Origin of the sequence: Pseudoalteromonas sp. APC 3250, from assembly GCF_030407915.1 — a bacterium.
Lineage (GTDB): Bacteria > Pseudomonadota > Gammaproteobacteria > Enterobacterales > Alteromonadaceae > Pseudoalteromonas > Pseudoalteromonas tetraodonis.
In genome coordinates this window covers 1-57,671 of sequence record NZ_JASDCM010000021.1, presented here as the reverse complement: position 1 = coordinate 57,671, position 57,671 = coordinate 1, and the positions used below count along the sequence as shown (strand labels likewise).

The 57,671-nt window shown below is 39.9% G+C and carries 58 protein-coding genes and 3 rRNA genes (1 of these 61 running past the window's edge); 16 read left to right on the top strand and 45 right to left on the bottom strand.

All coding sequences use genetic code 11. The annotated features are described in order from the left end of the window. Window positions 1–338: the 3' portion of a 2-dehydropantoate 2-reductase gene (locus tag QL986_RS16855; RefSeq protein WP_028835501.1), read on the top strand. 565 nt of this gene lie to the left of the window's left edge; only the last 338 of its 903 coding nucleotides appear in the window; its start codon lies off the left edge, out of view; its stop codon occupies window positions 336–338. Between the two features lie 26 nt (window positions 339–364). Here QL986_RS16855 and thiI read toward each other — a convergent pair whose 3' ends face one another. After that, entirely contained in the window at window positions 365–1,822 is a 1,458-nt protein-coding gene (thiI, locus tag QL986_RS16850; RefSeq protein WP_138686989.1) for a tRNA uracil 4-sulfurtransferase ThiI, read from the bottom strand. Between the two features lie 100 nt (window positions 1,823–1,922). Then, window positions 1,923–2,576: a TetR/AcrR family transcriptional regulator gene (locus tag QL986_RS16845; RefSeq protein WP_013464311.1), complete on the bottom strand. Its 654-nt coding sequence runs from the start codon at window positions 2,574–2,576 to the stop codon at window positions 1,923–1,925. A gap of 178 nt (window positions 2,577–2,754) precedes the next feature. Here QL986_RS16845 and coaD point away from each other — a divergent pair, with 178 nt between their 5' ends. After that, entirely contained in the window at window positions 2,755–3,246 is a 492-nt protein-coding gene (coaD, locus tag QL986_RS16840) for a pantetheine-phosphate adenylyltransferase (RefSeq protein WP_024601870.1), read from the top strand. A gap of 41 nt (window positions 3,247–3,287) precedes the next feature. Here the strand turns inward: coaD and QL986_RS16835 are convergent, their stop codons facing one another. The 10 genes from QL986_RS16835 to argC all read right to left on the bottom strand — a co-directional run bounded on the left by QL986_RS16835 (window position 3,288) and on the right by argC (window position 11,658). Further along, window positions 3,288–3,806, bottom strand: coding sequence for a hypothetical protein (locus QL986_RS16835; RefSeq protein ID WP_138686988.1), 519 nt, complete (start codon window positions 3,804–3,806; stop codon window positions 3,288–3,290). Beyond that, window positions 3,799–4,314, bottom strand: a complete 516-nt coding sequence (locus tag QL986_RS16830) for a hypothetical protein (protein WP_138686987.1) — start codon at window positions 4,312–4,314, stop codon at window positions 3,799–3,801. The genes QL986_RS16835 and QL986_RS16830 overlap by 8 nt, the downstream gene beginning before the upstream one ends. Further along, entirely contained in the window at window positions 4,307–4,756 is a 450-nt protein-coding gene (locus tag QL986_RS16825; protein WP_249362432.1) for a hypothetical protein, read from the bottom strand. Before QL986_RS16825 ends, QL986_RS16830 begins: the two co-directional genes overlap by 8 nt. Before the next feature lie 62 nt (window positions 4,757–4,818). Further along, window positions 4,819–5,352 (bottom strand): hypothetical protein, encoded by a 534-nt coding sequence (locus tag QL986_RS16820; protein ID WP_016900256.1) that lies wholly within the window; start codon window positions 5,350–5,352, stop codon window positions 4,819–4,821. An 18-nt stretch (window positions 5,353–5,370) separates the two neighbouring features. Continuing rightward, window positions 5,371–5,571: a hypothetical protein gene (locus QL986_RS16815; RefSeq protein WP_016900255.1), complete on the bottom strand. Its 201-nt coding sequence runs from the start codon at window positions 5,569–5,571 to the stop codon at window positions 5,371–5,373. Window positions 5,572–5,823: 252 nt separating this feature from the next. After that, window positions 5,824–7,689, bottom strand: a complete 1,866-nt coding sequence (gene argH, locus QL986_RS16810) for an argininosuccinate lyase (RefSeq protein WP_036956761.1) — start codon at window positions 7,687–7,689, stop codon at window positions 5,824–5,826. A gap of 52 nt (window positions 7,690–7,741) precedes the next feature. Beyond that, window positions 7,742–8,944 (bottom strand): argininosuccinate synthase, encoded by a 1,203-nt coding sequence (locus QL986_RS16805; RefSeq protein ID WP_036956760.1) that lies wholly within the window; start codon window positions 8,942–8,944, stop codon window positions 7,742–7,744. After that, on the bottom strand, window positions 8,941–9,873 hold the full coding sequence (locus QL986_RS16800; RefSeq protein ID WP_016900252.1) for an ornithine carbamoyltransferase: 933 nt from the start codon (window positions 9,871–9,873) through the stop codon (window positions 8,941–8,943). The genes QL986_RS16805 and QL986_RS16800 overlap by 4 nt, the downstream gene beginning before the upstream one ends. A gap of 7 nt (window positions 9,874–9,880) precedes the next feature. Then, window positions 9,881–10,648, bottom strand: coding sequence for an acetylglutamate kinase (gene argB / locus QL986_RS16795; protein ID WP_290173155.1), 768 nt, complete (start codon window positions 10,646–10,648; stop codon window positions 9,881–9,883). Further along, on the bottom strand, window positions 10,645–11,658 hold the full coding sequence (gene argC, locus QL986_RS16790; RefSeq protein WP_290191731.1) for an N-acetyl-gamma-glutamyl-phosphate reductase: 1,014 nt from the start codon (window positions 11,656–11,658) through the stop codon (window positions 10,645–10,647). Before argC ends, argB begins: the two co-directional genes overlap by 4 nt. A 221-nt stretch (window positions 11,659–11,879) precedes the next feature. On the opposite strand from argC, the gene argE reads away from it, so the two are divergent. Continuing rightward, window positions 11,880–13,031 (top strand): acetylornithine deacetylase, encoded by a 1,152-nt coding sequence (gene argE / locus QL986_RS16785; protein ID WP_290173150.1) that lies wholly within the window; start codon window positions 11,880–11,882, stop codon window positions 13,029–13,031. A 51-nt stretch (window positions 13,032–13,082) separates the two neighbouring features. On the opposite strand, the gene panP is transcribed toward argE, so the two are convergent. Further along, window positions 13,083–14,708: a pyridoxal-dependent aspartate 1-decarboxylase PanP gene (gene panP / locus QL986_RS16780; protein ID WP_290173148.1), complete on the bottom strand. Its 1,626-nt coding sequence runs from the start codon at window positions 14,706–14,708 to the stop codon at window positions 13,083–13,085. Window positions 14,709–14,967: 259 nt separating this feature from the next. Here panP and QL986_RS16775 point away from each other — a divergent pair, with 259 nt between their 5' ends. Further along, on the top strand, window positions 14,968–16,839 hold the full coding sequence (locus QL986_RS16775) for a GGDEF domain-containing protein (protein ID WP_290172860.1): 1,872 nt from the start codon (window positions 14,968–14,970) through the stop codon (window positions 16,837–16,839). Here QL986_RS16775 and QL986_RS16770 read toward each other — a convergent pair. From QL986_RS16770 to folB, 8 genes are all read right to left on the bottom strand, one after another. Beyond that, on the bottom strand, window positions 16,832–17,500 hold the full coding sequence (locus QL986_RS16770) for an SAM-dependent methyltransferase (RefSeq protein WP_024601859.1): 669 nt from the start codon (window positions 17,498–17,500) through the stop codon (window positions 16,832–16,834). The genes QL986_RS16775 and QL986_RS16770 overlap by 8 nt on opposite strands. Then, window positions 17,500–18,267 carry an ABC transporter permease gene (locus QL986_RS16765; RefSeq protein ID WP_008466038.1) on the bottom strand — a complete coding sequence of 256 codons (768 nt, stop codon included), beginning with the start codon at window positions 18,265–18,267 and terminating at the stop codon, window positions 17,500–17,502. Before QL986_RS16765 ends, QL986_RS16770 begins: the two co-directional genes overlap by 1 nt. Continuing rightward, on the bottom strand, window positions 18,268–19,197 hold the full coding sequence (locus QL986_RS16760) for an ABC transporter ATP-binding protein (RefSeq protein WP_013464297.1): 930 nt from the start codon (window positions 19,195–19,197) through the stop codon (window positions 18,268–18,270). After that, window positions 19,194–19,817: a flavin prenyltransferase UbiX gene (locus tag QL986_RS16755; RefSeq protein WP_024601858.1), complete on the bottom strand. Its 624-nt coding sequence runs from the start codon at window positions 19,815–19,817 to the stop codon at window positions 19,194–19,196. The genes QL986_RS16760 and QL986_RS16755 overlap by 4 nt, the downstream gene beginning before the upstream one ends. Window position 19,818: 1 nt before the next feature. Further along, on the bottom strand, window positions 19,819–21,174 hold the full coding sequence (gene mpl, locus QL986_RS16750) for a UDP-N-acetylmuramate:L-alanyl-gamma-D-glutamyl-meso-diaminopimelate ligase (RefSeq protein WP_290172861.1): 1,356 nt from the start codon (window positions 21,172–21,174) through the stop codon (window positions 19,819–19,821). 214 nt (window positions 21,175–21,388) lie between these two features. Beyond that, entirely contained in the window at window positions 21,389–22,189 is an 801-nt protein-coding gene (locus QL986_RS16745) for an undecaprenyl-diphosphate phosphatase (RefSeq protein WP_024601856.1), read from the bottom strand. Further along, the gene (gene folK / locus QL986_RS16740) at window positions 22,186–22,674 is read right to left on the bottom strand and encodes a 2-amino-4-hydroxy-6-hydroxymethyldihydropteridine diphosphokinase (RefSeq protein ID WP_024601855.1); all 489 of its coding nucleotides are present in this window, start codon (window positions 22,672–22,674) and stop codon (window positions 22,186–22,188) included. Before folK ends, QL986_RS16745 begins: the two co-directional genes overlap by 4 nt. Then, complete coding sequence (gene folB / locus QL986_RS16735) at window positions 22,675–23,034, bottom strand: dihydroneopterin aldolase (protein WP_024601854.1); 360 nt, start codon at window positions 23,032–23,034, stop codon at window positions 22,675–22,677. A gap of 207 nt (window positions 23,035–23,241) precedes the next feature. Here folB and plsY point away from each other — a divergent pair, with 207 nt between their 5' ends. Beyond that, window positions 23,242–23,847 (top strand): glycerol-3-phosphate 1-O-acyltransferase PlsY, encoded by a 606-nt coding sequence (gene plsY, locus QL986_RS16730; protein ID WP_008466051.1) that lies wholly within the window; start codon window positions 23,242–23,244, stop codon window positions 23,845–23,847. A 23-nt stretch (window positions 23,848–23,870) separates the two neighbouring features. Here plsY and tsaD read toward each other — a convergent pair whose 3' ends face one another. Genes tsaD through QL986_RS16715 form a run of 3 tightly spaced genes read right to left on the bottom strand, consistent with a single transcriptional unit; the run spans window position 23,871 to window position 25,865 of the window. Further along, entirely contained in the window at window positions 23,871–24,884 is a 1,014-nt protein-coding gene (gene tsaD / locus QL986_RS16725) for a tRNA (adenosine(37)-N6)-threonylcarbamoyltransferase complex transferase subunit TsaD (RefSeq protein WP_008466060.1), read from the bottom strand. A gap of 44 nt (window positions 24,885–24,928) precedes the next feature. After that, the gene (locus QL986_RS16720; RefSeq protein ID WP_008115608.1) at window positions 24,929–25,519 is read right to left on the bottom strand and encodes a YjaG family protein; all 591 of its coding nucleotides are present in this window, start codon (window positions 25,517–25,519) and stop codon (window positions 24,929–24,931) included. Continuing rightward, window positions 25,503–25,865 carry a DUF2007 domain-containing protein gene (locus QL986_RS16715; RefSeq protein ID WP_008466062.1) on the bottom strand — a complete coding sequence of 121 codons (363 nt, stop codon included), beginning with the start codon at window positions 25,863–25,865 and terminating at the stop codon, window positions 25,503–25,505. The genes QL986_RS16720 and QL986_RS16715 overlap by 17 nt, the downstream gene beginning before the upstream one ends. 75 nt (window positions 25,866–25,940) lie before the next feature. Between QL986_RS16715 and QL986_RS16710 the strand changes: the two genes are divergently transcribed. The 3 genes from QL986_RS16710 to QL986_RS16700 all read left to right on the top strand — a co-directional run bounded on the left by QL986_RS16710 (window position 25,941) and on the right by QL986_RS16700 (window position 28,228). Beyond that, complete coding sequence (locus QL986_RS16710) at window positions 25,941–26,390, top strand: DUF2721 domain-containing protein (RefSeq protein WP_008466063.1); 450 nt, start codon at window positions 25,941–25,943, stop codon at window positions 26,388–26,390. Between the two features lie 243 nt (window positions 26,391–26,633). Further along, window positions 26,634–27,512 carry a LysR family transcriptional regulator gene (locus QL986_RS16705; protein WP_024601853.1) on the top strand — a complete coding sequence of 293 codons (879 nt, stop codon included), beginning with the start codon at window positions 26,634–26,636 and terminating at the stop codon, window positions 27,510–27,512. A 95-nt stretch (window positions 27,513–27,607) separates the two neighbouring features. After that, complete coding sequence (locus QL986_RS16700) at window positions 27,608–28,228, top strand: 2OG-Fe(II) oxygenase (protein WP_008468193.1); 621 nt, start codon at window positions 27,608–27,610, stop codon at window positions 28,226–28,228. Here QL986_RS16700 and ubiA read toward each other — a convergent pair. Then, complete coding sequence (gene ubiA / locus QL986_RS16695; RefSeq protein ID WP_024601852.1) at window positions 28,225–29,103, bottom strand: 4-hydroxybenzoate octaprenyltransferase; 879 nt, start codon at window positions 29,101–29,103, stop codon at window positions 28,225–28,227. The two genes, QL986_RS16700 and ubiA, sit on opposite strands and share 4 nt — an antisense overlap. Next, window positions 29,100–29,645: a chorismate lyase gene (locus QL986_RS16690; protein ID WP_013464288.1), complete on the bottom strand. Its 546-nt coding sequence runs from the start codon at window positions 29,643–29,645 to the stop codon at window positions 29,100–29,102. The genes ubiA and QL986_RS16690 overlap by 4 nt, the downstream gene beginning before the upstream one ends. A 250-nt stretch (window positions 29,646–29,895) precedes the next feature. Here QL986_RS16690 and QL986_RS16685 point away from each other — a divergent pair, with 250 nt between their 5' ends. Then, complete coding sequence (locus QL986_RS16685; RefSeq protein ID WP_008468199.1) at window positions 29,896–30,294, top strand: flagellar basal body-associated protein FliL; 399 nt, start codon at window positions 29,896–29,898, stop codon at window positions 30,292–30,294. Here the strand turns inward: QL986_RS16685 and glpG are convergent. The 6 genes from glpG to QL986_RS16655 form a co-directional block, all read right to left on the bottom strand. Continuing rightward, the gene (glpG, locus tag QL986_RS16680; protein ID WP_024601851.1) at window positions 30,291–31,112 is read right to left on the bottom strand and encodes a rhomboid family intramembrane serine protease GlpG; all 822 of its coding nucleotides are present in this window, start codon (window positions 31,110–31,112) and stop codon (window positions 30,291–30,293) included. The genes QL986_RS16685 and glpG overlap by 4 nt on opposite strands. Further along, complete coding sequence (gene glpE, locus QL986_RS16675) at window positions 31,109–31,426, bottom strand: thiosulfate sulfurtransferase GlpE (RefSeq protein ID WP_008468201.1); 318 nt, start codon at window positions 31,424–31,426, stop codon at window positions 31,109–31,111. Before glpE ends, glpG begins: the two co-directional genes overlap by 4 nt. Window positions 31,427–31,491: 65 nt before the next feature. Then, window positions 31,492–32,517 (bottom strand): L-threonine 3-dehydrogenase, encoded by a 1,026-nt coding sequence (gene tdh / locus QL986_RS16670; protein ID WP_010390995.1) that lies wholly within the window; start codon window positions 32,515–32,517, stop codon window positions 31,492–31,494. 52 nt (window positions 32,518–32,569) lie between these two features. After that, window positions 32,570–33,766: a glycine C-acetyltransferase gene (locus tag QL986_RS16665; protein WP_058154271.1), complete on the bottom strand. Its 1,197-nt coding sequence runs from the start codon at window positions 33,764–33,766 to the stop codon at window positions 32,570–32,572. 163 nt (window positions 33,767–33,929) lie between these two features. Beyond that, window positions 33,930–34,499, bottom strand: a complete 570-nt coding sequence (gmhB, locus tag QL986_RS16660) for a D-glycero-beta-D-manno-heptose 1,7-bisphosphate 7-phosphatase (protein ID WP_024601849.1) — start codon at window positions 34,497–34,499, stop codon at window positions 33,930–33,932. Next, window positions 34,496–35,557, bottom strand: coding sequence for a glycosyltransferase family 9 protein (locus QL986_RS16655; RefSeq protein ID WP_058154270.1), 1,062 nt, complete (start codon window positions 35,555–35,557; stop codon window positions 34,496–34,498). Before QL986_RS16655 ends, gmhB begins: the two co-directional genes overlap by 4 nt. Before the next feature lie 123 nt (window positions 35,558–35,680). Here QL986_RS16655 and QL986_RS16650 point away from each other — a divergent pair, with 123 nt between their 5' ends. Then, entirely contained in the window at window positions 35,681–36,400 is a 720-nt protein-coding gene (locus QL986_RS16650; RefSeq protein ID WP_290191730.1) for a 3-deoxy-D-manno-octulosonic acid kinase, read from the top strand. Window positions 36,401–36,406: 6 nt separating this feature from the next. Here the strand turns inward: QL986_RS16650 and QL986_RS16645 are convergent, their stop codons facing one another. After that, entirely contained in the window at window positions 36,407–37,492 is a 1,086-nt protein-coding gene (locus QL986_RS16645; RefSeq protein ID WP_290191729.1) for a glycosyltransferase, read from the bottom strand. Beyond that, window positions 37,489–38,562, bottom strand: coding sequence for a glycosyltransferase family 1 protein (locus QL986_RS16640; RefSeq protein ID WP_290191728.1), 1,074 nt, complete (start codon window positions 38,560–38,562; stop codon window positions 37,489–37,491). Before QL986_RS16640 ends, QL986_RS16645 begins: the two co-directional genes overlap by 4 nt. Window positions 38,563–38,731: 169 nt before the next feature. Here QL986_RS16640 and QL986_RS16635 point away from each other — a divergent pair, with 169 nt between their 5' ends. Then, complete coding sequence (locus tag QL986_RS16635; RefSeq protein WP_290191727.1) at window positions 38,732–40,279, top strand: capsule assembly Wzi family protein; 1,548 nt, start codon at window positions 38,732–38,734, stop codon at window positions 40,277–40,279. Window positions 40,280–40,341: 62 nt separating this feature from the next. Here the strand turns inward: QL986_RS16635 and hldE are convergent, their stop codons facing one another. Together hldE and QL986_RS16625 are read right to left on the bottom strand one after the other, a co-directional pair. Next, a complete protein-coding gene (hldE, locus tag QL986_RS16630) occupies window positions 40,342–41,781 on the bottom strand; it encodes a bifunctional D-glycero-beta-D-manno-heptose-7-phosphate kinase/D-glycero-beta-D-manno-heptose 1-phosphate adenylyltransferase HldE (protein ID WP_290191726.1) in 1,440 nt (479 codons plus the stop codon). Further along, the gene (locus QL986_RS16625) at window positions 41,781–42,371 is read right to left on the bottom strand and encodes an SIS domain-containing protein (protein ID WP_028835523.1); all 591 of its coding nucleotides are present in this window, start codon (window positions 42,369–42,371) and stop codon (window positions 41,781–41,783) included. The genes hldE and QL986_RS16625 overlap by 1 nt, the downstream gene beginning before the upstream one ends. A 324-nt stretch (window positions 42,372–42,695) precedes the next feature. Between QL986_RS16625 and waaA the strand changes: the two genes are divergently transcribed. Both waaA and QL986_RS16615 read left to right on the top strand, forming a co-directional pair. Continuing rightward, window positions 42,696–43,979, top strand: coding sequence for a lipid IV(A) 3-deoxy-D-manno-octulosonic acid transferase (waaA, locus tag QL986_RS16620; protein ID WP_036956739.1), 1,284 nt, complete (start codon window positions 42,696–42,698; stop codon window positions 43,977–43,979). Continuing rightward, entirely contained in the window at window positions 43,976–44,524 is a 549-nt protein-coding gene (locus QL986_RS16615; protein ID WP_036956738.1) for a DUF1415 domain-containing protein, read from the top strand. The genes waaA and QL986_RS16615 overlap by 4 nt, the downstream gene beginning before the upstream one ends. A 327-nt stretch (window positions 44,525–44,851) precedes the next feature. On the opposite strand, the gene QL986_RS16610 is transcribed toward QL986_RS16615, so the two are convergent. From QL986_RS16610 to purL, 4 genes are all read right to left on the bottom strand, one after another. Beyond that, window positions 44,852–45,181, bottom strand: a complete 330-nt coding sequence (locus QL986_RS16610) for a YdbL family protein (RefSeq protein WP_008468219.1) — start codon at window positions 45,179–45,181, stop codon at window positions 44,852–44,854. Window positions 45,182–45,192: 11 nt separating this feature from the next. Continuing rightward, on the bottom strand, window positions 45,193–45,390 hold the full coding sequence (locus tag QL986_RS16605; RefSeq protein ID WP_028835526.1) for a YnbE family lipoprotein: 198 nt from the start codon (window positions 45,388–45,390) through the stop codon (window positions 45,193–45,195). Next, the gene (locus tag QL986_RS16600) at window positions 45,387–47,843 is read right to left on the bottom strand and encodes a YdbH domain-containing protein (protein WP_290191725.1); all 2,457 of its coding nucleotides are present in this window, start codon (window positions 47,841–47,843) and stop codon (window positions 45,387–45,389) included. Before QL986_RS16600 ends, QL986_RS16605 begins: the two co-directional genes overlap by 4 nt. A 96-nt stretch (window positions 47,844–47,939) precedes the next feature. Further along, complete coding sequence (gene purL / locus QL986_RS16595; RefSeq protein WP_024601838.1) at window positions 47,940–51,830, bottom strand: phosphoribosylformylglycinamidine synthase; 3,891 nt, start codon at window positions 51,828–51,830, stop codon at window positions 47,940–47,942. A 211-nt stretch (window positions 51,831–52,041) separates the two neighbouring features. Between purL and mltF the strand changes: the two genes are divergently transcribed. Further along, a complete protein-coding gene (gene mltF / locus QL986_RS16590) occupies window positions 52,042–53,487 on the top strand; it encodes a membrane-bound lytic murein transglycosylase MltF (protein ID WP_024601837.1) in 1,446 nt (481 codons plus the stop codon). A gap of 126 nt (window positions 53,488–53,613) precedes the next feature. Further along, window positions 53,614–53,784, top strand: a complete 171-nt coding sequence (locus QL986_RS16585; protein WP_008468235.1) for a hypothetical protein — start codon at window positions 53,614–53,616, stop codon at window positions 53,782–53,784. On the opposite strand, the gene tadA is transcribed toward QL986_RS16585, so the two are convergent. Continuing rightward, complete coding sequence (tadA, locus tag QL986_RS16580) at window positions 53,781–54,287, bottom strand: tRNA adenosine(34) deaminase TadA (RefSeq protein WP_013464271.1); 507 nt, start codon at window positions 54,285–54,287, stop codon at window positions 53,781–53,783. The two genes, QL986_RS16585 and tadA, sit on opposite strands and share 4 nt — an antisense overlap. Before the next feature lie 177 nt (window positions 54,288–54,464). Between tadA and QL986_RS16575 the strand changes: the two genes are divergently transcribed. Continuing rightward, window positions 54,465–55,769 carry an inosine/guanosine kinase gene (locus tag QL986_RS16575; protein ID WP_013464270.1) on the top strand — a complete coding sequence of 435 codons (1,305 nt, stop codon included), beginning with the start codon at window positions 54,465–54,467 and terminating at the stop codon, window positions 55,767–55,769. A 22-nt stretch (window positions 55,770–55,791) separates the two neighbouring features. On the opposite strand, the gene glsB is transcribed toward QL986_RS16575, so the two are convergent. From glsB to QL986_RS16555, 4 genes are all read right to left on the bottom strand, one after another. Continuing rightward, on the bottom strand, window positions 55,792–56,715 hold the full coding sequence (glsB, locus tag QL986_RS16570; RefSeq protein ID WP_028835530.1) for a glutaminase B: 924 nt from the start codon (window positions 56,713–56,715) through the stop codon (window positions 55,792–55,794). 439 nt (window positions 56,716–57,154) lie between these two features. Next, window positions 57,155–57,269: ribosomal RNA gene (gene rrf, locus QL986_RS16565) — 5S ribosomal RNA — on the bottom strand. Window positions 57,270–57,332: 63 nt separating this feature from the next. After that, window positions 57,333–57,447 (bottom strand): 5S ribosomal RNA (rrf, locus tag QL986_RS16560). 132 nt (window positions 57,448–57,579) lie between these two features. Further along, window positions 57,580–57,671 (bottom strand): 23S ribosomal RNA (locus QL986_RS16555); the annotation flags it as partial.

The following is a 57,671-nucleotide window of genomic DNA, read 5'->3' as shown; positions in this document are numbered from 1 at the left end:
TAAATCCATTAACCGCTCACCACAATATAAAAAATGGTCAGTTACGTGCACCGCAATACAGTAGTGCAATTATTAATTTATTAGCTGAGGCGTGCCACATTGCAACCGCGCTAAAACTCAATATTAAGCTTATAGATGCCCTAGAGCGGGCTTACAAAGTAATGAGTTTAACTGCCGAAAATTACTCTTCGATGCATCAAGATGTAATGCACAATAGACAAACAGAGATCATGGCGATTTGTGGCTATATAAGTGAGCAAGGAAAACTGCACCATATTGCAACACCTTATAATGACGCCTTACTTGCTAAAATTTTGGCAAAAAAAAGCGCGGAATAAATCCGCGCATCTAATATATTAAGCCATTAAGGACGATATACTCTAACAGTGGTAAAGCCTTCTTCGTGAAGAATAAGCGCTTGTAATTGGCTCATTACTCCTTTTTGGCAATATAAGTAATAATCTTTACCTTTAGGTAAATCGCCAAACTTTGTTGCTAAGCGGAAAAACGGTAAGTGGATAACTTCAATACCTTCAATTTCCAGCGGCGCCGCATCTTCTTCTTCAGGCGAGCGAATATCAACAACAACCGCTCCCTCTGGTAACTCTGTAACTGATTCTGCCTCTTTAAGCTCTTGCTTAGCCTCAACATCAATATCGCGCACATCCATAACACGGGCGTTATCAATAACGGTATCTAATACATCAAAGTCAAACTTTTCTTCTTCTGCTTTAATCACTTCAATTTTGGCTTTAACTGTCGGCTTTTTAGAGATCACACCGCAGTATTCAGGCATCGTCTCTGCCATTTCTGCAGTGCCTATTTGGCGCGCTATATTGATGATTTCTTGCTTATCATGTTGGATAAGTGGGCGTAAAATGAGCGTTTCGGTTACGCGGTCAATCACACTTAAGTTAGCTAAGGTTTGACTAGACACCTGACCTATACTTTCACCCGTAACCAATGCTTTAATATTTAGTTTTTCAGCGACGGCACTACCCGCTCGCATCATCATACGTTTAAGGACAACGCCCATTTGGCTGTTCTCAACGTTTTCTAAGATTTCAGCAACCACTGGCTCAAAATCAACAGTAATAAACTTAACTTTGTGAGTAGAGCTGTATTGTTTCCATAGATAGTAACTCGCTTGTTTAACCCCAATTTCATGAGCAGCGCCACCTAAATTAAAGAATAAAAAGTGCGTGCGAGCACCTTTACGGATCATTTGATAACTGGCAACGCCAGAATCAAACCCACCAGACATAAGCGATAATACATCGTCTTGTGTTGGCAGTGGAAAGCCCGCCATTCCTAAATGCGTTTGCGTTACTATGTAGGCTTTTTCGTCTTTAATTTCTAAACGAATCGTTACTTCTGGGCGACTTAGCTTTACTCGAGCCCCTTCAACATGTTGATTAAGCCCGCCACCAACGTAACGCTCTAGCTCAGTTGAAGTAAAATCATGTTGACCTATGCGCTTAGCACGGACACAAAAGGTTTTACCAATAATAGTGTGACCAACTAGCTCAATAGTTTTTTGATAAATGTCATCAATCGTTTTAAAGTCTGTTTCAGTCACTTCAATAAATTGCACGATGCCAGGTATACGTTGTAAGCTGTCGATAAAATCAAGGCGAGTTTGAGCATCGTCCAGTTTTGTTACAACTGAAATGTTATCCCAGTTATTACGTACTTGTACTTTTTCGTCAACACGACGCAATACAATTTTAATGTTATTTTCTAACACTTTAGTAAAGCGTTTACGGACTGAACGGCTTTTAATGGCTATTTCAGGGTGAAGTTTGACGATAAATTTAAGCATAGTTTAACTCTTAGACTGCGGGAATTCGCGCACCCAGGTATTGGGCGCGGCGGATTATAGCAAAAAATTTAGCGCCTAGGAACTAACCAACTTAACGGGCTTAAGGATTCTGGGGAGCAGCATTTGCTAAAAGTGCGTACTTGTCTCTTAACTGATTAATTTTATTTGCGCTTTTTTCGGTGCTGTAGGCTTTAAATAAAGTCAGTACTTTTACAATACCAGGGTAAATATCTTGCTCAACCAGCACACCACTAAGCCTTCTTGCTTTCATATAGGGTGTCCAAAAGCTGACCGTTAATTTTAACGTATGAGCAAGTTCGATAGCATCTTGTTCATCAATGGCAATAATTTCGCTGTCGCGTAAAGCCAAAATGATGTTACGCACCTGCTCAAGTAACTCCTGTTGAAAATCAATGTAACCTTGTTTTAAATGACTATCGCGAGCGAGAATATCGCCAAGGTTGTCGTAAAAAAAATGATAGCGCCACATCAATTCAAATAGCGAATCTAAATAAGGACCTAAGTGTTCAAAAGCATCGTCGCCTTGATCGACCGGCTTAAAATGAGTACTTAAATGGTCACGATAAAGTGCAAATATATGGCGAATAATGTCTTCTTTATTTTTAAAGTGGTAGTACAGATTACCCGGACTCATACCTAAACTCGATGCGATATGATTAGTAGATATTGCTCTTTCACCATGTTCATTAAACAATGAAATACTGGTTTGAATTATTTTATCCTTGGTATTCATATACTCATTACTCAATTTTCGAAAATACGATGCTGCATTAAAATAATCCGCCTAGTATAAACAAATCATTGCATTTGTAACACTGCGCAGCTGCAGTTATATACAATTTACTCACAAGGCTGCTTTGCACACTAAACACTGCTACACTACGGCTAAAAATAATAACACAGTAAATATTATGAAAGTGACCGCAATCTACCCAGGCACATTTGACCCTCTTACCAACGGCCACACTGATTTAATTCAGCGTGCGGCTAAAATGTTCGATACCGTTATTGTGGCTATTGCTCATAACCCAAGTAAAAAACCGTGTTTTACTTTAGAAGAGCGCGTTGATTTAGCAAATGAGATTTTAAGCCATTTAGATAATGTAAAAGTCATTGGCTTTTCAGGGCTACTCGCCGATTTAGCCCGTGACCATAATGCTAATGTACTGATCAGAGGCATAAGAGCGGTTTCTGATTTTGATTACGAGTTTCAGCTCGCGAATATGAACCGCCGTTTAAACCCTGATTTAGAAAGCGTATTTTTAACGCCCGCCGAGCGCAATACTTTTATATCATCAACACTAGTAAAAGAAGTAGCACGCCATAACGGGGATGTGAGTGAGTTTGTTGATACCATAGTAATGAAAGCCCTGCAATCAAGGCTTGGGAAAACTAAGCATTAAATAATTTTTTCAGAAAGTAGCGTATAAATGAGACGCTACTTTTAAGCACCTAAAATAAAACGGCCTTTAAATCTTTTCACTAACCAGAGTATTTTTAACACGTCTTTATTTATGATTAAAACTACCGCCATAACACAATCACTGACAACTTGACCTATGGCATAAAGTGCCCAAAACCACCAGTAATCGGTATTATCCTGCATGCTGACATCGTAATGCATACCTAAAAACATGAGTGCATTAAAGCTAAGCCCTACAATAAGGTAATAAAAAGCAACAGGAATAATTTTGCCCTTAATAAAGTATCCCCAAATAACTAGCAAAACAATAGTCACTATATCAAACATAAACATTTTAAGATGAGGTGTTTCTGTAGTTGGATCAATGAACATGCTTGAAGTGTAAGATAGCATCATAATAAAAGAGAGAAGCAAAAGGTTTTTATTGTGATTGTTTATACTTGTCGATAAATTATACAGAAAAGCGATTACAAATAACCAAGTTATAAAAATCGACATATAATCAAAAATCGCGACTAACTGCCAAAGAAAATCAGCCATTAATAATAGCTCTATTAATTCTAATTTTTACAAGCCAATTTTTAAATTTCACTACTCTCAAAAAGTCTTTATTAATAAAGAAAATAGCTATCATCATAAAGTCCATTAGGTTAATACTCATTGAATAAAACGACCAAAACCACCACGGTGTGCTGTTATTAAAGACTAGCACGTCTATGTGCATACCAAAAAATAACAGTGAGTTTATGCTTAACCCTAATAATAGATAAGTAGATATAACATTTTTAGTTAAGAAGTTGCTTACAACCAAAATAACCAAAATTGTTACTAAATCAAAAAGTAATAATTTCATATAAGAAATATTTTGGATATCAATGAACAGGCTTGAAGAGTATGAAACCGACATTATTAGCGACAGCCATAAAGCCTCTTTTTTGGGTTTATTTATACTCGTTACTAATGAGTATAAAAAAGCCATTAAAAAACCCCATTGAACAAATGCGCCTATATAAAGAGATACATATGGACTGAGCAAAAAATCATCCATTTGAGACACCATTTTTAACCATAGGTTTTAATGCTTTTGCACCTTGATTGATATTTACATAATCTAAGTTTATTACCAAAGAAGCTATCATTAATATATCAATTAAGTTTATAGAAATAGAGTAAAAACTCCAAAACCACCACTCCTGAGTATTCCCTAGAATGTATAAATCATAATAAATAAAACCAACTAATACACTATTTATGGTTAAGCCTACAATGATGAAATATGCAGGTAAAGATGGAGTAACCTTTGCTTTTTTAATCGCAAAAGCAATAAAGGCAATGGTTAAAAAATCGTAAACTATCCAATTAAAATACACATGCTCTACTATATATAGATAATCACTTAATACATATGAACACAGCATTGTTGCAGCTAAATAAAGAGAAGATTTATTTGGAGTATTTATACTTTTTACAAAACAATACAGGACAGCCATTAGGAAGCCCCACTGAATGAATGCGCTTACATATTCACCAAGGGTATAGCTTATATACATGTTTATGAGAAGTTGTTTTCAGGTTGAATACTTGAGCCTTTGAAGAATTTGTTTTTTAATTTATGAAGACCAAGGAAGTCTCTATCTACAATTAAAACTACGATCATTATTAAATCTATTATGTTTACAGAGAATGCATAAAGATCCCAAAGGAACCATGCGTCTCTATTTTCATTTATGTAGATATCCAAATACATAGATAAGCTAAAAATTGAATTAAGTATCAATCCGGTAATAATATACAAAAAAGATGGAGTTGTTTTTTTGAAAATATAGAAGGCTAAAACCAGTACAGCAATAGTAGCATAATCATAGAGCGCCCAGTCTAAATAAACTGAGTTTTCGACGGATAACCATGTAAAAAAATAATTTGATATTGTATATGACAGCATCATTATAAATGAACTGAGTAGTAAGGTTGTATTTCTTTTTATACCAAGTGTAAATACAAAAGCATTAAAGAAAAACGCCATCAAAAAGCCCCAAGAAGCAAACGCTGACAGCGAGAAAAAACCAAAAAACTCAGTTATAAACATTTAGTGCCCTATTTTGTATCACGCAATTTTTGGTCGAACAATCACGACTCCGCCTCGCTGAAGATCTGCGCCGCTTGCGGCAGCCATCGCCTCTTGAGAGATACTTACTGTATCAGATTGTAGGGTTTTAGGGCTAGCAGTTTGTTCCATTGCAGGCTTTAATTGTTGCGTTTTATTGTATGCTTGCATTTGTACTTGGCTATTAGCTGAAATTTGCATGTGATTAATCCTTTTGAGTATTAAATTTTTATTATTGGCGTAAATTTAAATCACACCACCTGGAGCAGTTACTAAATAACTGCGGTAACGTATTGCCTTCGTTGATTAATTGACTCAACAACACACTACAGAACTATAAATGCAACCGATATGCCAACTTTAAATTAATAGTATGTTAATTTAAAAATTATTTTATTTTACTCAAAAAAAAACGCATCGGGGTCACCGTGCGTTTTTTATCCTAGGGATTGCTCAAGCCACATTTTTACAAGGGATCTCCATGCTATTACTTGGCTTTAACATATATTCCATTGCGACTTCATCACAGTTTTCTTTACGTAAACATAGCTCACAATCTTTCATGACTTTTTCAGGTAGGCTCTCTTTATTACAGAAACTAAACCGCTGATTTTCGAAAAAGTCAGGTACACGAGTCAGAACGATGACACGATTGAGTGCCAATTTTTTGGCTTTTACTAATAAATGTTCTACTAGCTCTCGCCCTTGGCCTGTTACTGCGCTTTTAGGGTCAATACCTAATGAGCGTATTTCAGCTAATCCAGTGTCGTAAATGTATAATGAAGCACAACCTGATACCTGACCGTTTATCTCGGTTACAGCAAACTCATTAATTGAGTGCACCATGTCACTTTTAGCGCGCGGTAAGTTTTCGCCGACTGTTGCCCAGTGTTGTACGAGTTTAGCTATTGCTTCCACGTCATCTAGGTTTGCATCACGAACTGTTATTTGCTGTTTTTTTTTCGCGTCTTTCACCGCTTTACTTACTTGTTCTAATGAGGTTCCACCAAGTGCTTGACGTGCTTTAATACAGGCATCAATTTCAAGTACCGGATACACATCATCTTCAAACACTGGGTTTACTGATTTATACTGCTCAAGTGAAAGCTCCTCTAACGTTTTACCTTCACTAATAGCTAATTGCACCAACACGCCAACAATATGATGCCCTTCTCTAAACGGTACACCTTTGGCGACCAAATAATCAGCAAGCTCGGTTGCATTTGCGTGGCCACCTTTTGCCGCTGCTAAGGTTTTGTCTGCTTTAACTGTTACACCCTTAATACACGCTTGCGCCATATGAATACACGCAAGCCACGTTGGCATAGCGTCAAAAATGCCTTCTTTATCTTCTTGCATGTCTTTATTGTAGGCAAGCGGCAGTGCTTTTAGAGTCATCATCATTGCACTAAACGCACCAAATACCCGCCCTGTTTTACCACGAATTAGCTCTAATGCATCTGGGTTCTTTTTCTGCGGCATCAAAGATGAGCCCGATGTAACATTATCAGCCAGTTCGATAAACCCAGCTTCTCCTGAGTTATAAAAAATCAAGTCTTCAGACATGCGCGATAAGTGGATCATAGAAATAGACGCACAGCTTAATAGCTCAACCACAAAGTCACGATCAGATACACCATCAAGGCTGTTTTTAGTCGCGCCTGTAAACCCTAACCCTTGTGCAAGTGCATGACGGTCAATCGGATAGGCAGTTCCCGCAAGAGCGCCACTGCCGAGTGGACAATAGTTCATTCGTGCTTGGGCATCTTGCAACCGGCTTTCATCACGCTCTAACATTTCTACATAAGCCATACACCAGTGACTAAATAACACCGGCTGTGCACGCTGTAAGTGCGTATACCCTGGCAATATTGTGCCAAGCTCACGTTCAGCCAAGCTAATAAATTCAGCTTTTAGTTGTGCAATCGCTTTTAAGATATGATCGGCAGTATCGCGACACCATAATCTAAAGTCGGTAGCAACTTGGTCGTTACGGCTTCGGCCTGTGTGTAATTTTTTAGCTAAATCACCCACTTTTTCAATTAGCGCGGCTTCAACATGCGAGTGAATATCCTCAGCACCTGAGGTGGCAACAGCGTGTGGATCTGCTTTTACCTCTTCAAGTAATTCATATAATGCCGATACCAGCTTTTGGTGTTCGTCATTAGATAACACGTTCACTTGTTCAAGTGCGCCAGCCCATGCAACAGAGCCAATAATATCTTGCTCTGCTAATTGATAATCGAAGGGAAGTGAATCGTTAAATTGTTTAAACGCTTCATCTGGACCCGTAGAAAAACGCCCGCCCCATAATGCCATGAAATCTCTCCAAACCCGATAATAGCCCCTTAATTCCAAGGGGCATAAAAAATTACTTTTTAGCTAATGCTGAAATTCTGCTTGATAGTGAGAATAAACGAATAAAGCCTTCTGCGTGCGATTGGTCATAAACATCGTCTTCACCGAAAGTAGCAAAATCTTCGCTGTATAAACTGTTAGGTGATTTTTTCTGAACCGCTGTTACTTGCCCTTTATAAAGTTTAAGTACCACTTCACCTGTCGCTAACGTAGAAAGCGCTTCTGCACCGGCTAAAATAGAATCTTTAAGCGGCGTAAACCAACGACCGTCGTAGACTAAATGCGAAAATTCACCACCGAGTACCTCTTTCCATTTACGGCTTGACTTATCAAGAACGAGCTCATCAATTGCTTGAAGCGCCGCCATGATCACTGTACCGCCTGGTGTTTCATAACAACCGCGTGATTTCATGCCCACTAAACGGTTTTCTACAATATCAACACGACCAACACCATGCGGGGCTGCAATGTCGTTTAGTTTAACTAAACAGTCGTAAGGCTTTAATTGTTCGCCGTTTACAGCAACCACTTCACCTTCTACAACTGATAAAGTGACATGCTCAGCTTTATCGGGCGCTTGCTCTGGTGAATTAGTCCAGGTCCATACCTGCTCACTTGGCTCACACCAAGGGTCTTCAAGCTCGCCGCCTTCGTGGGAGATATGCCATGCGTTAGCATCACGACTGTAAATTTTAGTTGCTGATGCAGAACACGGAATATCACGCTCAGCTAGGTAATCAAGCAATGATTCACGACTTGATAAATCCCACTCACGCCATGGCGCAATCACTTTTAAATCAGGAGCCAGTGCTGCAAAACATGACTCAAAACGTACTTGGTCGTTACCTTTACCCGTACAGCCATGAGAAAGTGCATCTGCCCCCACTTTACGGGCAATTTCAACTTGGGCTTTGGCGATGATTGGACGTGCCATAGAAGTACCTAGTAAGTAGGTCCCTTCGTATATAGAGCCTGTTTTAAGTGTTGGGTAAATGTAATCACTTACCATTTCATCTTTCAAATCAACTACGTAACATTCAGATGCACCCGATGCAATGGCTTTCGCTTCTACGCCTTCAAGTTCTTCTGCGCCCTGGCCAACATCGGCCACAAAGGCAATAACTTCACAGCCGTAGTTTTCTTTTAACCATGGCACAATAGCCGATGTATCAAGACCACCTGAATAGGCTAAAACGACTTTTTTAATTGAACTCATAGGTGTTCCTTAACAAAATTTGGATTTAATAATGTAACAAGCAGAGCATTTTGCGCATGCATACGATTTTCTGCTTGTTGAATAATTTTTGATGCGGGGCCATCCATCACCTCAGAGGTAATTTCAAACTCACGGTGTGCCGGTTGGCAATGTAATACCGTGGTAGCCCCAGTTTTTTTAAGTAATGCCTGATTTAATTGATAAGGCATGTATTTTTCTTTCACTTGCTCAAGCGGTGTGGTGTCTCCCATAGAAACCCAGGTATCAGCGTAAACTGCGTTAGCACCTACCGCAGCCTCAACTCTGTCACTTACCATCACAGACGCCCCATTCATTGCGGCAATTTGCTCCGCTTTTTTAAGAATTTGCGAATCGGGCGAACTGCCTTTTGGCGTCACAGCAACAAAATCAGTACCTAAAGTTGCTGCAAGTAGCATCAGTGAATGCGTTACGTTATTACCTTCACCTAAATAAGCCAACTTTAGCTGACTAACATCACCGTGCACTTCTTGAAGCGTTAAAAAATCAGCTAAGGCTTGGCATGGGTGATATAAATCACACAAACTATTAACCACAGGAACAGACGAATACTCACCTAAGGTAGTTAACGTACTGTGCTGATTAACCCGGGCAACGATACCATCAGCCCAAGTTGAAATATTCAAGGCAAAATCTTTTATTGATTCACGAGCTCCCATCGCGCCGTTTTGTTGATCAAGATAAACCGCATGACCGCCTAAACGGTTTATACCAATATCAAACGATAAACGCGTACGTAAACTTTGCTTTTCGAACAGAGTAACCACTGACTTACCAGCTAACACTTGGCTGTACTTTGCAGGGCTTTCTTTAATATCTTGCGCTAATTTTAATAAATTAAGGGCGCCTTGTTGGTCTAATTCTAGACCCGTTATAAAATCTTTAAACATATTCAACCTATGGTGTCACTTTAGTTCCGACGTGCTCGCCTTGCAGCAAAGCCGTTAAATTTTCTGGCTTTTGCCAGCTGGAAATGTACACACCGCGTCGTAAATGTTGGGCAGCGTGAAGGCTGGTCTTAACTTTGACCTCCATCCCGCCCACAATTACTCCCTCTGCAATTAAAGTATCAATGTGTTTTGTGTCAAGTTGATGTAGTGGATGCTTATTCACATCAAGCACCGCTTCTACATCTGTCATAAAAATAAGTTCGGCGTTTAAATTACTCGCAATCGCGGCTGCTGCTTCGTCAGCATTGACGTTGTACCAAAGCCCTTGCTCATCAAAACCGATGGAGCTGACTATAGGTAAACGCCCGCCACTGAGTAATTCATTAATAATAGAATCATCATTACTATGGCATTGACCTACTTGCCCTAGCGCTTTTAATTTTTGTGATGCTGTTATTCCAGCTTCATATAAACTCAAGCCAACGGGTTTGTGCCCAGCAGTCATTGCTTGCGCCATTAATTGTTTGTTTGCTGCTCCCGCTAATGCTCCTACAATATAAGGCATCTGTTCTTTAGGGCTGATACGCAAACCTTGGTGTTTAGCACTGGCAAAACCGGCTTCAGCTAGCCAATGGTCAACTAATGAGCCACCGCCATGAACAATGACAAATTGTGCATCATGTTGCTCATTAAAAACCTCAAAAAGCGCTTTAGCGGCATTTTCAGTATTGAGTACTGCGCCACCGAGTTTAATAACCCACGTTTTACTGCTCATTTAAACGCTCCTACTAAACCTGTAGTGTGAGGCAAACCCATTGACAAATTAATACATTGCAGAGCCTGACCAGCCGCCCCTTTTAGTAAATTGTCAATCGCTGCCATTACTATTAATTGTGAGTCTTTCTGCTGCCATGCAATATCAACATAGGGTTGTTTTGCTACCCCTTTAATGGAGGGAATTTTGCCACCAAGCAATCGAATTAACGGCTCATCTGCTAATACTTGATACGCTTTAGTTACTTGCTCACTAGTCACACCCGGTTTTAGCTGTACATAAATGGTTTCTAAAATACCGCGCGGGAAATTACCTAAATGAGGAGTAAATAACACGTTATGGCCAAGATACTGCTGTATCTCAGGCCCATGACGATGGTTAAACAAACCATAAGCAGCTAGCGATACTTCGCAAAAATGCGTGCCAATACTTGCTTTACGACCTGCTCCAGTTACTCCCGATACAGCATTAATAATAATCCGCTCATCACTAAGTAACCCAGCTTGCTGAAGAGGCTTTAATGCGTTTAATGCGGCAGTTGGGTAGCAGCCAGCTACAGCGACTAACTGCGCCTTTGCAATGGCCTCACTATTCCACTCTGCAAGGCCATATGCAGCTTCATTGAGGAGCTCTGGATGCTGGTGTTCAAAACCATAATAAGTGACGTAATCTTCATTACTTTCAAGACGGTAACCACCAGACAAGTCAAATACCTTTTTGCCCATCGCTAAAAACTGAGGGGCTAAATCAACACTTACTTTATGGTCAGTGCATAAACACACATAGTCTGCTGAATGCGCTATATCACTCAATGCACTCTCATCAAGTGGTTGCAAAGGTAAGTCAAGTAACCCTAAGTGCTCAGGGTATAATTCACTGAGCAGTTTATGTTTATCCAAGCTTTGCGCTGATACATAACATGCTGATAATGTTAATGCTGGATGTTTGGAAATTAAGCTAGCCAATTCTGCGCCGCTGTAACCGCTGGCACCTATAATTACTACGTTCATTATTTACTCTTTATCTAAAATTAGTGACTACATTCCATGTTATTGACTTACACTAGGTTGCAACCTAGCTAAACTGATTAAATTAATGAGTGATAACTATCGTCGTATTATTTTCATGGCGTAACTTTAATATATTTATGCTTAAAAAGTGAATTGATATTCATCATAAATACTTTTATATTGTTATGCAATTAAATTGAATACTTATTTTGGATTTTTTTATGTCTCTGCCGTCTTTTATTTCGATGTATCAGCAATTAATTGCTGCCCCCTCTATTAGCGCTATTGAAGAGCATTTGTGTATGAGCAATAAAAGCGTAATTGAACTACTCGCTCAGTGGTGTGAAAGCTTAGGTTTTACCTGTGAAATAATAGAGTTAGAAGGTGGTAAAGGCCGCTACAACTTATTAGCAAAACGCGGACAAGGCGATGGCGGGTTAATGCTTGCGGGGCACACCGATACGGTGCCATTTGATGATAGCCGCTGGAATCAAAATCCATTTAAATTAACCGAACTTGATAACAAATTATATGGTTTAGGCAGTATTGATATGAAAGGCTTTTTTGCTTTTGTACTGCAGGCTATTAGTGAGCTTGATGAAAAGCAACAAACTCAACCTATTTTAATATTAGCGACCGCCGATGAAGAAACCACTATGGCTGGCGCACAGCAAATTTGTAAGCACCCAAATTTAAAGCCAAGCCGCTGTATTATTGGTGAACCCACTGATATGACACCAGTATTTACCCATAAAGGCCATATGACTACAGCAATCAGAGTCGTTGGTCGCTCAGGACATAGCTCTGATCCCGAACGGGGCCTTAATGCCATCGAAGTAATGCATAAAGTGATTACAAAATTACTGATCTTAAAAGAACAAATTAAGAATAAATATTCAATAAATCACTTTGAAATTCCTTATCCAACACTCAACTTAGGCAATATTCATGGGGGTGACAATGCCAACCGAATTTGTGGCTGCTGTGAAATGCACATTGATATGCGCCCTCTTCCCGGTTTAAGCGTGCAAGAGCTTCAAGCACTGGTACTTGATGCAACCTACGATATAAACCAGCAATACCCTAACTCTGTGAGCGTAATTGATTTGCATGAGCCAATTCCAGCATTTACGGGAAGCACAGATAGCGCGTTAGTCAAATTAGCCGAAAATATAGCAGGGCAAAAAGCAGTGGCTGTTAACTACTGTACCGAAGCGCCATTTATACAGCAACTCGGTTGTGAAACCATCGTAATGGGGCCAGGCTCTATTAACCAAGCGCATCAGCCCGATGAGTTTTTAGCAATGGAAAAAATCAAACCTTCTCAACAAATTATCAGCAACCTTATAAAGGCGAGTTGCTTTAATCAGTAACAAAAAAGACGCTTAATCGCGTCTTTTTTGTCATTGTATTTGTAGTTGTAATTACATATATTTTCGTAAATACTTTTTAAACACCGGATCAGTTTGTCCCAGTTCTTTCTGCTCTTCTAATATCTCTTTTAATATAGCACCTGAGGTAAGCGGGTTCGCAAGTACCACTCTAAATACCACGGTTGGTTGGTTATCATATTGAACTGGCGTTAAACGCGTACGCGATACAAATGAGCGACCCGATTCACGTTGGCGTTTTTGCATGCTGGCAGTAAAACGATTAAGCGCGGCAAAAATGTCTAAACGGGTTTGTGCATCAGCTTGGGCTATCGCATGTTTAATTTGTTTTGGTACATAGCGATAGGTCAGTAAGCAAAGTTCTGGCTCTGATATTAACTCAAAATCTTCATCGGCTTTTATTAAATCAGCAAAATAACGCGCTTTTTTAATACTGCGATCGATAAGCATTTCATAGCCTTTACGACCAATAACACGTAAGCAAGCATGCACTAACATCGCCATCCCAGGGCGACTTCCCTCAAGCGTATGGCTGCCTAAATCTTTAGAGCCTTTACGTAAAATATATTCAGCATGATGCTCGATGGCATCAGTTGCAGCAGGGTCTTTAAATAAGACTAAACCGGCCCCCATCGGCACATACATTTGCTTATGCGCATCAATGGTGATTGAATCTGCATGCTCAATACCTTTTAATAAATGCCTATGGGTATTAGACAGTAAAGTTGCTCCGCCCCACGCTGCATCAACATGAAAATGACAATTAATCTCTTGTGCTAAATTAGCCATATCTTCAAGTGGGTCAATATTACCGGTTTCAGTGGTTCCTGCGACTCCAATAATTGCCATCACTTTAATGCCTTGTGCTTCAAGCTCTAACGCTTTTTCTCGCATTGCACTAACATCGACTTTATTATCGGCAGAAGTTTTAATACCAATTAAATTTTCACGACCAATACCTAATAAATCAACCGATTTACCAAGCGAATAATGACCTCGTTCAGAAATTAAAACTGCCAGCCCTTTGTAACCATAGTGAAGCATTCCTGCAACTAAACCTTGTGCAGCAATGCCTTTAAAATTGCCATCCGCTTTTAATAAGCGATTTCGAGCTATCCAAAGTGCAGTAATATTTGCCACGGTGCCGCCAGAGCAAAATGCCCCTAACGAAGTTTTTGCACTGTGCATCCATTTAGAATAAAAACCATCACTTTGGCTATAAGCTAAATGATGCATCATCCCTAAAACTTGACGTTCTAATGGGGTAAACGCTTTCGAGGTTTCAATTTTTACTAGGTTTTGATTTAACCCAACCATTAATTTCGATAACGGTAGTAAAAAATGAGGCAGAGCCGATGTCATATGGCCAATAAAGCTTGGCGCTGCGGTATGAACAGAATGAGCAACCAGCTGCTCCATAATATCTTGAGCATAGCAAGACACAAACGTCGGTTCTTCAGGGATTGCCGCCGATTGAAAATCTTTTTCTATTTCATGTAATGGTTTTTCAATTGCCGCGATATTTTCGTTTAAGAAACCTGCTAAATTACTCGAAATTTCAAGCTCTATTTTGCTCAAAGTTGAGTCTGGCGCCTCTGGAACGGTGAATATCCGTTTAAGGCTTTCTTTAGAGGCGACGGCACAACGCTTTTGATCCATCTTCATACCTAGTGTGTGACTAAAACACCTGTTAGTTTGTAAAACACGCTAATATAAGGTGTTTTTTAAGCAACGGCATTTCTAAAAAATTGCGCTAACTTTACTGCAATATGACAAAAATGTCTCGTTTTAAGCCATAAAAGACAATACTAAATAGATAACATTTCACTATTTTTTAAATTTAGTACAAAGGGTAATTAAAATATTGGGCATTTATAATTTTTAAGTATAATAAAATCAACAAAAATAAGGATAATACATGCTCAAAGGAAATCTAAAATTAACACGGTTGGCGCTTGGAACCGTCTTTTTTTTGGTCAGCTTAATCATTTATGGTTACTACACTTACTCTGCCATTCAAAGTGATGTAATGCGCAGCATTGACAATCGCTTAATAAATGCAGCCACCAGCGTAAAGTATATTTTAGGTAGTGATTACCACGACAAAACATCGCAAGAAATCAGCTTTACAAGCTATCAAAATAAGGCCGAACAGCTTTCTGCTTTAGCCAATGATTTAAATATAGATTATTTATATTCAATGATATTAATTGATGAAAATATTTATTTTACTGCCTCCAGTTACACCCAAGATGATCAAAATAACGGTAAAGTTACCCAGTATTTAGATCTTTACCCTGAAGCGACGCCAATTAATATGGCGGCATTTTTATCAACGGCCCCTATTTTTGAAGTGTCAACGGCGCATCGTGGTCATTCTAAAACGGTGTATATTCCTCATATAGCAAAAAATGGCAGAACCTATTTAACTGCAGCTGATATTAGCGTCGATAAAATCAATACGGCTTTAATAACACGTTTGAATCAAGCCCTGCTTCATTTTAGTTGCGTACTGTTCATATTGTTATTGGTTTATATTCTTTATTGTTTTGGGGTACGCCGCTCACTAATGAGGGATCATGCTACGGGGTTTGAAAATCATATCGCCTTGGAAAAACAGCTAAAAAAAAGTAATGAGCATCATCTACAAATCGCGATTATTTTGGTTAACGAAATTGATAGTATCAGTCGCTTTTTTGGCACAAAAACAGCCGATGAAGTGATGAAAAAACTACTTAGTCACTTTAAGCAGCAAAACCGTCTGCAATCACGTATTTATCGTATTGCGACCAACAAGCTGGCCATTTTAACCAGTAAAGAAACACCTTTTGATGAGCTTTACAGCATTATTCAATCCCATAATAAAAATACACCTTTTATTACAGACCCATTTATTTATATTACACTCAACGCTGGAGTCGCAAGAGGGAATAAGTCATTACTGCTTAAGAATGCCCACATTGCTTTGCTGCAATCAAGGCAAGGTGTTCAACCCATAGTAAACTACTCAGAAGCGATTAACGACGCTAAATCTCTGTATTTATACAATGTAGAAATAGCAAAGGAAATTCGTGAAGCGTTTGATGCCCATCGCGTTGTTCCTTATTTTCAACCTGTTATAGATACCAATACCAATGCCATTATTAGGTATGACTGCTCACCAAGAATAGTGACCTCACATGGGGAGATTTTAACCCCTGATACCTTTTCTAATGCAGTAAATAGGCTGCGTATGGATGGGATGTTAACACGTACCTTATTTACTCAATGCATTTCGCGCTTTCGCAAATCAGCAATCAGCTGGGGGTTAACTGTGTGCGCTGAAAATATTGCAGATCCCACTATTTATGATCACATAGCGTATGAGCTTCATCGCTACCCCAACCCTGAAAACATTACTATTTCAATATTAGAGTCGCAGGTCATTACACACTACTATGAAATAAAATCATTTATTGCGATGGTGAAAAGTAAAGGGGCAAAAATCGTGATGCATTGTTGGGGTAATGAGTTTATTAATACGCTCAATACGTTAAAGATTGAGGTAGATGGCATTAAACTCGATGGTGCGATCACCAAGCAACTGGTAAATGATGAAAATACGTCGCTATTTATCGCCTATATTGCTGATATAGCCCAGCAGCTTGAACTTGAATTGGTTGTTGAGGCGGTAGAAAATAACACGGTTGCCGAGCTACTCAATAAACTAAATGTGACGCTGATGCAAGGTAGTTACCTTGGTAAACCAACGCCACACGTGACTCACTTTAAGCAACAATTAGCTATATAAGATTTATAACAAGCCGGTGGCTTTGCTGGCCACTGGCCCAGTACTTACGTTCGAAAGGGGTAATTGCTTCGTCTGACTCAAACAATTCGGTTTCACATGGATTCCCCGCTAATTCAAGCGCTCTGGCAAACTCTTTAACATAAATATCCCAATTACTGCGCACCTCAAGTAAACCACCTAACTTTACAATAAACGGGAATATAGCCGCCCCATGCCAGCGCCTTTGTATGTGTTTAGACTTAGGCCAAGGGTTAGGGTAAAGCAAATAGTGATGCGTAGGCTGCCAATTAGCAGCCACCGCTAAACGCCAAAAGTCATTTAAGTCAGCTTGCACTAAAATGTATTGACCACTTTCACTTTGTTTATATTCAACATCATGCTTATCAAGTCGATGAGATGACTTATCAATACCTATGACTAACGCTTCAGGATGACGTTTTGCTAAATTAGCGGTGCTCTCTCCGACCCCACAACAGGAGTCTAAAATAAGCGGCCCATTAAAGGCTTGCACTTTAGCATTAACTTCATCAAATGCGGTTTGCGTATGCGTTGCAATTGGCTTTTTAAACTCAGCCTGTAAGTGTTTATTAACTATTTTATCAAGCTTTTCATGAAGTCCCGCTTGATTAGATACAATACTACGTGAATTTGCATCGCTCATTAGTGTCTTAGCCCCACACCTTTTTTAATTAGCGTCAGTGCTAAAGTAAATAGGACGCTGATAAACACCAACAACACACCCATTGCGACCGATAAATCTACATCCGAAACACCTAAAAAACCATATCTAAATGCGTTAACCATATAAATAATTGGGTTTATTTGCGACACCATTTGCCAAAAATCAGGCAGTAAAGTGATTGAATAAAACACCCCGCCTAAATAGGTCAACGGCGTTAAAATAAAGGTAGGGATAATACTTATGTCATCAAAGCTGTTTGCATAAATAGCGTTAATTAACCCGCCCAAGGCAAACACCGCCGAGGTGAGAATAACAGTGGCTATAATCACAAAAATATTATGTATTTGTATATCAACAAAAAATAAAGAAACGCACGTTACGATAAAGCCAACCATAATGCCACGGGTCATACCTCCGCCCATATAACCCAGTACAATGATGTAATTAGGCACAGGTGCAACTAATAACTCTTCAATACTTTTTTGAAACTTAGTTGAGTAAAAGCTAGAGGCAACATTTGAATAAGAGTTAGTTATAACTGACATCATAATAAGGCCAGGGACAATAAACTCCATATAGCTAAAACCGCCCATGTCACCAATACGCGAGCCAATTAGGTTACCAAAAATAACAAAATATAAACTCATCGTGATCGCTGGCGGTACTAAGGTTTGCACCCAAATACGCAAAAAGCGAATGCACTCTTTAATCCAAATACTTTTTAAGGCTACGCCATATTTAAACATTTATTCGCCCCGCCCTTGCTCTAATAAACCTACAAATAATTCTTCTAATCGATTCGCTTTGTTTCGCATGCTCAGCACGGTATTACCTTGTTCAGTCAATGCTGTAAACACCGCGTTTAATCCTTGAGATTTAGCCACTTCAACTTCAATGGTGTGATCATCCCCCATAGTAAATTTGTATCCATCTAGCGTTACGGGTTTAGACGGTTGTTTTAAATCCAATACAAAGGTTTCTTTGTCTAATTTAGCAAGCAGGGCTTTAATCGTGGTGTTTTCAACAATTCGCCCGGTATCAATAATGGCGATGTTTTTACAAAGCAGTTCAGCTTCTTCAAGGTAGTGGGTTGTTAAAATAATGGTCACACCTTGTTCGTTAATTTGCCTTAAAAAGTCCCACATTGAACGGCGAAGCTCTATATCAACACCCGCTGTCGGCTCATCTAAAATAAGTAATTTGGGCTCATGCATTAAGGCACGTGCAATCATTAAACGGCGTTTCATACCACCAGATAAGGTACGCGCTTGCTTATCTTTTTTCTCGATTAATCCAAGCTGCGCTAAGTATTTATCTGCACGTTTATGTGCTTCGCCGCGCGGTACACCGTAGTAACCTGCTTGATTAACGAGTATTTGGCTCAGCGTTTCAAACTGACTAAAGTTAAACTCTTGTGGTACTAGGCCTAAATTCGCTTTAGCCGCCTCAAGGTCGGTATCAATATCGTGACCAAATACTTCAACTTTGCCTTTGGTCTTATTAACCAGTGAAGAAATTACCCCAATAGTGGTTGATTTACCCGCCCCATTCGGGCCAAGTAATGCAAAAAAGTCACCTTCGTGAACTTGTAAATCAACCCCTTTTACTGCCTCTACCCCATTTTTGTAAACCTTGGTAAGGCCTTCAATATTTAAAGCAATATTTTGCTTATTCATTTCTTACCCTCACCATAACCCCAACGCTTCGTGAGATTATGTTCAATATTTAAATGATCTAAAATTCGCGCCACCATAAAGTCAACCAAGTCTTCTATGCTTTGCGGTTGATGATAAAACCCAGGTGCTGCAGGCATAATTGTTACACCTAAACGCGATAATTTAAGCATGTTTTCTAAATGAATTTCGCTAAATGGCGTTTCGCGTGGCACTAAAATAAGCTGGCCTCGCTCCTTTATCACCACATCGGCGGCGCGCTCTAATAAATTATCTGATGCGCCGACTGCAATGGCAGACACAGAGCCTGCGCTACATGGACATACTACCATTTTTTTCGGCGCTGCAGAGCCCGAAGCTACCGGACTAAACCAATTATCTTTACCAAATACCTTTAACTGCCCAGGTTTTGCGTTATATAACAGACTTAATTGCTCTGTGGCCTTGTCTTCATTTGCTGATAGTTTAACATTTGATTCGGTATCAAAGACTACCCGCGCGGCACTTGAAATAAGCACATACACTTGAAACTGCTGCTCAAGCAACACTTCTAGCAACCTCAATCCATATGGAGCGCCTGATGCACCACTAAATGCTAAGGTGATTTTATCTTTAAATTGCACATTATTCTCCGCTGTATTTATTGGCCAAGCCATCAACAAGTTGTTGATGAAGGCCATTAAAACCACCATTACTCATAATTAAAACATGTTGATTTGGCTCAATACTTTCAAGCACTGTTTCGATAATGGCGATTGTAGAATCAAAACACTGCATACCGGCTTTTTCTGCTTGCTCCTTGAGCGACCAGCTTAAGTTTTCTGGTTCAAACAGTAGCACCTCATCCGCATCGCGTAATGAGTCTAACAATGTAAATTGATGAACTCCCATTTTCATGGTGTTAGAACGCGGCTCTAAAATCGCAATAATTTTGTCATTGCCCACTTTGGCGCGCAGCCCCGCAAGCGTTGTTTGTATCGCGGTAGGATGATGGGCAAAATCATCATACACTTTAATGTTATTTATATCCGCTTTAAGCTCCATCCGCCTTTTTGGGCTGATAAATTCGCCTAAAGCCGCAATACTGTGCTCAATAGCTATTCCTACATGGCGCGCTGCTGCAATGGCCATCATGGCATTTTTAACGTTATGCTCACCAATTGCCTGCCAGTTAACTACACCTTGCAGTTGCGTGTTTAATAACACATTAAATTGAGAACCATCCGCTTTAAGTAGCTGATAATCCCAATCATCGCCTAATGTTTCGCTCTCGCTCCACAGCCCTTTTGCTATAACATCGCTCAGAGCCTCATCATCTTTTGGCCACAATACTTTCCCGCTTTGCGGTAGTGTACGTATCAAATGGTGAAATTGTTTTTTAATCGCATTTAAATCTTCAAAAATATCAGCATGATCAAATTCAAGATTGTTTAAAATGAGTGTTCGCGGTAAATAATGAACAAACTTACTACGTTTATCGAAAAAGGCGGTGTCGTATTCATCGGCTTCTATTACAAAAAAAGGCGTTTGCCCAACCCGAGCCGAAAGACCAAAACTTTGCACGATCCCGCCAATTAAAAAGCCTGGTTTTAAACCTGCATATTCTAATATCCATGCCAGCATACTGGCAGTCGTTGTTTTACCATGGGTTCCTGCCACCGCCAGCACCCATGATTTTTGTAGTAAATTATGCTTAAGCCACTCTGGGCCTGAGGTATAAGGCAAGCCTTTATCTAATACATATTCAACACACGGATTCCCTCGGCTCATAGCATTACCTATGACGACTATGTCGGGTGCCGGTTCTAGTTGAGATACATCATAGCCTTGGGTTAGCTCGATTCCTAACTCTTCTAATTGGGTACTCATTGGTGGGTAAACGTTTTGATCAGACCCGGTAACGTGATGACCTAATGATTTAGCTATAGCGGCAATACCACCCATAAATGTGCCACAAATACCCAAAATATGTATATGCATTTACTATCCTTTCATCCTGCGCGGAATGTGCTCTAAGGCGAACTTTAATGGCGCTATAATGCCAAAATTTAGATCAAGTTACCATCAGGGTCTGTTGAGCTTTCTAGGTAAATTTGCAGCAGATGTTTGGTATTTCAACAAGACAGCGCCGATGCGATGTTTGGCGCAAATAAAAAAGCCTCCCAAGGTGGGAGGCTTTTTAAAGATTAATGGCTTATAGCATTAAAAAGAATATTAAGCCGATGCCTAATAACAAACGATAAATAACAAATGGCAGCATACCCATTCGTTCAATCACTTTTAAAAACATAAAAATACAGGCATAAGCTGATAAAAACGACAGCACTACACCCAACAATAAAGCAGTCCAATCAACAATATGATCGCCAAGCGCTAGCTCTGCTGTGTAATAAAGGCCCATCATTGAAATAATCGGAATAGCCAGCAAAAACGAAAAACGGGCTGCACTTTGCTTATTCATACCCAGCATTAAACCCGCGGTCATGGTAATACCTGAGCGAGAAGTCCCTGGGATCATCGCAACGGCTTGCGCAAAGCCAATGATGAGTGCGGTTTTCCAATTAAGCTGATAAATTGTTTTTATTTGCTTACCTTTAGCATCGGCGTACCACAACAACAAACCAAATACGATGGTTGTGGTTGCAATCACCCATGCACTGCGCAAATACAGTTCAACAAAATCTTTTAGCAATAGCCCTAAAATAGCGGCAGGCACAGTACCTAAAATTATCCACCAGCCTAGTTTGCTGTCATCTGTTGTACCTTGTGCACCAAACGATTTAAACCAAGCACCGAGTATATCGGCCACTTCTTTACGAAAATAAATAACAACAGCAATTAACGTTCCTACATGAACGGCAACATCAAATGCCAAGCCTTGATCTTCCCAGCCTAAAATTTGCGACGGTAAAATTAAGTGTGCAGAACTCGATATAGGTAAAAATTCAGTAAATCCCTGAATTAGGGCTAAAACAATTATTTCTATAATACTCATGGGTTAGAAAACTCCACCTTCCATAGTTTTTGTTGAGGGTTGTTATATGCATTCCATATTTGGGCAATCGTTTTTTTTGCTACAGGGTGATAAAAATCAGGAGCCACCTCTGCTAAAGGCTGTAATACAAAGGCATTTTTGGTAATTTCGTCACGTGGTAGTTGAGCTGGGCTCTCGCAAATGACATCATCGTAAAAGAGTAAATCGAGATCCAAGGTGCGCGGGCTAAATTTTTTATCATTTGCTTTGCGACCATTATCGCGCTCTATTTGTTTTAATAACGCACACACATCTTCAAGCACCATTTCGGTAGTGGCAGCGAGTACGGAGTTGTAAAAGTTATTACCGGCAAAACCCACCGCTTCACTTTCAAATACCGAAGAATGTTGTGTATTTTTAAAGTGTTTATTTAACGCCACTAAAGCACGCCTGATATGCTCTGCTTTATTAATATTCGACCCTAAGCTAATAAATATTTGCGCCATTTAAGCAAGAACCTTGTTACGCGTTATTTCTACACCGACGGTTTGCGCTTGTGCAACTGCAGCGGGCTTACTTACTTTTATTGTCACTTGTGGGGTATTAAATTCGGTTAAAATGATTTGCGCTAATTGCTCCACCAGTGTTTCTAAAAGCTCTACCGGTTTAGCCGTACTGTGTTCGATAACACGCTCACTTACCTTAGCGTAATCCAGTGCCAAGTTAATATCGTCGTTTTGCGCTGCGGGCTTGATGTCGCTTAACATTTCAATATCAAAGTACAGGCTTTGTTTACTTTTCTTTTCAAAATCATACACCCCGATAATCGTTTCGACATGCAATTGTGATATAAATACCTTGTCCATTGATACTCCAAATGACTGTAACAAGTCACTGAGTTAATTACATATTGTATCAATCAAATTAATACTGTATATACTTTAATCAGTGTTTAAATATACTAAAATTACTTCTACAATAGAATCGTTACAAAATTGCGAGTAATTTAAGAAGCCCGTAAATTTTGACGCCAATAATAGCTTAAAAGTAATGATTAAAAAATAAGGAAGCGCGTGTTAGTCATTTTAATGTTTGTTTTAGCCTATTTGCTCGGCTCGATTTCATCGGCCATTTTAGTGTCGCGGCTATTCAAACTCCCCGATCCACGCACGCATGGCTCCAATAATCCAGGTGCAACCAATGTTTACCGCTTAGGCGGGTCACTTCCTGCATGCTTAGTTTTAGTCTTCGATATTTTAAAGGGCACAATCCCTGTTTGGGGCGCTTATTTTTTAAAACTCGAGCCATTAGAGCTTGGTTTAATCGCCGTTGCTGCATGCCTAGGGCATATGTACCCATTATTCTTTAGTTTTAAGGGCGGTAAGGCGGTTGCAACTGCATTTGGCTCGTTACTACCGATAGGGCTTTCTTTAGGAGGGTTATTGATTGGTACTTGGTTGCTGATTGTCGCGATTACTCGTTACTCATCACTTGCCGCGTTAGTGGCCGTTACGCTAGCCCCTTTATACACATGGTGGATTAAACCGTTATACACCTTACCGGTGACCTTTATTACGCTACTGATCATTATTAGGCATCGCACTAATATTGTGCGTTTATTTAAAGGGGAAGAACCAAAAGTAGGGACTAAACAAGCCCCTACAGATGATAAGAAGTAATAACTAACCTGAATTCTGGTTAACTATATTGCTTCTAAGCTATCGATTGGCCAGCGCGGTTTAGTTTTCATATCAAGCGTAGCAAACTGCCCCGCTTTTAAACGCTGCATACCGGCATACGCTATCATTGCACCATTGTCAGTACAAAACTCAGTACGAGGGTAAAACACTTCGCCCTTCATACCTTGCATCACACGCTCTAATTGCAAACGTAATTGCGTATTAGCACTTACGCCACCGGCTATTACTAAGCGCTTAATACCGGTTTGTTTTAATGCGCGCTTACACTTAATTACTAAAGTATCAATAACGGCCGTTTGAAATGCATGAGCAATATCTGCTTTTGTTTGCTCATCACTGTCGTTTTCACGAATAGCAATTGAAGCGGCGGTTTTTAGGCCACTAAAGCTAAAATCTAAGCCAGGTTTGTCTGTCATTGGACGCGGAAAAACAAATCGCTTAGCAACACCTTGTTCAGCCATTTTAGCCAAACGAGGGCCGCCTGGATAATCAAGCCCAAGTAACTTGGCTGTTTTATCAAATGCTTCACCAGCAGCATCATCTACCGACTCACCCAATACTTCGTATTGACCAATACCAGCAACTTTTACCATCATGGTATGACCGCCAGAAACCAATAAGGCAATAAATGGGAACTCGGGGACGTTTTCCTCAAGCATTGGCGCTAATAAATGCCCTTCCATATGGTGCACTGCCACCGCTGGGATATCCCAGCCATATGCTAAAGAGCGACCAATTGAGGTACCTACTAACAAAGCCCCTACTAAACCTGGCCCTGCCGTATAAGCAATACCATCTAAATCTTCAGGACCACAACCCGCTTGCGCAAATGCCGCATCAATAAGCGGCAATGTTTTACGTACGTGATCGCGCGAGGCAAGTTCAGGTACTACACCACCATAGTCTGCATGTACTTTTACTTGGCTATATAATTGATGGGCTAGCAGCCCTTTTTCGTCATCATAAATAGCAATACCAGTTTCATCGCATGATGATTCAATGCCTAAAATTCGCATTGTTAATTCTCCTGCCACCTAACAAGGTGTTTAAAACAAATAACTTACAGTGCTAAACCAATGTTAGTTTGGCCATCAGCAAGGACATGCTTTTTCAATGCTTTCACATTTTCAGCAGTGATACGCCCCATTGCTTCTACAAAATCAATTAGTTCACCTAATACCTCTATTTCGTATTGCATCAGTGGGTGTTCACGCACCGCTTTGTTATCGGCAACATCCCCTTCAACCGTCATTTGGTACTCAATAAAGCGAGCTACGGTGGCCTGTGATATTTTACTCACATTAACAAACTCTTGCTCATCTTGTGCTAAAAGGCCATGCATTAAACTCAGTAATGAGGTGGCAGCATCGATTGCAGGATAGGTACCAAACATATCAAAATCGGCAAGTTCAGGAACATTAGGTTCTATTTTTTCAACTTGCTTTTCTAAATCAATTTTACTTTTAGGAAGGAGTATTTTTTCCCAACATACATTTAAAGCATTGCGTAAAATAACCTCATCGCCAAAGCCGGTAGCCTCACTAAATAGCCCATAATTAGGCAACATACGCTCTATTAACGCACTGGCCAATACCGCTTTTTGTAAATAATTTAACTCTCTAATACGCTGAAAATTATTCGCTTTTGTCATTCTTTAAGGTCCCACATGACCAACAAAAATCAAATGTTGATCCATTATGCTCATTACAGTTAGGGCACACCCAATCTGGAGCGGATTGTTTTACTTGCTGATAGTTTACCAATATTTCACGTGCATGGCGCTCTTTTATCGCATAAACCTGCACACTTACTTGTGTTTGTTCAAATGGGATCTCGCCCATTGCGCCTTGCAGTATTTCACCTTTTATCTGGCACTCAATTCCCGCATTAAGAATCAGTCCTTTTATTATATTGGCCTCTAAACTATTTTCTGCATTATAAAGCGTCACCCAATCAAATGATGTTACATTTGATTGGCTATTATTAGTATTTTGCAATATCCACCTCATTTACTTTATGTGTACAATAAGCCCGCGTAACCTAAAGCAAATAATATGATTTAAGGACACATTATGACGCTAACTACCCCAGGTTTACTTTTTCCAGCCATCTCATTGTTATTACTTGCCTATACAAACCGATTTTTAGTACTTGCGCAACTAATACGAGAATTGAATGCCCGTGAAGGTGAGTCTATTCGTCCTGTTGTAGTGGCGCAAATAACTAATCTTAGAAAGCGAATAAAACTAATAAGGACCATGCAAGTATACGGAGTGGCCTCTTTTTTATTATGTACGTTATCTATGTTTGCATTATTTATAGAATTTAATACCACGGGCATTATTTTATTTGGTGTCAGTTTAAGCTGCTTGAGCTTATCTTTGCTTACTTCATTATTTGAAATTCATATTTCTTGTGATGCCATAGAAATTGAATTACAAAACATTGAAAATAAGCCTTTAAGTAACCGAGTTAGTAAAAACTTTATTGAGCCTAATCCTAAAAGCAAAAACAGCAATTAACCAAACGAGACTTTAGTAAAGTTGTTATAAAATTGCATAAATTTGGTCAATAATAAAACACTACAGTAATTTAACATTACCCAAAGGTATAACAACATTTTGCAACTATTCTCTTTAAATACGATTAAAAGAAAGTTAATCTTAATAAGTGGTTAAAAACCTTATTTCAACTGATCTGTAGGGATATAAAGTCAGTATTAAATCTGTAATTCCCCTAGCTTACCTATAAAAAAGGACTATATAGTGAGATTTGAACAATTAGAACAGTTTGTAGCACTTGGCCTGCTTCGTCATTTTAGGCAAGCTGCTGAACAAACCCAAATTAGTACATCTGCATTAACCCGTAGCATTCAAACTCTTGAAACGGAGCTTGGCTACGAACTAGTCACCCGCTCTACTCGCTCGGTTAAGTTAACTCAAGCAGGCGAACTTTTCCTCGACTTTGCTAAAAATACGCTCAATGAGCTAGAACAAATAAAGCATCGCGCTTTTCAATCAATTAATGGCACAGAAGAAAAAAAATTAGTGATTGGCTACACCACAACAACCAGCAGCATAGTACCAATCACCTGCGGCGAATTTTTGAGTCAGTACCCGCATATTAAAATTGAAATGCAGCTGCAAAATAAAACTGAGCTTCATAGAAAACTGCTTCAAGGAGAAATTGACATTAGTGTATGCTCGCAAATAGTCAATAGCATTGGTAGCGATATACAATTACCTGATCAACTTATTTTATTTTGTTCAAAACAACACCCTTTAGCAAATAAAAGCGATATTAGTAAAAAAGAGCTCGAAATCTATCCAATGTTCAGTTGTTTTTCGCAGTCAAAACAAGTGCAATCAATGCTTAATGAAGTAATAGACTCGTTAAATAAAGTTTCAACTATTAAAGTAGGTAGTATTGAGCAGGTAATGGCTGGACTTGAAAAGTCAGATCATTTTGCTATTGCAGGTATTGAACACACCAGCTCTGTGGCAGAAAACCATAACTTAATCCAGCTTAAAACGAATAACGATATTAGCCATGAACAACTTGTGGTGCAAACAAGCCAGCAAATAGAGGCAGGTGAGCATGTTGACCACCTACTCTCGCTAATTAAGAAGGTTTCAAGAGCATAAAAAATGACTCCATGCGTTTTATAACAACTATAAATTAGTGGCATTAAAGTTTTTTTTCACTACACTAACGCTCCCTTATATTATGACTAGCGTTAATGAATAACTTTACAGCTGCTGAAATTTACCTAGAGCACATTGAAACGCATGGCTATGCCATTATTGAAAACGCCATTGATAGTGACTTAATATCCGAGTTGATGGCTGATTGCTATAGAATAAATCCTCACTTTAGCCTTGCCGGTATTGGACGATTAAACAATTTACAAATTGATGATTCCGTTCGTAAAGATAAAACCTACTGGTTTGATGGCAGCTCAAATGCACAGCTTAGCTATCAACAAATAATGGAAGCTGTTCGCACTACCCTTAATCGTAACTTTTTCATGGGCTTGTTTGATTATGAATGTCACTATGCAAAGTATACGCAGGGTGATTTTTACAAAAAACATGTAGATGCGTTCAAAGGTCGTTCAAATCGAGTTTTTACCACCGTATTGTATTTAAACTCTCCTAAGAAAGGCGGGGAGCTGGTTATTTACAAGCCAAAAAGTAAAGACATAGAAGTGGTTATAAAACCCACTGCAGGCACTTTGGTATTATTTGAAAGCGAACGCTTTGTGCATGAAGTACTTCCTGCTTTTGATAACCGCTATTCGATTGCTGGTTGGTTCAGAAAAAATGCGTCAATTAGTGGTATTATCGACCCACCCCGTTAAGAAAAAACGGGGTAAGAAAATAATAAGCCTATAAATACAGTAAGTCCCACATAATGATTATTCAAAAACGCTTTAAAACAGGCATCTCGTTGACGTAAATGAATCAAACGCTGTTGATACAATAATAAAGCCGCAGCAACCGCTAACCCTAACCAAAAGCTTGCTCCAACTTGGCTAATAAAGCCGATCAATGTCATTAATACTAAGAATATAACGTTAAGCAACCCTATAATATGGCGATCGTAACTGGCGAATAAAATAGCGGTTGATTTAACCCCTATTTTTAAATCATCATCTCTATCAACCATGGCATACATAGTGTCATAAGCCACCGTCCAGCAAATATTAGCGACAAATAATAGCCAAGCTTGCACAGGCAATGAGTTTGTTGATGCCATAAATACCATAGGAATTGCCCAACCAAAAGCAGCCCCTAATACAACCTGTGGAAGTTGTGTGTAACGTTTCATAAAGGGATAACAAAACGCGAGCCCAAGCGCCCCAAACGATAACAAGATAGTATTGGTATTTAGCATTATTACTAAAATAAAAGCGATACTAACCAGCAGCAAAAACAAACTAACTGCTTCCCCACTACTCACAGCCCCAGTTGCTAAAGGGCGCTGACAGGTTCGTTTTACTGAGCCATCTATTTTCCTGTCAGCAAAATCATTGATAACGCATCCTGCGCTACGCATAACTATTACCCCAAGGGTAAACACAATGAAGTTTGTTAGGCTTGGTATCCCTTCATTTGCTATCCACAGCGCCCAATAAGTTGGCCAAAGTAATAATAAGGTGCCTATGGGCTTATCTATTCGCATTAACTGAACGTAATACGATACATGGTTTACCGATAAAGGGGCTAGTTTCATGAGTATAAATAGGCTCCTGGTAAAAAAACTTCACAAACTAAAAATTTGTAGTCATGCAAAGAGAACACGCTTCGTCGTCCTAATAATATGTGTATGGGTAAATTAAGTTCGCTCACCAGTGATTGCAATGAGTGGTTATCATCAAAGCGAGCAATTTCAATATCAGCGCGCTTTAACGCAGGGTCTTGAAATATGACATCACCCAACGGACGTTCACCCATATTATGCAGCTGATTATTTGTATTGTTGTTTGATATTGGCAACCAGCTTTGAGCATATACAACCGGTTTGTCATCACACAACAATAAAACCTCACGGTTAAGTACGGTGTTCACCTCATTACTTAATAAAGCTTGCTGAGGTTGCGAGAGGTTAACTTTTTGCTCGCTCAGCACCTTTACAGCAAAACGCTGCGACTGGCTTTTTAATTTAGCCGTTAAAGAATGCGGTTCAAATAGCCACTCTTGCTCAGCGCTAGATAAGCCACAGACTTGAGAAGTACTCTGCCAATCAGCAGATAAAGAAAGAGGAAACGTAATCACAATAGCTCTACTTGATAAAAATCAGCAAGATCATAACATTGCTAAGAGATTTGAAAAAGCGCGATTTACTCACTACCAAGCACACCCTGTTATTATAAAAAGCTAATCAACATTTGACTCTCGCTATTGCCTATCCCAAACTTGAGTACAGAGTGCCTTTACATAACTCAACAAATAACAGCATCTTGCTGTATCTTATTTACTAATAAGTATAAACTATTTGTAACCAGTTTACGGAAACGCTTTTGAAATGAAAAAAACAGTATTTACAGGCCTTTTTATTCTTCTAGTCAGCTTAACTAGCTTATCAGCACGTGCTGAGTCTACTGTCGGTTATTTTGGGTTTGAGCCAGATATTATTACCAACTACATTGGCCCATCGAGTAAAAAAATGGGCTATGTACGTGTCACTGTTGATTTAATGCTTAATAAAACATCAGATATTGCAATCGTGGAACACCACACGCCGTTACTTCGTGATGCGTTAGTAGAGATTTTATCTAAAGAGCCTGAAAACAAAATAAAGTCTTTAACAGGACGCGAGCAAATACGCCTTAAAAGCGCAGAAAAACTAAAAAGCCTTCTTAAAGAAGAAACAGGGCATGAGATCATCCGTGATCTCTTATTTACTAAATATTTATACCATTAGGCACTTTTTGTTTTAAAAAGCTGAGCGGTATAGGCAAAAGCCATACCGCTAACGAGCCCACCTAAGTGTGCCCAATTAGCCATTCCAACAAATAATACATCTGCAAAACCAAGTACTAACCATACCAGCATAAATCCAACAATTGCAGTTGTAACCAGTGCAGGCTGTTTAGGGTTAAGGGTGCTGTAAATCCAACAAAAGCCTAACAACCCATATACAACACCGCTAAGCCCACCAAAGTTAGGCCCGACCATTAAGTACTGTGCCCAATTACTTATTAAAGCGGTAACTAAAAAAAGTCCGATTAGACTCGACTTACCACATTGCTTTTCAATATTGTCACCCAGTGAAACCCACCAAATTAGATTAAACACGATATGCATGGCGCTAAAATGCACTATAGCCGGGGTTAACCAAGTAAGTGGTGACGCAGGGTTAAACTGCAACGCCATGTAAATAGGTTCAAACGCACCCAATAAAAAGGCAATATAAACAATAATACTCAGTATGCTAACACTTTGATTAAGCCAACTTAAGGCTTTAAACCGCGCGACTAAATTAAGCGACTGGCCTTGATATTTTAATGGTGATTGCGTGCTGCCTACTTGCCATGACGCTTGTTGATAACGTTCATGATTAGGGTTTTTAGCAAATTCATTCCACAACGGTTGCACCGCATGAAAGTCCTCAGGTGCCACACTAATGACAAGCGTATGGCCATCCTCAGTACGAATTTGCCCGCTAAACCCTTGGCTTTTTAAGTAATCTATAAAGCCCTGTGCAGCGCGAGGGTTAGTTAGGCTGCCTAGCTCTATCATCGTGATACTTTATCCTTGTAAGCGGCTTCCCATGCAGTAAAACCGCCATCCATACTGTAAACATCTTCAAAGCCTTGCTCTACTAAGTAGCTGGCAGCGCCTTGTGAGCTCATACCGTGATAACAGACAATAATAATCGGCTGGTCAAACTCTTTTTCCATCATAAATTGGGCAATATTCGCATTAGATAATGCCTCTGAACCCGGAATATGACCCGCTTGATACGAATTAGGATCGCGAATATCAGCAATCACTACATCTTCTTTATCGAGTAGTTCAAGGGTTTGTGCGATTGATATATGTTTAAATGCCATAGTACTCTCTTATAATTACAAAAAAGGCGACAAATGCCGCCTTTAATTCTCTTAACAAGGGGTAATTAATCCCAGTTAAGAATTACTTTACCCGATTGGCCTGAAATCATCATATCAAAGCCAGCTTGGAAGTCATCTATTGAATACTGATGAGTAATAATTGGTTTTAAATCAAGCCCTGATTGAATCAAACTAGCCATTTTGTACCAAGTTTCAAACATCTCACGACCGTAAATACCTTTGATCACTAAGCCTTTAAAAATAACTTGATTCCAATCGACCGCCATATCTGAAGGTGGAATTCCCAACATGGCAATTTTGCCGCCATGATTCATGTTATTTAGCATGGCATTAAATGCACTTGGTACACCTGACATCTCTAGGCCAATATCAAAGCCCTCTGTCATACCCAGCTCTTTAGCTACATCTTCAAGCTTTTCATTCGCGACGTTTACAGCACGCGTTGCGCCCATTTTACGTGCTAAGTCTAGGCGGTATTCATTTACATCAGTAATAACCACATGACGTGCACCCACATGCTTAGCCACAGCTGCAGCCATAATACCAATTGGGCCAGCACCGGTGATCAAGACATCTTCACCGACTAAATCGAACGATAAAGCCGTGTGTACTGCATTGCCAAATGGGTCAAAAATAGAGGCAAGTTCATCGCTAATATTATCTGGGATTTTAAACGCATTAAATGCAGGAATCACTAAATACTCTGCAAATGCGCCTTCGCGGTTTACACCGACCCCTGTTGTATTACGACATAAGTGAACGCGCCCAGCACGACAGTTACGACAATGGCCACAGGTTATATGACCTTCACCTGATACACGGTCGCCAACTTCGAAACCGCGAACTTCTTGTCCCATGTCAATTACTTCACCCACGTATTCGTGGCCAACCACCATAGGCGTCGGTATGGTGTTTTGTGCCCACTCATCCCACTTATAAATATGCACATCGGTGCCACAAATAGCCGTTTTACGAATCTTAATTAACAGATCGTTATGACCCACTTCAGGCTTTGGTGCATCTGTCATCCAAATGCCTGGCTCTGCTTTTAACTTTGATAATGCTTTCATAATTCACACTCAATTAAAAAATCGCGACTTCAGCCGCGATTTAACAAGAAAATTAAATAACACCAATCTCTTTACCAATACGGGTAAATGCTGCAATGGCTGTATCAAGCTGTTCTTTGCTGTGCGCTGCAGAGATTTGGGTACGAATACGCGCCTGCCCTTTTGGTACAACAGGGAATGAAAAGCCGGTTACATAAATCCCTTCAGCCAATAACTTATCAGCCATAAGTGACGCTACTTTGGCGTCTCCTAGCATCACAGGTATAATCGCATGATCTTTACCTGCACAGGTAAAACCAGCCGCTTCCATTTGCTCACGGAAGTATTTAGCATTTGACCATAGCTTAGCGCGAAGCTCACCGCCATTTTCAAGCATTTCTAACACTTTAATTGACGCCGTTACAATTGAAGGCGCTAACGAATTTGAGAATAAGTAAGGACGAGAACGCTGACGTAACCATTCAACAATTTCTTTTTTACCTGAGGTATAACCACCCGAGGCTCCACCTAGTGCTTTACCTAAGGTACCAGTAATAATATCAACACGATCAAGCACGTTGCAGTACTCAGGTGTACCTTTACCGTTTTCGCCAACAAAACCAACTGCATGTGAGTCATCAACCATAACAAGTGCATCGTATTTATCAGCTAAGTCGCATACGGCTTCTAAGTTACAAATAACGCCATCCATTGAGAATACGCCATCGGTTGCAATTAATTTAGTTTTAGCACCGGCTTCATCGGCTGCCATTAATTGCTTTTCTAAATCAGCCATATCGTTATTTGCATAACGGAAACGTTTTGCTTTACATAAACGTACGCCATCAATAATAGAAGCATGGTTTAATGAATCAGAAATAATCGCATCGTCTGCACCTAATATGGTTTCAAACAACCCCGTATTGGCATCAAAACATGATGAGTACAAAATGGTGTCTTCAGTTTCTAAAAATTGACTGATTTTTTTCTCGAGCGTTTTATGAATATCTTGTGTACCACAAATGAAACGCACAGAAGCCACACCAAACCCATGGTCATCTAAGCCTTGTTGCGCCGCTTTAATAAGCTCTGGGCTGTTAGCTAAACCTAAGTAGTTGTTAGCACAAAAATTAATAACTTTTTCGCCTGATGCCACTTCAATTTGAGCTTGCTGCTGCGAAGTGATAACACGTTCATTCTTGTACAAACCTTCCGCTTTAACGTCTTCGATTTGCTGTTGTAATTGGCTAAAAAAAGCAGATGCTCTCATCTGTGATCTCCATTTGGTTGAACGGGTTAAACAGCAGACGTGTTGCTGCTATTTATAATGCGGGTATTGTAAAAGTTTAAGCGCCAAATTGCACTGTTTGTCATTCGTCGCAAATTGCCTAACTGGCAGGAAAAGCTGCCAGTTTACAGGCTTGAGATGTGTACTACGTTAGATCAGCAAATAAAGCCGGAAGGTCGTTGATTGAGTCACAAACATAGTCAGCAAAATTTACAGCTTTGTCATCAAATTTTTGCCCTGAACGTACCAGTACTTTGGTACGTACATTAGCGCTAATGGCAGCGTGCATGTCACCTAATTTGTCACCCACCATCACACTAAGTGCAGGGTTGATATGATGATCTTCTATTCCTTGAAGTAACATGCCAGGCGCTGGTTTTCTGCAATCGCACTCTTTTAAATAATCTGGTAATGCGTTTTTAGGATGATGAGGACAAAAATAAACGTCCGTAATTTCAATTTGATGAGCGCTAAACTGCGCTTTCATCCACTCGCTAAGCGCTAAAAATTCGCTCTCAGAATAATAACCACGGCCAATGCCTGACTGATTAGTCACTATAATTATTTTATAGCCCGCATCATAAAACGCTTTGCATGTTGAAAACACACCGTCTATAAATTCAAACTCTTCGCTTTTAAACACATAACCATGGTCAACATTTACTACGCCATCTCGATCTAAAAAAAGCGCCTTGTTAGTGTTTTCTTGATTCATAACAGTGACTCTTTTTTAACAACATGATCAAACATTTGTTTTACTGCATCGGTGGTTATTTGACTCATTAAATCATCGCCTTTAACACGAGTACCCCAAGGCAATTGCTCGGCGGTTTTACCTGTTTGCTTTACTAAGTTTTGATGGTAAACCTCAACCACGTAGTCTTGGTATAAATAAGGCCCCGTACGCGCTGGGTTTGAATGCGCATATAAACCAATAACGGGCGTACCCACAGTCACCGCCATATGAGCTGGGCCTGTGTCAGGTGCCAGTACTAAGTCTGCACGCTTAAGTACGCACAATAATTCTTTGAGTTTTGTTTTACCCACCAAGTTCAGAATGGGTGAATCAGAGTGTTTAATGATGTTATTTGCTAAATTAATTTCCAGTTCAGTCGGTCCACCAGTTAATACTATTTTAAACCCCTGTGTATGTGCATAATCCGCAAGCGCAGCATAGCGATCGGCTAACCAGTTACGCTGTGCTTTACTTGCTGCTGGCGAAATAACAAATAGCTTATTTGATAAATAATCGTCACCTAACAGCTCATCCGCTTTAGCTTGATCTTTGTTGGTAAAGGGCATATTCCATACAGGGACATAATCATCAACACCAATCGCTTGGGCAAAGCCTTTAAATCCCTCTAAAACATGCGCCTGAGATTGGGCTTTAATGCGTTTATTAATAAATAAACTATGTAGCTCTTTTGAACGAGCCCAGTCAAAGCCAATTTTAACTTTGGCAGGAATACAGCGAGCAACAAAACCTGCTCTTAAAGCCACTTGCATATTAAGCAGTACGTCAAAACACTGCCCTTTAAAGGTTTGCTTTAACTGTTTCAGTGCCGCTTTACCTTGTTTTTTATCAAATACAACAAGCTCAACGCCTGGTAAGTCAGCTAACAGCATCGCCTCGACCTTACCTATAACCCATGTAATTTTGGCATTTGGGTGTGCTTTTTGAATAGCTTGTACCGCACTTACTGCATGGCATACATCACCAATAGCAGAAAGACGTAAAATACAAATTGAAGTGTAAGTAGGCGCTGAAGTCACACGTTTCCTTGGAGGTAAAATAATAAAACCTGATCTTAAATTATAATCGCGTCATTGCAAGTACTTATCCTTAGCGTTAAAACACGTTAATATGTGCACATATTAAAGCGAACCCTATGAGCTATGTTTAATCAACACGTCAAAAATAACCATGTCATTTTGAGCCATCCTCAATATAGCAGCCAGATAGAGTTAGATTGGTTTAGCCCCGACTTTTGGCAGCAACAGCAAAAAATTGTTGGCGCTAAAAAGGGACGTGCAACCGCATGGTTTTTTAAACACGCAGATTTAACGGCTGTGTTGCGCCATTATTGGCGTGGCGGCCTGATAGGAAAGCTACTCAGTGATCAGTATTTGTACTGGGGGCTTGAGCATACCCGTGTTTATAAAGAGTTTAGCTTGATGACACAATTAATAGAGCTAGGTTTAAATGTACCAAAACCTATTGCCGCTAAAGTGAGCCGCCATGGTTTTATTTACCTAGGTGATATTATTACTGAAGCGGTTAGCGGCGCTAAAAGCGTATTAGATATACTGATTGAACGCGCATTGAATGATATTGAAATAAAAAAAATAGCCAGCACAATTGCGTTATTTCATAATAAAGGGGTGTATCACGCTGATTTAAATATTAATAATATTTTATTTGATGACAGTGGCAACGTTTTTATTATCGATTTTGACCGCGGCGAAATAAAAACACCCGATAAAAAATGGCAACAAAGCAACATGTCTCGACTACAGCGCTCATTTTTAAAAGAGCAAAGCCGCAATAGCAGCTTTCATTGGCAAGAAAACGATTGGCAAAGTTTAAATAAACACTACCATAATGGGTTAACCTAATAAAAACTAGTTTGCTAACGCTAAGTATTGCTCTGTTACTCTATCGGCACACACCTTTTCTAAAATAGCTGCGTTGGTTACATTTGGGTTATCTGCGAGCACTTGCTTAACTGCGAGCGCTAGGAGCTCACCTTGGCCAATAGGTACTAGATATTTACTTAGTTCACCCGTAAGTATTTCACTTGGACCATGAGGGCACTCAGTACTGACAGCAGGCGTACCTACTGCTAAAGCCTCGACTAGCACATTACCAAACCCTTCAAAGTCTGAACTTAACAATAAAGCTTTTGCCTGCTTTATCCAGTTATATGGGTTTTGTACAAATCCCGGAACAATAAGCTGATTTTCAATACCATATTCTTTGGCTAACTTTAATGCCTTTTCTTTTTTGTTACATAACAGCACTAATTTGTATTTTTTATCTAACTTGGCAAATGCAGAAAATAAAATATCATGGCGTTTTTGTTTAGCTAAACGTCCCACATGAATAAGATAGGGAGAATCGGGTATATTTGTATTCACCTCATTAGCTTTATCATTGATTGTTTTAAAATTGAATGGATTATAAATAGTGGTAATAGCACTTGGGGTTATTAAGCTGCCTTGTTGTATTTCTTCTTCAACCCCTTTGGACACGCAGATCAGTGATTTACCATTAAGATTTTGTTTACTCTTTTTAAGATATAAGTATGAAAGCGGGCCTAGTTTTTTTTGCCTAGCGAGCTCTGCATTAACTGAGTTATGAACAACAAAATGGATATTTTTTATTTTACTCTGCGCTAATAAGTTATTACTACGATCTAAATTAGAAAGTACTATATCAATAGACCCAAGTTTCCGTAACTTTTGCTCAAACCATGTCTCTAACACTCTGATATTCTTTTTTATCTGCCAAAATCGATCTACTTTTGTTGCTCGACCTGAAAATAAACTTTCAACGTTCAAAGTGGTTGGAATGTCATATTCAATATTTTGCGCCAATGACAAGATAGTCACATTGTGGTCTTTTAATACCATCTCTTGCGCTAATGTAAGCATTACCTTTTCAGCGCCACCACCAACAAGAGAGTCAATTACAATGACAATATTCATAGCTTATTCCCCTGCAACAGTACTTTTACACCATTCGTTATAACATCAAAGCTATGTACATTTTCTAACAACATATATTGGCTGAGTGTATTGTTATAATTTGGCTCAGTAAGTAGCTCTTGCACTTTTTGAGTGATGTCTAAAATATCAAGCTCAGCTTGTTTAACAACGCCAGTGGCTGCACAACGTGCGACTCGATCACTCTGATCTTTTGAAATAGCACAAGCAATGGTTGGGGTTTGCAAAGCAATAGCTTGTAGTAAAGTATCACCCGCGCTCAGTAATGCAATTTTAGCCTGACTGAGTAAGGCTAAAAATTCAGTTCCCTCTTGGCTTGGCAAACAAATTAACTCATTGGTTTTAGGTAACAACTTAGTGTAGTTAGGGCCAAATACCACCACGCCTTTCAAGCCTGTTTGTTTAGCAATAACAAGCCCTGCTTGAAAATATATATCTGCGCAATTTACGCCATTAACTGTATGACCACCAGAGCCCGCGTTAACAATAAAGAATTCTTTTTCTTTCAAGTGATAACGGTTTAGTGCATCGCATTTTTGTTGCGCTGATGCAAATACTGTAAATGGCCCAACATTAGCAGGATAGGCCAAAGGCAACATGCTCAATTTTAGCTTTTCATACCACGAAAGAGGTTCAATACAGTAATCCGGTTGTACAACCCAATGAGTATCAATAAGACCAGTCCTATTAAGCTTTAAACCTTTTGCCCGCTTTTTTGCATGCTGCGAAATAAAAACAACTTTAGCACCCACTTTTTTTGCCGCTTTCATTTGCTCAGCGCGTCCTGCACAATCAAACAGCACAACATCTGGCTGGTACTGCTCAATTAATTCACAAACTGCTTCAACTTCCTTAGTTGGCGACTGACTTAGTAGTGTGGTAGTGAATGGGCAGTGCTTAGCATAAGCCGTATGCTTATTTAAGATAAAATGAATATCTAACTGCTTGCCATACTCAGCCTTTAAAGTTTGAGCCAGCTGTAATGAGCGCATATATTCACCAATACCTTCTGGTGATGACACAGGAATAAATAAAAGTCGTTTTTTGCTCATTACAATCTCACTGGCTTATTTGACCTGCAGTATACCAATGGCAACTTTTTAGCGATAGATGGTAAGCATTTTTCTATATGATTTAACATACCAATTTAGATTTAATTACTGCAATAAAGAGCGTAGATTGCTAAACTTACCGGCAATTTCAATCACAAGGATCTGAGCTTTGCGAAACAAATTTTTTATACTCTCTTCGCTTTTTTGTGCAATGAGTGCCCCTGTTTATGCTGAACCCTGGGTTAAACCTGATGATTTTGGGTTAAGAGCGGATATCCAGCAACTCGCCGATGCGGGTATTATTTTAGCGCCAGTGACTACCTATCCGTTAATGTGGAAAAGTTTTATTGCTGATTTAGATAATGCCCGACTAGAGCAATTATCACCTCGCTTACAAGATGCGTTATTGCGTGTAAAACATCGTTATAAGTCAGAAAACAGTGGTTCACATAGTGTTCAACTTTCTGCATTTGCCAGCTCAGACCCATTAGCGACCACCAGCTTTGGTGCAACGAATACCCAAGAGTCAGAATTAACAGCAGCCTATGCTTACCTAGGACATAACTTTGCAGCTAAAATTGCGCTTAATCACCGCAGTGATGGCAAAAACTGCTTAGTCAACGGTAAAACAACAGACGATATAGTTAACAATGAGCAAGCACTGACTGACTGCAATGATACCTCACTTGATGATAGCTATTTAGCGTATCGTTTAGGTAATTGGATATTTAGAGCCGGTGCGGTTGAACAGTTTTGGGGACCAGGCGTTGATAACAGTCTAATTATGTCTGGTAACGCCAAACCACTTCCTGCAATAAGTATCAGCAGAGAACAAAGCAGTGCATTTGAAACACCTTGGCTGAGTTGGATTGGTCAGTGGAGCTTTACTGCACAAATGGCTAAACTTGAATCAAACCGCGTTATTCCTGATGCGTTATTATGGAGCACTCGTGTTAACTTTCGCCCCGTTCAACAATTAGAAATAGCACTGAGCTGGTCAGCACAATGGGCTGGTAAGGGACAACCAAGCTCGGCTAGTGATTTTATTGATATGATTGCCGGTGATACAAAATGTGTTGATGGCACTTCTAATTGTGATAGCCAGTTAGAGTCAAAAATAGGTAATCAATTAGCTGGTATTGATATTCGCTGGTCTGATACGTTGTTCAATCAACCTTATGCCGTTTATGCCAGTACGATTGGTGAAGATGCGAGCTCACAGTTTAAACCAGCTGATAGAGCGTACTTATTTGGCTTACAAACAACACATCGTGTTTACGAGCAGAATTTACTAGTCAACTTAGAATACATTGATACAGGTGTCTCTTGCTCTGCGGGGTCAACGACCGAAAATTGCTATTATGAGCACACTGATTACCAATCAGGATACCGTTACCATGGTCGCCCTATCGGCTCTACCTATGATAATGATGCTCAATCACTAGTACTTACTGTACTTGGGCAACTCTCAAGCGGAACTGACTGGCAAGTAAAATTACGTGATATTGACTACAACAGCGACAACCGTGACCGTTACCCAAATAATCCAGATTTAGGTAATTCGATTACTAAAACAGGCTTTAGTTCTAAACAACTTGAAGTACGCTACAGAATGCTTGCCATGGGGGGGCGCTTAACCCTTGGCGGACTTGCCTCTAATAACGATGGAGCAGAAAACGATACGTCTGCATTTGCTAAGTTCGAATACAACTTTTAGTTTCATTAATAACATTAAAAAGAGGATAAACTGCAGTTTATCCCCTTTTTTTGATTAGCGAACTAGCTTTTTATTTTGCTAATCACTTTTGATGTTGAACAGCCATCTAAAAACTCAAGCACTTCGACTTTTCCGCCATGGCGCAGCACATGCTCCGCACCGGCTATTTGTTCTACCGTATAGTCGCCGCCTTTGACAAGAATATCAGGGCTTATTTGCTCGATAAGTTTTGCCGGCGTGTCATTTTCATCAGCACTTCCAAACGGGATAACCCAATCAACGGAGGCAAGTGCACTGAGGACCATGGCGCGCTCATCTAATGGGTTTATTGGGCGTTCTGGGCCTTTCAAACGAGCAATAGAGTCATCATTGTTTAAACCAACCACTAATCTGTCCCCACGGGCTTTAGCTTGCGCTAAATACCGCACATGCCCTGCATGCAAAATATCAAAGCAACCATTAGTAAATACAATCGTTTCACCATTTTGCTTAGCAAATTCAATATGCTGCAATACATCATCAAACGGGGTTTGATAATGCTCGCCAGTTGCCTGTAAGTATTGCCCCAGCTTTCGACTTAACTCTTCTGGAGAAACCGTAGCCGCGCCCAATTTACTCACCGCAATACCTGCAGCTAAATTAGCAATTTCTACCGCATCTTTAGGCATCATGCCCGCACCTAACATAACGGCAAGGGTTGCAATAACAGTATCTCCAGCGCCAGTTACGTCACTGACCTCAAGCTCTTGAGCTGCAAAATCATATTTTTCAGTGGCATTTATAAGCGACATACCTTGCTCTGAACGGGTAAGTAACATCGCCTTTATACCCGCATCACTAATGAGGTTTCGTGCACTACTTGCAAGTGTCTCTTCTGAGCCCACTTGCCCGCCTGCTAATTTAAATTCATTTAAATTAGGTGTTATATAATCAGCACCGCGATATAACTGTAAGTCCGATGATTTAGGATCAACAAGTACCGTTTTACCTGCTTTTTTGGCCACACTTATCATCTCTTTGATCAGCGATAGCGAGCCTTTGTTGTAATCAGAAAACACTATAAAATCGTAATCATTTAACACAAGCTCTAATCGATTTAATAAAAGCTGGCTATGTGATTCGTTAAAAGTTTCTTCTAAATCTAAACGTACCACTTGCTGATGACGGCTAATTACACGCATTTTAGAAATAGTCGGTAAATCACACACGCTGACAAGCTGTGAATTTATTTTTTCACCTTCTAAAATATTTTCTAAAATTTGCCCACTTTCGTCCTCACCAATAAGGCCTAACAACCCCACTTTACCATCTAAACGGGCTATATTTTTAGCCACGTTAGCCGCACCGCCAGCCTTGTCTTCAAATTTACTTACTTTAACAACGGGCACTGGCGCTTCTGGTGAGATACGCCCTGAATCACCATACCAATAGCGATCGAGCATCACGTCGCCCACCACTAAAATACGTGCTGCTGATAAGTTCTTTAGTAAAGATAAATCCATTACTGCTGCTCCGCAACAACCATATCCATGGCTTCACATAACCAATGGCCAATAAACATGTGTGCTTCTTGAATACGCGCGGTTTCGTCGTTTTTAATAATAATAGGTAACTTTGCAATATCTTTTACTTGCCCGCCGTCACGGCCAGTAAATGCAACCGTGAATGCCCCTATTTTGTTAGCAGCTTCTAATGCTAAATTGATATTTTTACTGGTACCTGATGTAGTTAAACCAATCACGATATCTTCAGGTTTACATAGCGCCTGTACTTGGCGCTCAAACACAGTATCAAAATGATAATCGTTGCTGTGCGCCGTTAAAATAGACGTGTCTGTGGTTAAAGCAATAGACGCTAATGGGCCTCGCTCTAATTTATAACGCACCACAAACTCTGCAGCTAAATGCTGAGCATCGGCAGCACTGCCGCCATTACCAAACCAAACAACCTTACCACCAGCTTGTAAAGCACTATGACATGCTTCTAGCAACTGCATTACCTCTTGATGATACGCCTCCATTGTTTCAAACAATACTTGATGACGGTTTAAACTTTCTAGGTAGCTGGTTGCCACTGAATCTATAATTGACATGAGATATTCCTCTTGGAACTGAAATGGCAGGAAAAATTAATTTCATTATTCCATAATTTTATAGCCAAATCACCTCTATATAACTAAATTAGATGTTTCACAGAAACTAAAATCAAAGGCTTACTGCATGGAAATCGTTTTTGTTATAAAAGTAACCATAAGCATTTCCTAAAATCATGTAACTGATGCAATAGCGTGATTTGAATGACATTGATTTAGTTTATACCCTAGTAAATGAACTCAAACCAACTTTTATACTTTGTATGTTTAGAAATAAGCCGTTTCACGATAAACTAGCTACAATTACATTAAACAAAGCTCAGTATGGCACGCACTTTTTATTCACTTGCACTAATCATTATTAGCCCTTTGATCATATTTTATTTATATGTATTACGTGGTAAAAAAAATTCGGGTTATCGCGCGCATTTTAAAGAACGTTTTGGGTTTGTACGTCGCTGTTTATTTTCTAATAAAACTAAACCTGTTGTTATTCATTGTGCTTCTGTAGGTGAGGTATTAGCAGCAACGCCATTAATTAAAGCGTTGCAAAATGAGCACCCGCAGCTAAATATTTTGATCACTTGTAATACCCCAACTGGCCGCGCACAAATAACAGCACAATTTAAAGATACCGTCGCTATTAGTTATTTACCTATCGATTTTCCTTTTGCCACTGCTCGATTTTTAAAACGCGTAAAACCGCAGTTACTATGTATTTTAGAAACTGAATTGTGGCCAAATATTATGGCTAATGCGCATAACAAAAAAATCCCGGTATTGGTTGTTAATGCGAGACTTTCTGAAAAGTCGCAGCAGGGTTATCAAAAGGTTGCGCAGTTAACTCACCGTATTATGCAATCTATTACTGCGTTAGCCAGTCATAATAAAACAGATGCAGAGCGTTTTATTACACTTGGGCTTGAGCCTTCAAAAAGCCATGTTACAGGTTCAATCAAGTTTGATATAAGCCCCAATCAAGAGCAACTTACAAAGGTGAGCGTGCTCAAACAGTACTATAATAGCCAAGAACGTTTTATATGGGTGGCAGGCTCTACTCACCCTATAGAGCATGAATTAATACTCGATGCCCACCAGCAGTTGTTAAAAAAGCAGCCTGATGCTTTATTGATTATTGCCCCGCGACACCCCGAGCAATTTGATAAAGTGGCTGAACTACTCACACAAAGTACTTTAAGCTTTAGTCGTCGTAGCCAAAATAATTACCAAAACGAACACGTTTTACTTGCCGATACGCTAGGTGAATTACAGTGCTTATACGGCGCGGCTAATGTTAGTTATATTGGCGGTAGTTTGATTCGTCGTGGTGGTCATAACCCGCTTGAGTCAGCCGCATTTTCGGTCGGTGTAATAACAGGCCCTCATACCTATAACTTTGATCATGTCTATCCTGAGTTAACAAAGCTCAAAGGGGCATGCGTGGTAGAAAATTCAGATGAACTGGCACAACAACTCATTACCTTTAGCCAAAATAAAAAGGCATGCCAAACGCTCGGCACAAAAGCGGCGCAATGTGTTGCTAAAAACCAAGGCGCCATAAAAAAAACACTCACTATTATTAATCAATACTTAGAGCCAAAACAGTGAATAACATAGCTATTAGCCAAACCCGAGAATGGGTTTCATCAGTTATTGTAAAATATAACTTTTGTCCGTTTGCCCGTAAAGAAGTCGAAAACAACTGTATTCATTACATTGTAAGTAACGCTAAGACTATCGATGATGCTGTAATGGATATGCTTGAGCAATGTATCGAGCTTGACCGCGAGCGCGAACGAGAAACCACGCTAATCATGTTCGATAACGGTTTTAGTGACTTTGAAGACTTTTTAGATTTAGTCGATTTAGCAAATGCACTATTGGTTGCACAAGGCTTTGAAGGTAAATATCAAATTGCTAATTTTCACCCCGATTATGTATTTGCCGATAGCGATGAAACCGATGCGGCCAACTACACAAATAGAGCGCCGTTTCCTACCTTGCACCTAATTCGTGAAGCAAGTATGAGTGAAGCACTTGAAAATTATGACGAACCTGAGTCTATTCCTGAGCATAATATAAACTTAGCACGCCGAAAAGGTATTGATTTTTGGCAACAATTATTAGAGAACTGTAAAAAACCGAGCGTATAAGCTCGGCTTTTAATACCTTTAGGGTCTGTTGACCTTTGCGGATTACAATTTGTTCAAACTAGGGGCGGTTTAATCGCGGCGCGAGGTTTGTAATCTAGTGGGCTAAGTAAAAACCGAGCAAAGCTTCCGCGTCCTGCTCACGCCCCTTACCTACATCCATGTAGGCAGGCAGAACCCGAAGGGCAGCGCCTGTTTGGCATTGATGCTGCGTTATCGCCTATTTATGGGGAATAACACACTACATAGGCTCTGCCTTGCCTAAATACCAAACAGACTGCTGCAAATTTAACCTTGAAAGATCAACAGACCCTAGTTAACCCGTTAACTTTATTTTTTGACCCAGCTACCGTTTACTTCAATGTAGTGGCCGCTTTGCGTTTTTTCGATTGTTTTTGCCGCTGCCAATGCCTCAACTTGTGCAAGTGACAAGTTATTCTTTTTAGCTAATTTTAAGTACTGTGCCTTACGTTTTTCGTTAACGTCATCAACAACCGCTTTTGCTTCTGTATTTTGTACAACTAATCCAAGGTAGCCTGAGCTGTTTTCACCAACTAAGCCTTGGCTTTTAGCTTCATCTAAACTCATAGCCCAAACTGAAAATGACATACAAACGGCACTAATTAGGGTTACTATATTTAATTTATTTTTAATATTCATATTCTAGCTCCTTAAAATAACTCACTGTCATCGCTAAATAAATTATCGAGCTCTTTATCTACTTTGACACGAATTTCATGATCAACCTTAACATTTAAATTAATAGTGATTGGCTCTTTAGCCGACACCTCAACACGATGCGTACACGCACTTAGCGCTGATATTGCTGCTAACGCGAGCAGCACTTTTATCGATAACGACTGTCTCATTGCCCATTTCCTTTTTGTGAAAATTGTTGCTCAACTTTTTGTGTAATTTCATCACTTAAACGCAGTGCCCGTAAAAGCGTAAATATGTTTTCTTCATGGTTGTAATTAAAGTTAACTTGCTGCTGCGCTTGCTGATTATAACCTTGTAAATTAACTCCAAGCTTTAACCAACCATCATTTTTAAGTACAACGCTGCTATTGAGTTTTTGAATATCTAAATCAGTCAATAACCCCAGTACAGGTTGCAACTCTTGTTGTTGCTGCATCACAGAATCAAATGCAGCATTATTGCTAATTTTTAAATTGCCCTCGCCTTGACTAAACAGACTGCCTTGGCTAATGTGCACACCATTTTTATTAACGCTCACCGGCAGTGTACCAGCCAAACGCCCTGTTAAAGTAATACCCGACTTATCATCAAGGGTGATCAGCTTACTTGCATCAATATTATTAAACGTTACAGTGCTAACTTGGGTTTCTTGTCCAAGCGTATAGTTATCTAATAAAAATGTACCGCCAAGCACATTACCTTCAACATTACTAACAAGCACATTATTGTTATTGACGAGCCATTGCCCTTTAAGGCCTTTGATAACTGCGCCCGCTCTAAACTCATTTAAATGAAAGGTAGTCGGTTTTACATTAAGCCTACCTGAATTAAACTCCCCGCTAAATACACTACTAAAATCACTTGCAAGGTAGTCATTATAAAGTCCACTTAATTGGCGAATATCTATATCAAAGGATGCCCTTTGTAAATTGACATCGCCACTAATATTGCCGTTAAAAGTACCTTTTGTCAGCTTAGCAAGTGGATAAAAATGATTAATAAAGGTGTTTAATGGCAACACACTTTGCGCTGGCACAATCACCTCAAACGGATGCGCCTGTGACGATATATGATGATTTACCACCAACTCAATATCATCTATAAACGCATGGTGCGACGCTTTAAGTGCACGGCTTTGTAATCCACTCGAGTCTATTTTTATATTATTCAGTCTTATATCAGCGCTATTAAGAGCCTTAATTTGCGTTTTCGCAGTTAAATGAGCAAATAACTCACCTACACCTAGGTTTGCTTTTGCCGTGAGACTATTATTTATATTGGTAAGTTTAAATTCTTTATATGCCGCATTTTTTAACTGATTAGTTAATGTAATTTCTGCATTTAGCTGTTTATCCATTTTCGCGGTTAAACCACCTTGATAATGCACTGCTTTTACATCAAAAGCTTCAAAGCTAGCAACGGAAAATTTACTCTGTGTGTACCCGACAGGTTTTGAGTCAATAAATTCACTTAATTCAAAGTAACCACTGAAATTAAGCATATTAGCAGTAACAGGAATAAATGCGGGTAGCCTTTCAAGCTCAACGTTGTAATCACCTTTAACTTTAGTACCATTTAGCTGAGCGCTTATATTAATGCTGTTTATATCTGGCGTGCTTATTTGAGCAGACACCTTTGCCTGCATATTATCAAGCAAAGCGTTTATAGAGAGTGCGGTGTCTGTTATTAAAATATCAAAGTGTTTATTACCTTCACTCATCACATTAATTACTGGAATACTCAGCTCCCCCTGTTCTAAGCGAAGAGCTTTAGAAAGCTTAACCTGCCAATTTAAAGCAACTTGTTTGCTTACAAAATCTGCGTACTCACTTGGTGGAATTAACTCAGTACAGCGAGGGGTTAAATTAATTTTGTTATTAAGTGAACCGGTATCTAGGATTAACGCTTGGTTATTTAAATTAAAGCGAGTAGCCATCTGGCCAGTGGCTAATAAATTAAATTGGCATTTCTCAAACGTATGAGCAAATTGAGCGCTAATCCCCCCGTTCAACTTAAGCTCAATCCCGTCAAAACTAAACGCTTGTTGAGTATTAAAGTTAACAGCATCGAATAAGGTGTTTTTAGTGTTTATTACCTGTTTTAACAGAATGTCATCAACTGCTAGCTGACCACTTATTTTATTGGTGGTTAAAATCGCACTCGCATTTATATCGCCCGTTACATTAAATTGATTTAGCGCAGGTTCTAATACACTAAATTTTAATGGTTTACTGAGCTGATTACTGTTTACTACAAGCTGTTTAATATTAATGAGTGGGCGATTTGAAGGTAGCGCTATCTCAAGCTGTTTAGCCGGTTGATTAGCGTTATCACTTTTAGGTAATGGATTGAGCGTTAATATTGCACTTTGAACACTGACATGCTTTGTATTTGCAGTAATATCAGAGAGTTGTAATTGTTGGTTTTGGTAATTTAAACACACAGTGTCGGCATGTATATTTAACTTTGAGGTAATTGAAAAATCGAGGCAGCTTAATGTGACACCTGCTTTTTTAAGTTCAGGGGCAATGGCCCATTGTAGTAAAGGCAAGCGAAATACATACCCGAGTAATAATAGACTCAGTAAAAGAGTGCCAACAATTAAACCAATGCGCTTAAACATATTATCCTTACATGTTTTTTAATCACTATAATCAAAAAAGGCTGCACAAGGCAGCCTTTTTTATTTTACATCCAGATCATGAATCTAGTGTGTATATTAACCTACATTTTTACGCGCATTACGGAACATACGCATCCATGGGCTATCCTCTTTCCACTCATCTGGGTGCCAAGAGTTAGCAACAGTACGAAATACACGCTCTGGATGTGGCATCATTACAGTTGCACGGCCATCTGTTGATGTAATACCTGTGATACCTTCTGGCGAGCCGTTCGGGTTCGCTGGGTATTGCGTTGTAGGGTTGCCGTAGTTATCAACAAATTTAACCGCTACAGTACCACTTGCAAGTGCTGCTTTTGTTGCTGCTTCGTTTGCAAACTCTGCATGGCCTTCACCATGAGATACCGCAATTGGCATCCGCGAGCCCGCCATACCATTAAAGAATACCGATGGATTCTCTTGTATTTCAACTAAGCTAAAGCGTGCTTCAAAACGCTCTGACTTGTTCGTTACAAAGCGTGGCCAATGCTCAGTACCTGGGATCAACTCTTTTAATGTTGATAGCATTTGACAACCGTTACATACCCCTAAGCTAAAGGTATCTTCACGATGGAAAAAGCTTAGGAATTGATCGCGTGCCATGTCATTAAACAGTATTGACTTAGCCCAACCTTCACCCGCACCAAGCACATCACCGTAAGAGAAACCGCCACACGCCACTAAGCCTTTAAATTGCTCAAGTGTTAAGCGCCCTTCTAAAATGTCGCTCATGTGCACATCAACCGCTGCAAAGCCCGCACGGTTAAATGCAGCTGCCATTTCTAAATGAGAGTTTACACCTTGCTCACGTAAAATAGCCATTTGCGGTTTAGCACCAGTTGCAATATATGGAGCTGCAACATCTTCATTTAAATCAAAGTTAAGTTTTACATTTAAGCCAGGATCTTTTGCGTCAAACTTAGCGTCAAACTCTTGCTTAGCACAATCTGGGTTATCACGACGCGCTTGCATTTGATACGTTGTTTCGGCCCAAATTGTACGAAGTTCAGTACGAGTATGATTAAGTACTGTTTGCTCACCACGATTAAACACGATGTTATCGTCGTTATTTAGCGAGCCAATCACATGACTAATTGCGGCAACTCCATGCTGCTCAAATACCGCATTTACAGCCTCTAAATCGCTATTCGCTACTTGAATTACAGCACCTAGCTCTTCGTTATAAAGCGCTTCAATATCAGAGCCGGTCAAAGTCGCTAAATCAACGGTAACACCGGTGTGACCGGTAAACGCCATTTCAGCGATAGTGGTAAATAAACCACCGTCTGAACGGTCATGGTACGCAAGCAACTTGCTATCAGCGACTAGCGCTTGCATTGCGTTGTAAAAACCTTTTAGTAGCTCTGGGCTATCTACATCAGGTGTTGTATCACCTAATTGCTTATAAACCTGAGCAAGGCTTGATGCGCCCAGTCGGTTTTTGCCCGCGCCTAAGTCAACTAAAATAAGCGATGTATCGCCTTTATCTGTTCGTAACTGTGGGGTCACTGTTTTACGTACGTCTTCAACACGACCAAAAGCAGTGATAATAAGCGATAACGGTGATGTTACAGATTGCTCTGTAGCATCATCTTCGTTCTTCCATGTCGTTTTCATCGACATAGAATCTTTACCTACAGGAATTGTTAACCCAAGTGCCGGACATAACTCTTCACCCACCGCTTTTACCGCTTCGTATAAACCGGCATCTTCTCCTGGGTGTCCCGCTGCGGCCATCCAGTTTGCAGATAACTTAATATTTTCAAGAGAGCCAATGTTTGCACAGGCAATATTCGTTAACGATTCTGCCACTGCTAAACGCGCTGAAGCGCCATAGTTAAGTAGTGCTGCAGGCGTACGTTCACCCAGTGACATTGCTTCACCATGGTAAGTGTCATACGTTGCTGCGGTTACTGCACAGTTAGCTACTGGTACTTGCCATGGGCCTACCATTTGATCGCGTGCTACTAAACCTGTTACCGAACGATCGCCAATAGTAATGAGGAAGGTTTTTTCAGCAATGGTTGGTAAACGTAATAAACGTTCTGCAGCATCAGCAGCACTGATATTTTCAACGTCGAGTGCTTTACCTAACACTTGTTGTGATGTTACATCACGATGCATTTTAGGTGCTTTCCCTAATAAAACATCGAGAGGTAAATCAACAGGATTATTTTCAAAGTGACTATCAGCAACCGTTAAATGAGGCTCTGCAGTTGCTTCACCAATAACCGCATATTGCGCTCTTTCACGCTTACAAATAGCTTCAAAACGATCAAAATCTTCAACAGCGACAGCGAGTACATAGCGCTCTTGCGATTCATTACACCAAATTTCGTGTGGTGCCATGCCCGGTTCATCATTTGGGATATTGCGAAGCTGAAATTTACCGCCACGTCCACCGTCACTAACAAGTTCAGGGAAAGCGTTAGATAAACCACCTGCACCCACATCATGAATAAACGCAATTGGATTTGCATCACCTAGCTGCCAACATTTGTCGATGACTTCTTGGCAACGACGCTCCATTTCTGGGTTTTCACGCTGTACAGAGGCAAAATCTAAATCTTCATTTGATTGACCCGATGCCATACTTGATGCAGCGCCACCGCCTAAGCCAATGTTCATTGCAGGGCCGCCTAGTGCAATGAGTTTTGCACCAACTGGAATATCGCCTTTTTGAACATGATCAGCACGGATATTACCTAAACCACCGGCAAGCATAATTGGCTTGTGGTAACCACGCACCTCTTCACCATTGTGACTGGTCACTTTTTCTTCGTAAGTACGGAAATAACCTAATAAATTAGGACGGCCAAACTCGTTATTAAACGCAGCACCACCTAATGGGCCTTCAGTCATAATATCTAGAGCATTAACAATACGGCCAGGCTTACCAAAATCACTTTCCCAAGGCTGTTCAAAACCAGGAATACGTAAATTAGATACAGTAAAGCCCACTAAACCCGCTTTTGGTTTTGAACCACGACCAGTTGCGCCCTCATCGCGAATCTCACCGCCCGACCCTGTTGCCGCACCAGAGAAAGGAGCAATAGCCGTTGGGTGGTTATGGGTTTCAACCTTCATTAATATTTCAATGTCTTCTTGGTGATACGCATATTCACCTTGTGCATTCGGGAAGAAGCGACCCGCCTTTGAGCCTTTCATTACGGCTGCATTATCTTTATAAGCAGATAATACATTTTCAGGATTATGCTCAAAGGTGTTTTTAATCATTTTGAACAACGACTTTGGTTGTTCAATGCCATCAATAGTCCAATCAGCATTAAATATTTTATGACGACAATGCTCTGAGTTCGCTTGAGCAAACATAAACAGTTCAATATCGTTAGGGTTACGCCCTAACTTAATAAAGTTTTCAACTAAATAATCAATTTCATCATCAGCAAGCGCAAACCCTTGCTCTATATTTGCTGTGGCTAATGCTTCACGGCCGCCACCTAAAATATCAACTGATGACATTGGACGAGGTGCATCGCTGCGAAATAACTGCGCGGCATCTTCTAATTTACTGTGAGTAGCTTCAGTCATGCGGTCATGAAGAAGTGCTGCAACTTGTGCTAACTGTTCTGCACTTAAATCACCTTCAACATAGTAAGCAATACCGCGCTCTACGCGATGAACTTGTTTAAGCCCACAGTTATGAGCGATATCTGTCGCTTTTGAAGCCCATGGCGAAATTGTACCAGGACGAGGCGTCACTAATACCAACTGACCTGCTGGCGCATGCTCAGCAATTGTTGGGCCGTAGGTTAATAACTTTTCAAGTTTGGTGTGCTCATCAGTGTTTAATGGCGATGTTAAATCGGCAAAGTGAGCGTATTCGGCATATACATTGGTGACAGGAAGTTGCGATTGTTGGCAACGCGCTAAAATTTTATTAACTCTGAACTCTGAAAGTGCTGGTGCACCACGAAGGATCAACATAAGTAATTTCACCCGGGGTTAGGGATTGAACGATATTTTAGGCGCGCATTATAGTCCAAATTACTCTCAGATTTAACTCAAAAATGCGCTTTTCATTAAATTAACTTTTTCTTTTTGTTTACACCTATTTTTTACTCACTGCGATTAAACGATAAGTGACGTAATCAGTAAGTTTTGTTATAACAGGAGGTACGATGCTAAAGAGGCGAATATGTTGAAGATAAAGCTAATAACAATCATTACGTTAGTCATACTTTTGTGTGCATGTAATACACAAGAGCAATCAACACAGCTTGCCCAAATCAAATCTGAAAACAAAATTCGTATTGGTACACTTGCTAGTGCAAGTAATTACTATCAAGCCGTTCAAGGGGAACAAGGATTTGAATTTGAGCTCTCTCAAGCGTTTGCAGACTACTTAGGGGTAGAGCTTGAAATTGTACCCTTTTTTAATTTATCCGAAATGTTTGCGCGTTTGGACAGTGGTGACCTCGATTTAATTGCCTCAGGGCTTACTTACAATAAAGTACGTGCTGAGCGCTATCGCTATGGCCCTACATACAGAACAATTAGCCAAAAATTAGTCTTTAAACAAGGCCGTGAACGCCCTCGTGATTTTGATGATTTAACCGGAAACTTCACCGTTATCGCTAAAAGTAGCCATTCATTAACATTAGAAGAAATTCAACAAACCAACCCAAACTTAAGCTGGAATGAAACCGAAGAGTTTGATGAAGAAGAATTACTACAAGCAGTTATTGACGGCGAAATAGATTACACCTTAGCGGATTCACATACTTTAGCGCTATTTCGTCGCTATCACCCTAATTTAAGTATTGGCTTTTCAGTTACCCGAAATGATTCAATTGCATGGATACTAAGAAAGTCGAATGATGATTCGCTATACGCATTATTAGTCCCCTTTTTTGGTGAAGCAAAACAAAATAATCAACTTTATGTGCTCGAAGAAAAATACTTCGGTCATGTCCGCCAATTTAATTACGTTAATACCTTGGCCTATATAGACGCAATTAAAGAAACACTGCCTAAATATCAACCTTGGTTTATGCAATATGCAGGTAGCCTAGATTGGCGCTTACTGGCAGCACTAAGTTATCAAGAGTCGATGTGGAACCCGCGTGCTAAGTCACCAACCGGTGTGCGTGGTATTATGATGCTAACAAGACGCACAGCAAAACAAGTCGGTGTAACAAACCGCTTAGAACCAGAGCAAAATATACGCGGTGGTGCACAATACCTAGCAAAATTAATTAAACGCGTCCCGGATCGAATCCCTCAACCTGATCGTACTTGGCTTGCACTTGCCGCCTATAATGTAGGTTGGGGACACGTTAACGATGCCCGTATTATTACCAAGCAACAGGGAGCTAGCCCTGATAAATGGGCCGACGTTAAAAAGCGCTTACCATTGTTAGTAAAAAAACGTCACTATCGTAATACCCGTTATGGCTATGCTCGCGGTGATGTAGCTGTGACCTATGTTGATAATATACGCCGCTATTACGATGCGCTTGTTTGGCTTGATGAAAATAATGCAATAGCTCCGATTACCTCAACAAATGAAACAGAAGAGAAAATCGTTAAACCAGATGATTCAGAGCAACGTACAAGTAATGCCGCTGAAGAAAAAAAATAAATACGCAGCTTAGTAATTAACTGAACATCAGAAAATCAAATAGTTGTTTACTTGTAATCAATTATTCAATAATCTGGCTTAATTGTATAAAATTTTGTGTCATTACCAAGCACATAAGGATAAGTCATGCTTAAACGTAGACGTACACATCAACTTAAACGTTGTATAAAGCACTCAACCGCCACTCGTCGTCGAGTGATGTTAAGAAATTTACATAAAAAAATAATTTGGCGCCGCCGCATGTTTGCTATGCAGCAAATGGCTGAATTAGACGCCTTAATAGCAGCAGCTGACTAATCGCTGTTACTATTACGAGCGGCTTGCTTTGCCGCCTTTATTTGTGCTCGGCGACGCTTAAAAAAACTAGAAATAGTCTCTGCACATTGTGTTTCTAATACCCCACCCGTTATTTCTACCTGATGGTTTAAACGAGGTTCTTGTAAAAGGTTCATAATTGAACCAGCAGAACCCGTTTTAGCATCGGCTGCGCCAAATACTAAGCGTTTAATTCGGCTATGTACTAATAAACCTGCGCACATAGAGCATGGCTCTAGCGTGACGTAAAGAGTACAGTCAATTAAGCGGTAATTATTAAGTACTTTTCCTGCTTCACGTACCGCTATCATCTCAGCATGAGCCGACGGGTCGTTATCAGTAATTGAACGATTATAGCCTGCGCTAATAAGCTGATTATCTTTGACAATTATAGCCCCTACCGGGATCTCATCTAGCTGCTCCGCTTGTTTTGCATACACAAGCGCTTGTTCCATCCAATATTGGTCGTCAAATGGCTCTGTCATTATTATTACTTAACTATTTTTTATGCCGTAATTATACCAACTTAGCGCAATAAAATGCGTCATTGATCACTTTATTGCAAAAATAAAACAAATTTAAGTGGTTTGTCATGGCTCATAAGGCAGGATTTACGCTATAATCTCACGCTTTTTTTATTTAGCTCACAACACGGGTAGCAAATGAAATTTCCTGGACGCCGCAGGCATAAACATTATTTTCCAGTGGAAGCCAAAGATCCACTGACCAATCAACTTAACGCCACTGAGCGATTACACCGCAGCTATATTACGGGGATCGATCAAATCGTTGTTGATATAGAAGCTAAGGTTGACCAAGCTTTTCTCGATGAATTTCAATTGCGCCGAGGGATGTCGCAAGTTATAGATAATGACATCACCAATGCTTTATACGATCGCTTAAAACTAAACGACATGGTCGATTACGAATTCGCAGGCGGAACCGTTGGCAACACGATGCACAACTATTCCGTACTTGCTGATGACCGTTCGGTGCTATTAGGTGTAATGAGTGAAAACATAAAAATAGGCAGTTATGCTTATCGCTTTTTATGTAATAACTCAAGTCGCGTAGACTTAGACTACTTACAGCCTGTAGATGGTCCTATAGGCCGCTGTTTCACATTGATTGATGAAACGGGTGAACGCACCTTTGCCATTAGTGCTGGCCTGATGAATTATCTAAAGCCTGAGTCAATTGATAAAGAGCTAATCGAAGGCTCATCGGCATTAGTGATTAGCGCTTATTTAATGCGTACTCAAGGCGATGAAACCATGACCGAAGCGACCATGCAAGCAATCAAGTATGCTAACGATGCAGATGTACCGGTTGTATTAACACTCGGTACTAAGTTTCTTATCGAGCAGGATCCGACATGGTGGGCTAACTTTGTAGAAAAGCATGTTGATATCCTTGCTATGAACGAAGAAGAAGGCCAAGCAATTACTGGATTTGAAGATCCATTACTAGCTGCCGACAAAGCATTAGACTGGGTTGATTTAGTAATTTGTACTGCCGGTGAAAAAGGCTTATTTATGGCCGGTTTTGTTGATGACAGTTTCAAACGCGAAACAGAGTATCCACTTTTGCCTGGTGCTATCCCTGACTTTAATCGTTATGAGTTTTCACGTGCAATGCGTAAAGTTGACTGTGAAAACCCAATAAAGGCATATAGTCATACTGCTCCGTTTATGGGCGGGCCTGACTCGATTAAAAATACCAACGGCGCTGGTGATTGTGCTTTAGCCGCTGTATTGCATGACTTATCAGCGAATGTTTATCATAAGTTGAACGTTGCTAATTCAGCAAAACATCAGCAACAAGCGATTACCTACTCTTCGCTCGCTCAAATTAGTAAATACGCCAACCGTGCAAGTTACGAAGTGCTGGTTCAGCATTCTCCACGCTTATCACGTGGCTTACCAGAGCGCGAAGATTGTTTAGAGCAAGTGTATTGGGATCAATAAAATCCCAATGCACTAAGCGTATTTAAAATATCGATATATCAAGCTTTTTAGATAGCAGCTCTAATGCTGCTATTCCTGCGACTGAATTACCAAAAGAGTTTAATCCTGGGGAATACACTGCCACAGTAAATCTATTCGGTAACACCGCCAATATAGTGCCAGAAACACCTGATTTGCCCGGCATTCCTACTCGATAACCAAAATCACCCGCCGCATCATATAAACCACTGGTAAATAACAACGAATTTAGTTGCTTATTCTGACGACTAGAAAGCACTCGTTTAGAAGAACTATAGTCTATCCCTTTATTAGCTAAAAAATTGTACGCCTTAGCAAGTTCGATACAATTAAGTTCTATGGCACAAAAATTAAAGTATGACCACAGCACATCATCAACTTCATTTTCAAAGTTACCGAATGATTTCATTAAGTGTGCCATTGCCGCATTTCGATGCCTAAACTCATACTCTGAATTAGCCACTTGCTTATCTATTACGATACTTCGATTACCAGATAAATCGCGAAATGTTTCCAGCATAGAGTGCATGGGTGCTGATAAGCGACTATATAAAGCATCACAGGTAACTATGGCACCCGCATTAATAAATGGGTTACGGGGTATGCCTTTTTCAAACTCAAGCTGTGTCAGTGAATTAAATGCTGTTCCAGAGGGCTCTTTACCCACTCTACTCCATAGTTCATCGCCATAACGTTGCAGCGCTAATGTCAGAGTCATTACTTTAGAAACAGATTGAATAGTAAAACGCTGTTCACAATCACCCGCGCAAAATATCTCCCCCTCAGTGGTGTAAATGGCAATAGAAAACTGCTCAAGATCAACTTCAGCAAGAGCAGGGATATAATCAGCAACCTTACCTTGGCTCAATAAAGGTTTAACCTCTTGAGTTATCTCATTTAGCACTCGTTGATAATCACTGGTTGGCAATAGACACCTCAATAATATGCAAAGTTAAAATCAAATTTTAACACGTAGGATCTATAACTGCATGAGAATGTTAAGTCTATAAGTTATTAGTAATCTGATAGGAAGCATATACATGATGAGATTGGCTGGCAGTCTCTTTTTTTAAGATATTGCGTAATTCATCTTCAAATTTAAAACAATAAAAAACCAGCATTTTGCTGTAACGTGGTTCTGTTATTTGGAGCCAGTGCGCTAATTTATAGCGACAATACAATAGAACATCCCACTTTTTTGTTTAGATCCAAGCTGTTTTGTTTGATGTATAGGAATACGAATGCCGTGGAGCACAGGATGTACGAGAAAGGCCACCACTGAGTTCGGCATGGGCTCTTGGCTATTTATTAAATCCCAGACAGCAAAAAACCCGTCACATCGCTGTAACGGGTTTCTCTTATTTGGATCCTGGTAATGTCCTACTTTCACATAGCAAATGCTACACTATCATCGGCGCTGTTTCGTTTCACTACTGAGTTCGGCATGGGGTCAGGTGGGTCCAAAACGCTATGGTCACCAAGAAAATTCTTTTCAATTTTCTTATTATTTATTTTTAAATTTAAAGTCTTTCGACTAAATTTGGAGCCTGGTAATGTCCTACTTTCACATAGCAAATGCTACACTATCATCGGCGCTGTTTCGTTTCACTACTGAGTTCGGCATGGGGTCAGGTGGGTCCAAAACGCTATTGTCACCAAGCAAATTTGGTGTAAGGTCGATTTAATCGAGCTTACTAAAATTTGGAATTTCTGATAATAAAAGTCTTCAAGTATCTACTTTAGTCTATTAACTTCTTGCTTAAACTATCACATAAAACGCGTTTGGCGTTGTATGGTTAAGCCTCACGGGTAATTAGTACAAGTTAGCTTAATGGCTCACACCACTTCCACATCTTGCCTATCAACGTTGTAGTCTTCAACGGC

Excerpts from the sequence above, each read along its gene's own strand:
- mltF (WP_024601837.1), top strand. The coding sequence starts at position 52,042 with ATGTTGAAGATAAAGCTAATAACAATCATTACGTTAGTCATACTTTTG.
- folB (WP_024601854.1), bottom strand. The coding sequence starts at position 23,034 with ATGGACAAGGTATTTATATCACAATTGCATGTCGAAACGATTATCGGG.
- QL986_RS16775 (WP_290172860.1), top strand. The coding sequence starts at position 14,968 with ATGCTCAAAGGAAATCTAAAATTAACACGGTTGGCGCTTGGAACCGTC.
- folK (WP_024601855.1), bottom strand. The coding sequence starts at position 22,674 with ATGGCGCAAATATTTATTAGCTTAGGGTCGAATATTAATAAAGCAGAG.
- coaD (WP_024601870.1), top strand. The coding sequence starts at position 2,755 with ATGAAAGTGACCGCAATCTACCCAGGCACATTTGACCCTCTTACCAAC.
- gmhB (WP_024601849.1), bottom strand. The coding sequence starts at position 34,499 with ATGAATCAAGAAAACACTAACAAGGCGCTTTTTTTAGATCGAGATGGC.
- QL986_RS16825 (WP_249362432.1), bottom strand. The coding sequence starts at position 4,756 with ATGGCTGTCCTGTATTGTTTTGTAAAAAGTATAAATACTCCAAATAAA.
- hldE (WP_290191726.1), bottom strand. The coding sequence starts at position 41,781 with ATGGATTTATCTTTACTAAAGAACTTATCAGCAGCACGTATTTTAGTG.
- waaA (WP_036956739.1), top strand. The coding sequence starts at position 42,696 with ATGGCACGCACTTTTTATTCACTTGCACTAATCATTATTAGCCCTTTG.
- argC (WP_290191731.1), bottom strand. The coding sequence starts at position 11,658 with ATGAACGTAGTAATTATAGGTGCCAGCGGTTACAGCGGCGCAGAATTG.
- QL986_RS16815 (WP_016900255.1), bottom strand. The coding sequence starts at position 5,571 with ATGCAAATTTCAGCTAATAGCCAAGTACAAATGCAAGCATACAATAAA.
- QL986_RS16820 (WP_016900256.1), bottom strand. The coding sequence starts at position 5,352 with ATGTTTATAACTGAGTTTTTTGGTTTTTTCTCGCTGTCAGCGTTTGCT.
- tsaD (WP_008466060.1), bottom strand. The coding sequence starts at position 24,884 with ATGCGAATTTTAGGCATTGAATCATCATGCGATGAAACTGGTATTGCT.
- QL986_RS16770 (WP_024601859.1), bottom strand. The coding sequence starts at position 17,500 with ATGAGCGATGCAAATTCACGTAGTATTGTATCTAATCAAGCGGGACTT.
- QL986_RS16685 (WP_008468199.1), top strand. The coding sequence starts at position 29,896 with ATGAAAAAAACAGTATTTACAGGCCTTTTTATTCTTCTAGTCAGCTTA.
- ubiA (WP_024601852.1), bottom strand. The coding sequence starts at position 29,103 with ATGAAACTAGCCCCTTTATCGGTAAACCATGTATCGTATTACGTTCAG.
- QL986_RS16845 (WP_013464311.1), bottom strand. The coding sequence starts at position 2,576 with ATGAATACCAAGGATAAAATAATTCAAACCAGTATTTCATTGTTTAAT.
- QL986_RS16575 (WP_013464270.1), top strand. The coding sequence starts at position 54,465 with ATGAAATTTCCTGGACGCCGCAGGCATAAACATTATTTTCCAGTGGAA.
- QL986_RS16710 (WP_008466063.1), top strand. The coding sequence starts at position 25,941 with ATGACGCTAACTACCCCAGGTTTACTTTTTCCAGCCATCTCATTGTTA.
- QL986_RS16645 (WP_290191729.1), bottom strand. The coding sequence starts at position 37,492 with ATGAATATTGTCATTGTAATTGACTCTCTTGTTGGTGGTGGCGCTGAA.
- QL986_RS16640 (WP_290191728.1), bottom strand. The coding sequence starts at position 38,562 with ATGAGCAAAAAACGACTTTTATTTATTCCTGTGTCATCACCAGAAGGT.
- QL986_RS16745 (WP_024601856.1), bottom strand. The coding sequence starts at position 22,189 with ATGAGTATTATAGAAATAATTGTTTTAGCCCTAATTCAGGGATTTACT.
- QL986_RS16665 (WP_058154271.1), bottom strand. The coding sequence starts at position 33,766 with ATGAGAGCATCTGCTTTTTTTAGCCAATTACAACAGCAAATCGAAGAC.
- argE (WP_290173150.1), top strand. The coding sequence starts at position 11,880 with ATGTCTCTGCCGTCTTTTATTTCGATGTATCAGCAATTAATTGCTGCC.
- glpG (WP_024601851.1), bottom strand. The coding sequence starts at position 31,112 with ATGATAGAGCTAGGCAGCCTAACTAACCCTCGCGCTGCACAGGGCTTT.
- purL (WP_024601838.1), bottom strand. The coding sequence starts at position 51,830 with ATGTTGATCCTTCGTGGTGCACCAGCACTTTCAGAGTTCAGAGTTAAT.
- QL986_RS16765 (WP_008466038.1), bottom strand. The coding sequence starts at position 18,267 with ATGTTTAAATATGGCGTAGCCTTAAAAAGTATTTGGATTAAAGAGTGC.
- QL986_RS16600 (WP_290191725.1), bottom strand. The coding sequence starts at position 47,843 with ATGTTTAAGCGCATTGGTTTAATTGTTGGCACTCTTTTACTGAGTCTA.
- mpl (WP_290172861.1), bottom strand. The coding sequence starts at position 21,174 with ATGCATATACATATTTTGGGTATTTGTGGCACATTTATGGGTGGTATT.
- QL986_RS16650 (WP_290191730.1), top strand. The coding sequence starts at position 35,681 with ATGTTTAATCAACACGTCAAAAATAACCATGTCATTTTGAGCCATCCT.
- argB (WP_290173155.1), bottom strand. The coding sequence starts at position 10,648 with ATGAGCAGTAAAACGTGGGTTATTAAACTCGGTGGCGCAGTACTCAAT.
- QL986_RS16720 (WP_008115608.1), bottom strand. The coding sequence starts at position 25,519 with ATGACAAAAGCGAATAATTTTCAGCGTATTAGAGAGTTAAATTATTTA.
- QL986_RS16805 (WP_036956760.1), bottom strand. The coding sequence starts at position 8,944 with ATGAGTTCAATTAAAAAAGTCGTTTTAGCCTATTCAGGTGGTCTTGAT.
- QL986_RS16625 (WP_028835523.1), bottom strand. The coding sequence starts at position 42,371 with ATGTCAATTATAGATTCAGTGGCAACCAGCTACCTAGAAAGTTTAAAC.
- QL986_RS16610 (WP_008468219.1), bottom strand. The coding sequence starts at position 45,181 with ATGAATATTAAAAATAAATTAAATATAGTAACCCTAATTAGTGCCGTT.
- QL986_RS16585 (WP_008468235.1), top strand. The coding sequence starts at position 53,614 with ATGCTTAAACGTAGACGTACACATCAACTTAAACGTTGTATAAAGCAC.
- argH (WP_036956761.1), bottom strand. The coding sequence starts at position 7,689 with ATGGCATTATGGGGCGGGCGTTTTTCTACGGGTCCAGATGAAGCGTTT.
- QL986_RS16605 (WP_028835526.1), bottom strand. The coding sequence starts at position 45,390 with ATGAGACAGTCGTTATCGATAAAAGTGCTGCTCGCGTTAGCAGCAATA.
- panP (WP_290173148.1), bottom strand. The coding sequence starts at position 14,708 with ATGGATCAAAAGCGTTGTGCCGTCGCCTCTAAAGAAAGCCTTAAACGG.
- tdh (WP_010390995.1), bottom strand. The coding sequence starts at position 32,517 with ATGAAAGCATTATCAAAGTTAAAAGCAGAGCCAGGCATTTGGATGACA.
- tadA (WP_013464271.1), bottom strand. The coding sequence starts at position 54,287 with ATGACAGAGCCATTTGACGACCAATATTGGATGGAACAAGCGCTTGTG.
- thiI (WP_138686989.1), bottom strand. The coding sequence starts at position 1,822 with ATGCTTAAATTTATCGTCAAACTTCACCCTGAAATAGCCATTAAAAGC.
- QL986_RS16835 (WP_138686988.1), bottom strand. The coding sequence starts at position 3,806 with ATGGCTGATTTTCTTTGGCAGTTAGTCGCGATTTTTGATTATATGTCG.
- QL986_RS16760 (WP_013464297.1), bottom strand. The coding sequence starts at position 19,197 with ATGAATAAGCAAAATATTGCTTTAAATATTGAAGGCCTTACCAAGGTT.
- QL986_RS16700 (WP_008468193.1), top strand. The coding sequence starts at position 27,608 with ATGAATAACTTTACAGCTGCTGAAATTTACCTAGAGCACATTGAAACG.
- QL986_RS16830 (WP_138686987.1), bottom strand. The coding sequence starts at position 4,314 with ATGGATGATTTTTTGCTCAGTCCATATGTATCTCTTTATATAGGCGCA.
- glpE (WP_008468201.1), bottom strand. The coding sequence starts at position 31,426 with ATGGCATTTAAACATATATCAATCGCACAAACCCTTGAACTACTCGAT.
- QL986_RS16800 (WP_016900252.1), bottom strand. The coding sequence starts at position 9,873 with ATGTTTAAAGATTTTATAACGGGTCTAGAATTAGACCAACAAGGCGCC.